The sequence below is a fragment of the Alteromonas profundi genome (assembly GCF_010500865.1).
GTDB classification, from domain to species: Bacteria; Pseudomonadota; Gammaproteobacteria; order Enterobacterales; family Alteromonadaceae; genus Alteromonas; species Alteromonas profundi.
The window spans coordinates 1-53,703 of sequence record NZ_JAAAWN010000029.1 but is presented as its reverse complement, the minus strand read 5'-3'; the positions used below and the strand labels follow the sequence as shown (position 1 = coordinate 53,703).

The window sequence follows — 53,703 nt, the reverse complement described above, 5'->3', positions numbered from 1 at the left end:
TCCTTCAGACCCTGCCGTTAGCCAACAACGCCCTTGCCATTCGGATTATCTTCCCCTCAGTCAGGGTGATTCAGGTTTCTTCCAACCTGACGGGTTTGCCAGCTTCGCTGGGCAAACAAAAAAGCCGGCGCTTTTTAAGAGGCCGGCTTTTCATTATTACGTTTAACTTATGCGTCGTAAGGATGACGCATAATTATAGTTTCGTTGCGATCAGGGCCGGTAGAAACAATATCTACAGGTACGCCTGTTAGATGCTCAAGACGCTGAATATAATCTTTAGCCGCCTGTGGTAGCGCATCAAATGAAGTGACACCAAAGGTATTGTCACTCCAACCTGGCATTTCTTCATAAACCGGCGTTATCTTGTCATAACCATCAGCTGCCATAGGAGGCACATCTTTAACATTACCTTCAGCATCTTTATAGCCCACACAAATCTGTAAGCTATCTAAGCCATCAAGTACGTCAAGCTTGGTTAAGCAAAAACCGGTAATAGAGTTAATCTGCACTGCGCGTTTCATCGCAACCGCGTCAAACCAACCGGTACGACGTTTACGCCCTGTAGTAGCACCAAACTCGTGACCTTTAACACCAAGATGTTGACCAACATCGCAACCGAGTTCTGTCGGGAATGGGCCTGAACCTACGCGAGTCGTGTATGCTTTTACAATACCTAACACGTAATCTAATTTTAGCGGGCCAAAACCTGCACCTGTGGCAACGCCACCTACGGTAGTATTTGACGATGTAACATAAGGGTATGTACCGTGGTCGATATCTAGTAAGGTACCTTGGGCACCTTCAAACATGATAGGGATACCCGCTTTATCGGCTTTATCCAGTTCGTCGGTCACATCGACAACCATGGCTTTAAGAATATCAGCCACTTCCATTGCGCCTTTCAACGTTTCGTCAAAGTCCACCGCTTCTTCACCATAATATTGAGTTAGGGTGAAGTTATGTACATCCAATACTTCCTTTAGCTTGGCTGCAAAATCTTCTGCATGGAATAAGTCGCCTACACGTAAGCCGCGGCGCGCCACTTTATCTTCGTAAGCCGGACCGATTCCGCGGCCTGTAGTGCCAATGGCTTTATCGCCACGCGCTTTCTCACGTGCTACATCAAGTGCAATGTGATAGGGAAGAATAAGCGGACAAGCTTCACTAATTTTTAAACGCTCACGCACGGGAACCCCACGCTTTTCAAGCATGGTAATCTCTGTCATTAATGCGTCAGGGCTTAATACAACACCATTACCAATAATACAGGTAACATTGTCACGAAGAATGCCTGAAGGAATTAAGTGCAGTACGGTTTTTTCGCCGTCAATTACAAGAGTGTGACCCGCATTGTGCCCGCCTTGATAGCGAACCACGTATTTTGCGCGATCAGTGAGTAGGTCTACGACCTTGCCTTTACCCTCGTCACCCCATTGAGTGCCGAGTACCACAACGTTCTTTGCCATGAATCATATGTGTAAGAAAATTAGGCGGGGATTCTACAAAATTATGCGCAGATGATCATCTGTTTTTCGCACAAAAATACGTCAATCAAGCAGATCTGACCATTTGGCCAACCAACCTTAAGTTGAATATAGTTTGTAATACGCTGTTTTAATTACACAATACTTGCTCTACTAAAGTTTAATTCAGCTCGCATAGTAAAAAGCGATAACGCCAATTACAACCAAAATTCCGCCCATGCGTCGTAGGGAATTGCTTGGTTGCTGACTTAGGTGGAATAAATACGCCCGCCAGCGGCGGGGAAACAACAGCGGCCCTACTCCCTCAATAATAAGTACTAACGCTAACGCTGGCCATAACCATTCCATCATCTACGCGGTCCTATCCGTTTTTGCCATCATCGCGATGGCTGAAAGGTCGATACTCTCACAGGTATGGTACAGCCCAAACCCGAACCTAAGTTTATTACCCCGATGGTCGGTTAAAAGCCCTTGCTGCTTTAATTCATTGGCGATCCGCTGGGTTTGTTGCACATCAGGTAGCGTAAACGCCAGAAAATGCCCTCTAACACTTGGTTTTTCTACCACTAAGGCGTCGCTGTTTAACAGCGGGTGTTCGCATTGGTCGAGTTTGTGTAGAAAATCGGCTTGCAACGCCATAACGTAACGATTGATTTTACTTACTGTTAATTGCTCTTGTTCAAACAGCCGCAATACTGCTCTTAGGCGATAAAGCGCCGTAAAGTCCATAGTAGCACCCGCGAAGCGCATTCCGTCTTGACTGTATTGAACCTGCTGCGCGCGAGGTTTATCGAGCGCACCAAATTCGGCAAACCACCCTGTATAGGCTGGCCGTAACCGACAGTTAGGAGGGACATGCATAAAGCACGCGCCTTCTCCACCTTGGGCGTATTTATAGGCGCCAGCTAAATAGAACACACGATGGGCGATAGAGGACAAATCGGTAGACTTAGCCATAAACCCATGATAACCATCAATAACAATACGCGTATCATCGTTGGTAACGCTCTCAACTATACTGCTGAGGTCATCTACTACAAAGCCTGAATTAAAGAACACTTGGCTAAAGAACACCAAATCTGGGCTGTGTTCTTTTATTGCTTGAGTAAAACGCTGATTAAAAGTAGCAAAGGGTTCACTGGCCACAACCACAAGATTTACTCGTTTATCTTCATGTAAGCGGCTAACTTGGCGCTGAAAGCTGTGGAACTCAGAGTCGGTAGTTACTACTGTAAAGGGTTCTTTTTCCCTTAGCGTACTCATTACGCGGTACAGTAATTCGTGGGTGTTAGAGGCAAACACAATTTGCTGTGGATGCCCAGTGTTAAGCGTATCACTAATACGCTGCTGTAACTCAGGCACCAATGTGGCAAAGAAATACGACCACTTCTCATCTACGTATTTAGCGCTGTCATCCCAATACTCACACATAGCCTGGCGCGTGCAATCAGGCCAAAAATAGTGGCTGTGACAGGCATAATGCTGCTTAGGCGCAGTAGCTTGTAGAAAACCTTGATATAAGTGCTGGTATGCCATGACAGTCCTCGTAGGGGCATTGATTTTACATTGTTACAGTAGCAAAGGCCGAAAGTTAGCTAAATAGACAGCCTAATATTTCCCGTCGCTGAGTGTAAATAACAATTTCCCTTATAAATTCGCGACTTTTCCCCTTTCTCTGCTATACATAATTAAACGGTGTGCAAATTCGTGGGTTTGGTAAGTAAGGAAGTTTACGCTATGCGCTTTCCTCATTATGGAAACTACACCTTGGATATTTCAGGGAACGTGTTAGAAGTGTTTGCAACAGGTGCATGGAATTTAAAAACAGCACACATGTTTGTTGAAGAGATGCACGAGCTTACGCTTCGGTTTAAGGATAAACCATGGGCAGCCCTGATGGATGGTCGAAGGTGGGTTTTATCTACATCTGAGTGCCAGCAATGCTTAACCGAAGCGATTAAAGTAAATATTTCAAACGGGTTACGGTGTTCGGCTTACGTGCTAGATAGTGGCATGGTTAAACGTGCGCAGCTAGAGCACACACACCCCGCGAAAGATCATAGTTTTGCCCTACGGGGTTACGAAAGGGCCTACTTTACCCACTACTTTGAAGGTTTAAACTATCTGCACCAGCACGGCTTCTCACCTATAAAAGAAATAGGCGATAAGGGCTAGGCACTACGAGGTATAGACAAGGGTAAGGGCGCAAAAAATTCGCCCTTACCTTATGCGTTATTGCTTATTTTTGCCACTGAGTGCGGGTTTAATAAAGTAGCCCATACACTTTTCGGCGGTATTGAGATTTAAGGGGGTCACCATCTGCGAGTGCGCCAATCATATCGAGCATAATCTTACGCGCATCGCCAAAACTAAGTTCTTGTTTTAGTACGCTGTATAATAAAGGCAGCGCTTCATCACTTTTATTTGCTTGCTGCAGTTGTACGGCTAAATCAACCTTTAGTTGTAAGTCGTCAGGGTTGGCTTCTATTGCCGCTTGCAACTGACGAATTTCTGGTGTGTCAGCCGCTTGTTCTGCCAATTCAATTTTCCCTGCCAGTGTTTGGTAGCGTGCATCTTGGTCTACCAGCTTTATTTCTGACAATAACGCTTTCGCTTGCGCCATAGAGCCTGTCTCTATGTAGCAATCAATCAACATATATTTAGCGTCGATATTGTCAGCGTTTATCGCTAAAGCCTGTTTCGCTTCTGGTAGCGCTGCTGCGTAGTCGCCTTGTTGAATGGCCTTGCCCGCCGCCGCTAAATGCTCTGACTCAGGATTAGGTAAATACTTAGCTAATATCTCACGAATTTGCGCTTCTGGCTGCACTCCGGCAAAGCCATCAACAGGCTGTCCATTTTGCACAACCATGACAGTCGGTAGACTACGAATACCAAACTGGGCCGCAACTTCTTGCTGCGCTTCACAATCAACTTTAGCCAGTATTAGGTGTTGGGCGTGTTCCGCAGCCAATTTTTCCAAAATTGGCATAAGATCTTTGCACTGATCGCACCATTGCGCCCAGAATCCGATAAGGACAATCTTCTCCTGCGATGCTTGTACGATAATTTGTTGAAAGTTCTCTACAGTAATATCAACGATAGTTGCCGAATGATTTGCAACGAGATTATCCATAACGTTTAGCCCTTTACGGTTAAATTTTTAGAACAAGAATATGGGGTAGCTATTTAGAAAAAACAACCTCTTTGTTAGATACCTGCTCGGTTCTAAAGCATACTTGTGAAATTAATGTTAAATTAAAATACTCAACGATGGAGAAGAGCATGAATATAGACGCACAAACACAAACTCATTTTGATTCGTTTGCCGAATTTTACCCCTACTACCTAAGCGAACACGCGAACCTACGTTGCCGCCAGCTTCACTTTGTGGGCTCATGGCTAGTACTTGCAGTTATCCTCGCTAGCATAGTAACAGGAAGCTGGGCATTACTATGGTTTATTCCTGTCGTAGGTTATGGCTTTGCCTGGATAGGCCACTTCTTTTTTGAAAAAAACCGACCAGCGACTTTCCGCCATCCCTTGTATAGCTTACTTGGTGATTGGGTAATGTTTAAAGACATACTTACAGGCAAGATAGCGCTGACAGCAAAAAAAGCGTGAGTTTATTTACGTCGTACAAGAGAAGTTTTATAGCGAACATTAAGGTAGAAAAAGTGCATATGCCAAGGCTTCCTCTTTATGTACTGCGCTTATTTACCTTAAAAAGCGCAGTACATAACATTAAACAGCCTCGCTGTTATGCGTTTTTTATGCCCTTTGTTACTGGGCTGGGGTAAGCTTTAATACTTTCCCTTCGGGCGCATCGGTAAGCACATAAATAGCTCCCTTAGGCCCTACTTCCACATCGCGTATGCGTGCGCTACTGTCGCGCAGATATTCATGCTGATTACCTGGCGCGTCGTCTGCCACTTCAATTCGTCTTAAATGAGTAAACTTTAGTGAGCCGACTAACAGGTCGCCTTGCCATTGGGGAAACATGTCGCCGTAGTAGAATGTCATGCCACTTGGCGCTATTGAAGGATCCCAGTAAAGCCAAGGTTGTTCCATGTCTTTCATATGGGTTTTGTCACTAATAACCTCACCACTGTAATCAATACCATAAGTAATAGTAGGCCAACCATAGTTTGCCCCTTTTTTAAGAATATTGACTTCATCTCCCCCTTTTGGCCCGTGTTCCATTGCCCACATGGCACCAGTTTCAGGATGCATAGTAATGCCCTGAACGTTACGGTGCCCATAACTATATACTTCAGGTGCGGTACCGTCAGTAAAGGGGTTATCTTCAGGAACACTGCCATCTTTATTAATGCGCACTATGGTGCCGAAGTGGTTTCCAGGGTTTTGCGCTTCTTTCATATATTTGTAGCGGTCGCCCAAGGTTACAAACAGGGCTTCATTTTGATCAAAGGCTAGACGACAGCCAAAATGGAAACCGTTGTCTATTAGCGGCGAGGCAGTAAAAATAACCTCTACATCCGCTAGTGCGTTATCGGTAAGTGTTGCTTTAGCTACGCTACTACTGCTCCCTCCGTCACCGGGTTGACTGAAGCAAAAATACAGGGTGTTATTTGAAGCAAAATCTGGGTCTACTGCGATATCTAGCATACCGCCTTGGTTATTAGCGACAACCTCTGGAACGTTGGCTAAACGGTCAGATAAAACTCCATCCGCAGAGAGAATACGTATGCCGCCGGGGCGTTCGGTGACGAGCATATCGCCATTGGGCATAAATGCCATGCCCCAAGGATGGGCCAAGCCTTCTGCGAGTGTGGTTGTGGTAAATAGACTATCATTTTCTTGCGATAACACTGGCTGGTAGAGCCCAGCCAGCGTTAGACTACATAATGTAAGTAGTTTAGTTGCTGTACGTGTCATCTCGCGTCTTTCCCATATCAGTTAAATGTCACTCGCTTGACGTGATCTGGGCTGCCTGTAAAGATGCACGCCTTAGCGTAGCAGTTAGCGAGGAAGCATTGCTCGCAGCATCCACGCTGTTTTTTCATGCACACGCATGCGATCGCCAATAAGTGCAGCGGATGATTCATCATCTGCATCTTGTGCTAGTTTTAGCGAGTCACGGCACGTTTTCACCACTTGCTCATGCCCGTGGGTTAGTAATGCCACCATTTCGTGCGCTTCTGGTACCCCTTCCACCTCATCGATAGCACTAAGTTCAGCAAATGCCTTATAAGTACCCGGGGCAGCAACGCCTAACGTACGAATACGTTCAGCAATCTCATCTACCGCTTCGGCAAGTTCCGTATAGTGCTCTTCGAACATCAGGTGTAATTCGCGAAACTGAGGTCCTTCCACATTCCAGTGAAAATTGTGGGTTTGAAGGTAAAGCGTATAAGAGTCAGCCAGTATTTTTTTAAGGCCTTCTGCCACCGCACCACGATCGTGTTCTGAAATACCAATATCAATATTTTTCATTTATCACTCCTTTGTCTCACATTCTGTTCAACTGCATATTCATCAGGTAAAAAGAAAACAAATTAACTTTATTAATAATACTCTACTACGGCGAGGTTAGTTTATTCTTTCTCACAATTAACCTCATAGGATTAATCGATTACTGCCTTTAGCATACATAACTAGTGATGATGGTTGCCCTCGCCCTTTGAAGATTTCACTGGCAGTATAAGCACTATGGGCTCATGCTGTTCAAGGTGGAGGGTAAGCTCAACGTCTTCACCTGCCTCTAAGCCATTAGCCAAGCCTATTAACATGACATGGTAGCCGCCAGGCATAAATTCAACGATATCATGTGCATTAATTGTAATACCCTCTTTTATTTGGCGCATTTGCATCATGTCATTTTGCATTTCACTCGTATGCATTTGCGCATCACTGGCCACGGCGCTATCCACGCTTACACGAGCTAACCTAACATCCACGCCGCTGGCATTGTGTATAGTAAAGTACACTGCGGCTGTTTTGGCCATAGGAAAAGTGGCTCGTACATAGCCATCGCTGACAGTAATGTCGGGGGTTGATTGCGGGGTACACCCTAATAAAGTAAACCCAATCAATGTTGCAGCTAGCCATTGTGATAGAAATTGAAATTTAGGCATGTGGAAACTCCCAATAATAGATGGAAGTTAGTGTACGGGAGGAAACAGCAATAAAAAAGGAAAATGGTGCCGACTGCCGGAATCGAACTGGCGACCTACTGATTACAAGTCAGTTGCTCTACCAACTGAGCTAAGTCGGCACACTAGGAGTCCGCTGCGTTAACAGCGGACGCGTATTCTATAGCGAAGGGGGTGTTTGTCAACCTTTTAATCGGTTGGCTTCTTCGGTTAGTTTCGGAAAGTATTCTAACGGAAGAAACTGGCTTAAAGCGGTAAGCTTTTCGCCCAATGCATTGTAGCTTGGAGCCGTAACGTTGATGTGCCCCATTTTACGTTTTTCGCGCACCGATTTGCCATACCAATGAAGGTGGCTGCCATCAATGCTTAGTAGCTCTCGTGAAAAGCTACCACACCCAATAATGTTTACCATTGCGCTTGGCCCAATAGCACTTGTGTCACCTAAGGGTAAGCCGCATACCGCGCGTAAATGGTTTTCAAATTGACTGGTCACCGAGCCCGATTGTGTCCAGTGCCCGGAATTGTGGACCCGTGGCGCAAGTTCATTGACCAATAACTTATCACCGCACTGAAATAACTCTACCGCGAGCACGCCCACGTAATCCATGCCTTCTGCTAGCGTAACGAAAATGTCGTGAGCCTGTGTTTGAAGTGCTTCATTTACCTCTGTGGCGGGGGCAACTGAAACATGCAATTGGCCTTGATGGTGGAGGTTTTCAGCAAGGGGGTAAGTGCGAATTTCGCCTTGTTTATTGCGCACACCTATTAACGATAGCTCCCGGTCAAAGTCGACCATTTTTTCTACCACTAAAGGCACGACTTCAAGGTTCAAGCTGGCCAAACTTTTCTTTAGGCTAGGAAGCTCACTTTCATCGGTAAGACGCCACTGACCGTAACCGTCGTAACCATCGCGGCTGGCTTTTAGAATAAGTCTGCTACCTAGCTCAGTAATACATGCATCAAGGTCATCTAGCTGGGTAACAATGCGGTGCATACAGTTGGCCACGCCCATTGATTGTAAAAGCTTTTTCTCACGCACCCTATCGGCACCCACAAGAATACTGGCAATATCGGGCATAAGTTTGCCCGTTTTCGCAGCTTCGTCGAGTAATCGTTCAGGCACGTGCTCAAACTCAACGGTAAGCGCATCGGCACTTTCCAGCGCTTGCGATAAGCTAGTGTCTAAGGGGGTTTTGCTTACAGGGTGTACAACAGTATCTGTGTTAACGTCTACCGCCTGAACGTCAATGCCCAATGGCGCCCCCGCTAAATACATCATTTGTGCGAGTTGGCCTGAACCATAAACCACCACACTCATTCGTCTAACTCCAAGGTGTTACTTGACGCTAATACAGTGTCGGTCTGTTTTTGCCTAAAGGCGATAATAGCATCACGTACGGCTTCATCCTGTAACGCTACTACTTGTGCAGCCAACAAGCCTGCGTTGGCTGCGCCCGCTTCACCTATGGCTAACGTACCTACCGCCACGCCTTTTGGCATTTGTACGATAGACAATAACGAATCTAAACCGCTCAACGCTTTTGACTGAACAGGGCAACCAAATACGGGCAAATGAGTATGCGCCGCTATCATGCCCGGTAAGTGGGCAGCCCCACCAGCGCCGGCGATAATCGCACTGTAACCTTGCGCAGCCGCTTCCTCCGCAAAGGTAACCAGTAAATTGGGGGTTCTATGGGCGGAAACTACTTTCGCTTCGAACTCGACACCAAACGACTTCAGCATTTTTGCGGCCTGTTGCATGGTAGGCCAGTCTGAAGTTGAACCCATGACTATCGCGACTTTTGCCATCTAGAAATCCTCAGGGAGTAATAAATTGGATACGCTGGAAAAGCTCGCGATTGTAGCCTAATTTAAAGCTAAATCCCACTGATAAGCCGTAAGTGATCTATCGGAACTCGGCGGTACGTATTAACGAAAAGTAATATAAACAGTAAAACCCAATAAATCTTTACCTCTAAAAAAGTAGGTTTTTAGGTTATTGCATGGCGCTTGGGTCGGTGAAAGGAGTGCGAAACCATGTCAGAACAGCATAAGCCTGATGCATTAGATGAAGTACTAGTGGAAGTCCAAGAGGTCGTATCCGACTTTTTAAATCGAGAGGCGGCACCGGGCATCTTACTTATGGTGGCAACGGTTCTCGCGCTTGTCATAGCAAACTCCCCCCTTAACCCCCTATACGAACAATTCGTTAGCCTACCGGTGCAAATATCGGCGGGTACATGGGCGATTGATAAGCCCCTATTACTGTGGATAAATGATGGCTTAATGGCAATATTCTTTTTTCACGTGGGACTAGAGTTAAAAAGAGAGGTGTGTGAAGGCGAACTTGCCAACCCGAAAGACATCGTCTTACCCGCCGCCGGTGCAGTGGGCGGTATGATATTACCCGCTATTATTTATGTTGGTATTAACTGGGGCAACCCTGCCGCTATGGCCGGCTGGGCGATACCCGCGGCCACCGATATCGCCTTTGCTCTAGGCGTACTGGCACTGCTAGGAAGTCGGGTTCCTGCCAGCTTGAAGGTATTTTTAGTCACCTTGGCCATTATTGACGACATTGGGGCCATCGTTATTATCGCGCTTTTCTACACTAACCATATTACCGCTGGCGCACTATTTGTAGCAGCCGGCTGCTTGGTAGTTTTGTGGGAAATGAACCGTAGAAATGTGGTAGACCTCCCCCCCTATATTCTAGTGGGGCTTTTATTGTGGGTGGCTATGCTCAAATCGGGCGTACACGCTACGTTGGCGGGGGTAGTATTGGCCGCATTCATTCCTATGCGTGACCCTAAGCAACAAACCTACTCTCCCGTTACCCATTTAGAACACAGCCTCAATGGTACCGTTAGCTTTGCCATTTTGCCCCTTTTTGCCTTTGTGAATGCGGGGATTAACTTTTCGAATATTAGTCCTGAAGGTATTTTTCATCCTGTGACCTTTGGTATCTTTTTAGGCCTTGTATTAGGTAAACAGGTAGGGGTATTTGGTTTTTGCTACCTAATGGTAAAACTAAAACTTGCGAGCCTGCCAAGAGACCTTAATTTAAAGCATATTTATGGCTGTGCAATGCTATGCGGGGTAGGTTTCACCATGAGCTTATTTATTGGCGGGCTCGCTTTTCAGGAAACCGGTATTAACCAAATGTTTGATGAGCGAGTGGGGATCCTTGCAGGTTCATTAGTGTCGGCTATTTTAGGCTACTTGGCCTTGTATTTTATTGGTAGCCCCTCCGATCCAGACACTAAGCCAGTGGCGCCTAATGCCTCTAAGTTAACTGGTAATACTGTGGAATAAGCAGAGACCAAGACCGAAATGCAGTAAACCAAGTTCGGGTTACATCATCAACTCCCGTCTGCAAAGGTATATCTGGGAGACGGGTTATGGGAGAGATCCTTTTTTCAACGACCTACCTGTAGCGGCTCTTTTAATAGTTCCCCCCGCTAGCGTCGCGCTAAAGGGGGTACACAGAGTATAATTCTCTTTATACTAACTTTCGGGCGCATCTAACAAGTAATCGCTTAGCTCAACCCTATGATATTCGGGAGAAGCATCAAAAAAAGTATTGAGCAAGTTCATATGGCCCGCGCCATATATAACCACCACTCTATCACCTGGCTTTGCCCCTATACGCTGTATATTTCGAAAAATACGAAGATTCCGGTTAAACCAACGACCCGTTTCAAAGTCTACACCAAAATAGTCTCCTTCCTTAAATTCATACTTAAAGTGTCCTATCAAGTAATTTCCTAATGAATCTTGGATACGCTGGGGATCATTTAATGCCAGTAATTCTGCTGCAATTCCTTCGCTTTTATATAGGGGGTTAGTAGGTGTATAGCGTAAATGTGTATCGGGGTTATTTTTATAGAATTCTGCGAACGATCGCGTCTTTTCTTCATCTTTTATCGCTAATTCAACATTTTCATAATTACTTCCCCAAGCATCCACCGCATAGATTTGGTTAAGGTCATTGGTATTGGCAAGCCTAAAGCCAAGTTGATAGACCTCTGAGCGTGGTAGGGAAAATGTTCCTCTTTTGTATTGCTGATAACTTTCTTGTAGACCTTCACGCTTGGCATAGGCGTGTTCAACCACCACGTGAGTAGGATTAAAATTCGATAGCTGCGTAACTATGGCATCTAATTGCTGCTGGTATTTATCCTCTGTTACATCAATTTGCTCGCCTTTTTCAATTTTGACTACATCTAAGTTAGGAAAATTGAAATGAAAAGTCCCCACTGTGAGTACATCTATCGTCTGCGCGGAAACGAATGAAGAAAATAAGAAGGTAGAAATTAGGGCGCTTAATTTATAAATCATAGTACCAATATATTTGCTAAATTTTAGCGGCATTATAGAGTCCTGTAGTTCAAAGCGAAAAACAGATAAGTAACTATTTGTTTCAATAAAATACGAGTCAAAATAGACATAAGGGCATCTTCAAAGCTACGAGATAACGTTAGGCCTAACACCTTCTGATATCCGCGTTAATATCAGACCAACGTAAAGCTAAATGAAAAAGACGGACACGGGGAACGCCCAACAAATGTAAATAAAATGTCAAAAAACCTTACACTAAAGTATAACAAGAGGAATTAAGTGGTTGATTTTTAGTATTTTTATTTATTGGTCTAATTTGTGCTTTTGAAGGCTGTGGCGAGAAGAACTCCACATATCTCCTCATAAAAAGGATAGCCTGATGAAAAATACAATAAAATATCTATTGCTTACCGGTTGCTTTATGCTGCCTACCATTGCCTCTGCAGGACTAGTTACAAATACGTTTGACTCACCTGATCTTTCTGCATGGCAGACCGATAGGTGCGCCCCCGATAACGTAGCAGTTACCGGAGGTGAATTGGTCTTAACCATAGACGCGCAATCGTCTTGTCTAACTCAAATCGGTTTTTACCATACCCAAGGTATAAAATTGGACATTGGTGAAGCCAACTTCCTGTCGGTAGACATGTACGTGGACAGCGCTTGGACCGATCAAGCACGTTTCGCGGGAATTTGGGGCGTTTTATATGACAGCAATGACACGATTTCAAATTACCCAATACTCGAATTTCAACTGCCAGACTTAACATCCGCAGCAAATGGTGGCTTTGATGTATGGGATAGCGTTCACGGAGGCTGGCTTGATCTATTAGCAACGGTATTTAACTTAGATGGATGGAACACACTGAGCATGTCGCTAATGGACGGATTTGTAACATATACGGTAAATGGAAATGTGTTAGCCAGGGTGGCTGACACGGATAGTGCCTACATTGGCGAGGTGATCCTAAACGCCAAAAACGAAGAGGCGGGTTACACCGTTCGATATGACAACCTTACTTATAACACCATACCTGTGTCAGAACCTGCAATGTACATGGTACTGCCGCTTATTTTAGCGGGGCTTGCAGCGCGCCGAAAACTGACATTGCAGTAATGTTGAAACGCCGCTTTACTGCGGCGTTTTCTAACGCCACTCACTTTCGTCTACGTTCTTTTCCTATTCCGCTATAGTCAATAATCACGAAAATAAATATTGGCTTTATTGCAATTTATTGAGAGGCGCGCTTTACTGGTAAGACCAGAAGAATTTAGGTTTTTACTTATGCCGAGCAATATTGCGGTTAAAGATATTTGTATTGTTTGTAAGGATGATTTCCCACTAGCCGCCAGTCTATATACTCCCTCGACACCTGTTAAAGGGGCGATCATGGTTGGGCCTGCCACCGGCATAAAGCGTCAATTTTACAGTGCGTTCGCTACTTATTTAACCCATCAAGGCTTTGCAGTTATTACCTTTGACAACCGAGGTATAGGTGAGTCTTGCAGTAAAAACGTAAAAACCTGTGAGGCATCGCTCGTTTCGTGGGGTAGTCAAGATATGCCTGCTGTGCTTGAAACACTTAAGTCACAGTTTCCTAATGTTCCTTATTTTTTAATGGGTCATAGTGCCGGCGGCCAGTTACTCGGCCTTATGTATAACGTACATGACCTAACCGCGTTTTGTAACTTTGGAAGCTCTTCGGGAAGTTTACGGAACATGCGTAAGCGCTATTTATTAAAAGCACACTTTTTTATGAATTTTTATATTCCCCTTAGCAACCTTATTTTTGGTCATACTAAGTCGCAATGGGTAGGTATGGGTGAACCTTTGCCTAAAAAAGTCGCGCGCCAATGGCAAAAGTGGTGTAACGGCAAAGGCTACGTGAAAACAGGTTTTGGCAGTGATATTCAGCAGCACTATTACAACAATATACAATTACCCTCTAAATGGTTACTGGCTAGCGACGACGATATTGCTAACCTTCACAATGTACACGACATGATAAGTGTTTTCCCCAACATAAAAGCTGAAGTAGAAGAGTTAGAGCCGCGGGACCATGATGTAAGAGAAATTGGCCACATGCGGTTCTTCTCTCGAAAGTGTCAACATCTGTGGCCAAAAGTAACTGATTACTTTATTCGCTATAGTTAGAGCTTTTACTGACAATTTACTAGGGTATAAATCATCCCGGTATCTGCTGGGATACCGCCTTGGCAATGTACGGGAAAATCATTACTTAAAGCAGCTAAACCTTTTTGCTCCTGTACCTTAAGCCATGTGCTACTCCACGCCATTGCGTTGAATATAAATTCGGCACTAAGTTTTTGGTATGCCCCCGCACCTATGTCACGCATTCTTTGCTGAATATGAGCCGGGGCAAAGAAAAACTCATCTTCGCCATCACTTGCGATGGCATCTTGCCAGTGGGTTAAGCCCACATTGATATAGCGAGTGAGATGATCGCCCAAAATACTTTTAAGGTTTTGCTTTACTGTCGCGTTACCCGACATGTCGATAATTATGGTTGGCTTTAGCGCTATTTCGTCTAGCCGATCATAGCCTAAAACCTCACTATAAATGTTCAAAGATTCCAGAGTATCAATTCTATTTGGCGAAGTTATGCCAATGGCTGGGTTATCACTTTCTTTAAGTGCATAAGCCAAACCTAAACTTGTCTTGCTAGATGCACTAAGTATTAGTACCTGTTGCCGTTTTATAGTATCTATACCCTCAACGACTTCTGCTAAACAAAACGACGTTGCATAGAGGGGCCAAAGCAGCATTTGCATACTTTCTTGCGTTTTCTGCTTTGCTTGCTCACTCGCGTTTACGTCATTTGAAAGCGTAGGCAACGGCCGGTAAATATTATACCCTTGAGGGAGAGATTGCCGGTGGCTACTAGTGTCAATTAGGTTAGTGTTACTTAGCGATATATCACTCATCACAAGATGACTAGCGGGGGGAAAATACCCAAAATATCGGCTTCCTATAGGTACGTCATCGCTGTTAGAACGAACTACACGCCCTACCCCCCATACGGGTATCACGCCCCAATTACTCTCTTTTGACGCGCCTATCGCAGGGAAAAACTCCCAGTACCCAAGCTTTTCGCCCACCATGTAGTAAGTTAGATTATTCGCCGTAAAAGCAAATCGCTCTACTTCGAACACGATATGGCCTTCGGGTGTCACGTTTTTATCTGAGATCGCCACTCGGTATTCTTCTATATTCGTTTTATCTACCTGAAACTGTTGCATCCGTATTTACCTATTCAATTATAATTGGCCTGTCGCTTTAAGCTCATGCATATAACCCATAAGTTTTTGCATCGCCGGTGCTGCCGCGCCCTTTAAGCGGCCTAGCACTTGTAACTTTTCAATGTCATCTTTCGCCACGTTATGAACAATACGAGAAAAACCATCAAGGCGGCAGTCATGTATCCAGCGTCTTAATTCCTCATCTTCGCTCCACACCTTCATGTTTCTTAGCATGGCGGCTGTCATCGGTAACCAATCAATATCACGGTTAGGTAATGGCACCACTTGGGTTAAATATTGCTTTTGCTTCTCGTCGGTATACGCCGCTTCTACATGCGCTATAAGTGCGGCGCTAAACACTGGCTGATAAGCGCGTACTGTCTGCGGGGTGATAGTTTCGCCGTTAAATACAGGCTTAATGGTGAGGTTAGTGAGCGCCGATGCAGAACAATCTATAACTAGGGCATTATCTGGCATGTTCCAACAGGCGCCGTCAAACTCTAACGCTTCTTTGGAAATATGCTTTACCCGCCCCTGTCTTATTACAGAAGATAAGGTACGTAGCGCTTCTAACTCTCGTTCGCTGACTGTTGCACCATGAAACATGCTAGGGCGGACCGATTCATCTATACGTAACAGCACACCGCTTGCGGCTAACTTATCAAACATATCTTCAATAGATTGGGAACCGGCGATGGCCTCCATTTGGTTGGCCTGCGCCCCTATGGTATTAAAGAAAAAATCATCTAAGGGCTGGGTATTTTTACGGTTTAACAGCCACGCGTCCCGGGAGATTACCCAATGAATATTAGCCGGCGCCACGCGATTTTCCAGTAGCCATAAGCAGGTGTCGATACCTGTTTTTCCGCCCCCAATGACTACGTAATTGTCGTAATGGGCTATATGTTGAGTAACCGTATTAACCGGGGTAAAAGCAACATCATCATCGCGCGTAAAGCTAGGAGTATGTGTCAATGGGATACTGGTATTCAAATAGGTAGCATCTACAATTTTTTTCTTAATCCTAACCTCATAATTTTTTCCGTTAACAAGTGATGAAAATTGTTTGCTACCTTTGTATTCGCACAAGGGAAAGTACTGCACTCGCCCACTCGGTAAAAAGGTTTCGTTCATAACGGCATCAAAATAAGCACTCACTTCTTGCCCCGATGCTAAGCCCATTAACCCTTCATTCAAGCCACATTTATCGATAACACCGCGATTTAATTCTCGTGAACAGACACCATAGAACGCGGAAGGCTGGTGCAAGGTGACAAATGGATAGGCTAAATTCCAGTGCCCGCCGGGTTTAGCATATTTATCGACTATAACAATAGTGGCGTCAGTTTCGTGAAGTAATACATCGGCAAAGGCCATTCCTACCGCGCCTGATCCCACAACTAAATAATCGCAAGTTAAATGCTCAGTTTTCATATATAGTGTCCTTAAATTTACCCTGCGGGCAGGCAGGAAATGAAACATTCAATTAATATAACAGCGTTATAATCAACCTTACATAACGGTGTTATATTATGCAACATGTAAATGATGTGTTAATGAAAAAAGATACGCGACAGAAAATATTATCTGCGGCTTCAGCGCTGTTTTTAAAAGGCGGTACAAATGCGCTAAGCGTGCGGGCTATTGCCGATGGCGCGGGTATGTCTACCATTGGTATATACAGTCACTTTAAAGGTAAACAGGGGATCTTAGATGCCCTTTATATCGAAGGGTTTGAATTAGTAGAACAAGCGATGAAAGCCGCTCAAGGGGGGACAGCATCCGAAAGGGTGATTAACGCATGTGAACGTATTCTGGCATTTTCCGAATCTAATGCCGCGCACTACCACCTGATCTTTGCGTCTAATTTAAAAGACTACACCCCATCAGACGAAGCAATAGAAGCAGGAAAAAAAGCCTTTATAACCTTAACAAAGCTTACCGCAGCGCTAATCAAAAAAGACCTTTTAATCGAGCAAAAACAAGATTTGGCCATGCAAATATGGGCGTTAAACCACGGTTACATTTCGCTTAATCAACACGAAATTAGCAAACGTATTGAGTGGAATAATTGGAAAGACCGCGCGCTACGCGCTATTCAATTGCATGTAAATGCTCTTGAAGCCTCTTATGAGTAATTTGAAGTCTGTTACCTTCAAACTACGACTTAGTTATGTTTGCGCCCGCCGATTCTCGGTACGTGGCGATGATGGAAGATAGCACCGCTTGATGACTATTGATCACAGACTGTCTCGCGGAAAAAAAGCTGCGTTGAGCATTAAGCAAATTAAGAAAGTCCGTATCTCCCGCTTTATAGCGAATGTTGGCAAGGCGATATAGCTGTTCATTATTTTCAAGAGAGGCTAAAGCATAGCGGTAATTTTGCTTTTGATACGCTAGGGTAGTTTGGCTATTTAGCAATGCCTCAATGGCATTTAATACTCCCTGTTGATACTGCATTATTGCTAGATCAACATCGGTTTGCGCTGCTTTTTCGGCGGCTTCTAAACGCCCGCCATCAAATAAGGTAGCGGCCGCGCTAATTGCAGCGCCCACTGTCCATCCCTTCGCTAAATCGAATAAGTCGTTCACCCCTATATCTGCGCTCAGGTTTAAGCCGGGCAGGCCTGCAACACTCGCTTCATAAAAGGTCAAATCAGCTTGTTTAAACTGTGCAATAGCAAGCTGAATATCTGGGCGCCTTCGCAATACATCTGCACTAAGCGCTGGCACTAAACTGGGTATGGTAAAATCTGCCAGCGATAAACTGTGTGAAGGACGCTGCATACTTTCGTTACCCAGCAATACTGCAAGCGCTCTTTCATTGAGGGTGAGGCTGTTGGTTAATCTTAGTACTTCAGTTTCTGCGTTAATGAGCGTATTCCTTTGTTGGGATACTTCAATACCCGATGTATCGCCTTCTTCAAAACGGATCTGAACCAACTTAAGGAGTTCTTTGCTTATTTCGACATTTTGTATTGCGATATCTAACTGCGCTTTTAAGGATACCTGCTCAATCAGGGTATTGATAAAAAGCGCTTGTATATCAAGTAAGGTATCCACATATTGATATTGAGCAGCATCTACCCCTAGCTGCCTACTTCGCTGTTGCGCCTCTCGCGTTCCCCAAATATCGGCATCATACGTTGCCCCAATGCTACCGGTAGATGAATGGCTTGAATGCCCTCCCTCTACGTCTCTAGCACTGCGGCCCGATAACCGAGCTGTCATTGTCGGGAGATCGCCAGCATTCGCTTGTGCCAATAGATACTGAGCCCGCTGAACGCGTTTTTGCGCCTGCGATAAATTTAAGTTTTGGTTTTCAAGCTTTGCCATCAAGGGTTCAAGCTCGTGCACTTCGAACACTTTCCACCATGTCGTGGAAATAGCCTCGGTAATTACGTTAGGGTTATTGTCATTAAAAGCGTGGGCATTGGGCACAGGTAAGTCAGTAGAGGGGGAATAGGCACACCCTGTCAAAGAGGCCGTAAAAACAATTCCACAACAGATTAATTTAACTAAGCGCATGGTCTACTCCTCTGCCAGTGCGTCGATAGGGTTTAACCTAGAGGCCTTTTGCGCAGGCGCATAACCAAACACAAGCCCAACCGCTAACGATGTGACAAACGCTAATACAGGTGGCATAAGCGTATAGGCGACAGGAATGTTTAGCGAAGAAACGATAAGTACAACAATATAGCCCAGTAAAATACCAAATAGGCCACCTAAGACGCATACCACCCAGGCTTCAATATTAAATTGACGTAAAATATCACGTGGCTTAGCGCCTGTAGCGATACGAAGGCCGATTTCCCGTTTTCGTTCAGAAACGTTTACCAACATGATATTCATTACTCCTATCCCGCCGACAAATAACGAGATGGCTGCGACTGAAGCCAGTAACCAAGTGAGGGTGTCTTGTGTTTCAGTTACCGCTTCAACGAGTGACTCTGTGGTACGAACCATTACATCTTCTTGACCGTGGCGCGCAGTTAACAAAGCAAGAACTGCGTCCCTTACTTCGGTTGCTACCTCAGTGCTTTGCGCTTTAATGGTAATACTGCTTAGATAGTCACGACCAAATACCTTTAACCGGCCGGTTGTTACAGGAATAAGAACTTCATCATCCATGTCGTTGCCGCCAGCGCTTGCACCTTTTGAGTTCAACACGCCAATCACTTGGTAAAAGGCGTTTTTCATAAGTATGTATTCGCCTACGGCTCGGTACTTATCTGCAAATAACGTTTCGGCTACCGTATTGCCTATTACAACCACAGGGGCGTAAGCTGCAACATCTTCTTCGGTGAAAAAAACGCCTTGCGCCATTTCCCAATCTTTTACATGAAAATAGTCTGGCGTAGTGCCAGTGATACGTCCCGAGAAATCATTTTCACTGTAGCGAATGGTAGCTCTTGCACTTCTTTCTGGCGCTACATACGCAACGCCTGCAATGCCTTTTAGCGCATTTGCATCGTCTAAGGTTAATGAGGCTATATCGCCGGAGGCCCGCATATTTTTGCCCCCCGGGCGAACCGATATAAGGTTTGTACCTATCGTTTCTATACGCTCAAGTACTTGCTGCTTTCCCCCTTCGCCTATGGCCATCATCGTAACTACCGCGGCCACCCCAATAATAATCCCCAGCAATGTCAGCAAGGTTCTAAACCAATTCATTTTAAGTGCGCTAAACGCCATAAAAAGTGCGGATAACAGGGATATACTCGGATAGGGTTTTATCGCTACATTGGCACGCGTATTCCCCTCATCAGTTAGTGACTTTTTAACGCCAGAAGAGGGACAGTGATCAGTTTGCGTCTTTTTACTGTCGGCGACAATCTTTCCATCTAGAAGGTGTATTTGCCTGTCTGCGTGCTCTGCAACGGCGTTATCGTGGGTTATAAGAATGATTGTCACGCCCTCTGCGTGTAACTCTCGAAGCAAGGCAAGCAACTGTTCTCCACTGGTAGAGTCTAGTGCGCCGGTAGGCTCATCGGCTAATATAACTTCTGCGCCATTGATTAAAGCACGAGCCACTGACACGCGCTGTTGCTGTCCGCCCGATAGCTCATTAGGCTTGTGACCTTTTCGTGAAGAAAGTCCAAGTTTATCCAATAAAGACTGGGCTTTTTGGGTGCGCTCATCAGTAGAAGTACCACTATAAATGGCCGGTAATGCAACATTTTCAGTGGCATTCAATGATGACAATAGTTGATATCGCTGAAACACAAAGCCGAAGGTTTTAAGACGAAGTGCCGAGAGCTGATCTGGGTTTAACGTTGCAACAGATTGACCGTGAATACGATAAACCCCTTTCGACGGGGTATCTAAACACCCTAATATATTCATTAGCGTAGATTTACCCGAGCCGGACTGCCCCATAATCGCAACAAACTCACCTTTTTCAATAGACAAAGAAACCTTATCTAGCGCAGTTACTTCAAAATCGCCAGCCTTACTCTGAGCCCCGTAATGACGCGATACATTTTCAAGGTGGATGAGCGACATAGTTAGAAACCACCTCTACGGCGGGGCCCGCCATTGGACGGCTGAGAGCCAGGCGACCGTCGCATACTCGCGCCTGGCAAACCATTCCCATCAACGCGTCCCACAACAACCTCATCGCCTTCAGACAAACCGTCTAATATCTGAATATGAGTTCGGTTTTTAATACCAACTTTAACAGGCGTGCGAACGACTTCATCACCTTGTTTCACCATCACAAACTTGTTTCTATTGCGTCCTTTTACGGCAGCTAAGGGCACTGATAACGCGTTTCTTTCTTTAGCTTGTACGAAGAACACCTGCGTTGTCATAGCGTCCATTAGTACTTGGTTAGGATTGTCCACATCAATTAACACCTGATATAGCACAACGTCGTTGAGCACGGTGGGGGTGGGAAGTACTTGACGTACCTTAGAGTGGTAGAATGTTTTGTTATCGCCAAGCGTAGAAAAGTAAACTGGCATGCCACGTTTTATTTTTTGCACATCAGCTTCAGAAACTTCAGCCCGCAGTGTCATTACCGATAAATCGGAAATTTGCAGCAGCTCAGGGGCATTTTGATTGGCATTTAACGTTTGCCCTTCTCGCACTTCTAGCGTTGCCACTGTACCTGAAATTGGGGCGAATATTTTTGCAAATCCCAGTGTTGTGATATCGCCTTCAAGCGATGCTTCATCGGCTTTTATTTGTGCAATACTAGCGGTTATTTTGGTGTCGAGAACTTTAAGGTTGGTATTGCTACTGACTACCACATCTTGACTGACGGCATTTTGTTTATATAAGTTTTGATTACGCTTAGCGCGCACTTCAGCAAGCTCTCGTTCGGCTCGCAGCTGGGCGAGCTGGGCTTTTTTGCTATCTAATGCGGCTTGAGAGTTCTGCACTTGAGTTTCAAATACACGCGCGTCAATTTCTACAAGTAAATCCCCTTCTTTAACAATATCCCCCTCTTCTACGTGAATACGATCTACCTGACCAGATACCTGCGCCCCCACTTGCACATAACGTTTAGGCTCTAGTTGCCCTGTGGAAACAAGACTTAGCTCAATATCTTGTATTACCGCGGGCTGAAACAGGAACTGTGCTTTTGTGGGCTGGGTGAAATAAAGAGAATAGACAGCGTAAGTGGGTAAAGCGATAAGTGCTACTACCACGATAACTTTAAAAAAAGAGGAAAATTTCAAGATCTTAGTCCATTAAAATTGCTGATTGTAATACTAACTGACGTAGATGAATAGCCGCCGCAGCGAATTGAAACAATATAACCAACGCAGATTTTCAAACGAACTAAAAACGTTAAATTTACCTGCTATTTACATAAAACATATAGGCAATAACTATAGTTGCCCCTTTTTTCGAACCGATACATTGTTGCTACGATTGATACTCTAGGTTTCATAGCGCTGGTTTTCGCAGTGCTACGTGGGGCACAACATGGGGGTATTGCGGTGAGCACTGCGTGGAAATGACTTCTTGTGAAAATAGCTAAACCATTTACTCGCGCCAAGCGTAAGCAGCTAAGAACCCCTAGCCACCAGCCAGCACCTGGGCTAAAAATATTGGCAAATGCGGAAGCTTTCTGTCTCGCGACGCAGTGGATAGCTGGCTATACTGAAAAGGATTGCACCATGTCTACGTTAAAAGGGCCTACGTTAAAAGGGCCTACCTTAAAAGGCCCAACTGCTTCTTCACAGCCTAAAGATGGGCCCTCCCCTACTTGCATGAGTATTAATGGCGTCTCTTATGCGCTGCCCAACGACCCCCGAACTACCCTTCTCGATTTCCTGCATCAAAACCTTGCGTTATTCGGCACAAAGAAAGGCTGCGATCATGGGCAGTGTGGTGCATGCACTGTATTAGTTGAAGGTGAACGTATTAATGCATGTTTAGTCTTTGCCTTTCAACTGAGAGGAAAAGCAATTACTACCATTGAAGGAATTGCAAAAAACGATGAACTGAACCCTCTACAAAGCGCCTTTGTAAAACGTGACGCGTTCCAATGTGGTTACTGTACATCAGGGCAAATTTGCTCGTCTGTGGCGCTACAAAAAGAGTTAGCCGACAAGACACCAAGTGCAGTGACCTTTAGCGAAAACTACAGCGCTAGAGAAGATATTAGCGAGCGTATGAGCGGTAATTTATGCCGCTGTGGCGCTTATCCAAATATTGTTGATGCAATAGAAGACGTTATCGCTTTGGAGCCTCAATAATGCAGCCATTTAATTTAACCCATCTTAACAACACATCAGATATCAAGTCCCTATCAAGTATAGAGGGTGCTCGTTTTATAGCAGGGGGCACCAACCTCATCGATTTGATGAAATTACAGGTCGAAACGCCTGTTGAGCTTGTTGATTTAAGTGATTGGCAAGACGAAAGAAGTATTACCGAACACGACGAGCATTTTCGCGTAGGAGCAATGGTAACAAACACAGAGTTGGCCAATTATGCGAGTAAAACTGTGGGCTTATCTTTGCTCTCACAGGCACTATTAAGTGGAGCTACTGTTCAGCTTAGAAACCGCGCCACCACTGCGGGCAACCTATTACAACGCACGCGTTGTTACTATTTTTATGATACCGCTAAACCCTGCAATAAACGTGAGCCAGGATCCGGCTGTACCGCAATCGATAGCGTAAATAGAATTCACGCTATTTTTGGCACTAGTGAAAATTGTATAGCCACTCACCCATCAGACATGGCAGTAGCTATGATGGCGTTAGATGCTCAAGTAGAGCTGATTACCCCTAATGGGGAAACAAAAACCCTTCCCTTGCGCAATTTTTACTGTAAACCCGGCGCCACGCCTCATATAGAAAATTGCCTAAAAGAGGGGGAGTTGATCACCGCCGTTATTTTGCCCAAGCGCGCTGCGGGTACCCAGTACTACCATAAAGTTCGAGACCGCTCGTCGTACGCCTTTGCGTTAGTCTCTGTGGCTGCGGGCTTAGTGTTACAAAACAATAAAGTAGAAAAGCTCTCATTGGGGTTTGGAGGTGTCGGCACTGTGCCCTGGTATCCAGCAACGGCGATTGAGGCGCTCACCGGTGCCCAGCTCACAGAGGCGAACATAGAAAAGGCGCTGGATGCTGAACTCGCCTCAGCTAAGGTGTACGGAAGTAACAATTTCAAACCACAACTTTTACGCAATACCCTACACAAGGTATTGCGCGCCCTCGCCGAGCATCAGCGTACCTACCCCCAGCACGAAGGAGCTCTTTATGAAAACTAACCAAACCGCTAATTTTATTGGTGAGCCTATCAATCGGGTTGATGGTGTTTTAAAGGTGACCGGGCAAGCGCGATATGCGGCTGAACATACTTCCACGATGCCACAAACACCGCTGGTAGGTTTTTTAGTCGCATCTACATCAGCGGTGGGTGAAATTTCGCATCTTGATACTTCACAAGCTGAAAAAGCCGAAGGTGTTCAGGCAGTAATAACCCATAAAAACGCGGGACCACTAAAAGCCTTCGGCAAACCAGACGATGAAGGCCGCTTCACCCAAAGCCGCGCTGTGCTCAGCGACACGCATATCCGCCACTATGGCATGCCAGTGGCATTAGTTATAGCGCAAACCTTAGAGCAAGCACGATATGCCGGAAGTCTGGTAGAATTTAACATTGATGCACAACCTGCGCAGTTATTACATAAGGCTAATCAAGCCTCTGACGTTCCTGAGTCGCTAGATGGCGGTTTTGAACCTGATGTGGAAACCGGCGATAAGCCATCAACATACTCAGATGGGTTTGCTGTAGATGTACAATATACGACGCCGTCACAAATTTCTGCTGCTATGGAACCCCACGCCACCATCGCCCATTTTGACGGTGAAAAACTAACGGTTTACCCTAGCGTACAAATTATCGCTTCAGCGGTACAAGCGTTGGCAACAACCCTTGAAATGGATGCCGAAAACATTCACGTGAAGAGCCCCTTCATTGGCGGCGGGTTCGGCTCGAAACTTGGGCTACACTATGACGCTATTTTAGCGTGTATAGGGGCACGCTATCTTAAACGTCCAGTTAAAATTGCGCTTAGCCGGCGCCACGTTTTCTACAATTCCCCGCACCGCGGCCATAGCTTTCAACATATGCAATTGAGCTGTGATAACCAAGGGAAATTTCAGTCTATCGCGCATCACAGCGCCATGCCTAAGGCCAAAGGCTACCCCTTTGCCGAAGCCACAGGAGCGGGCGCAAGAGTAACCTATAGCGCCGAGTACATTAAAAGTACCCATAGAGTAAAAAACGCGGATACGCCGCTTATTGATTCCACGCGTTCACCCGGTGATGCTATAGGCTCACTTGCTTTTGAATCTGCCGTGGACGAACTAGCGAATAAGGCCAATATAGATCCCCTTACATTTCGGCTTAACAACATGCCAAAAGTACACCCTGTCAATGGCAACCGCTTTACCAGTCACAAACTTGAAAGCTGCCTTCGTCGTGGAGCCGAAGTGTTCGGCTGGCAGCGCAAAAGCAGCGCACAACCTGGCAAAGTAATAGGCCACGGCGTGGCAAGCGCAATGCGAATGAATGTGCTTGTGGAAAGTTCAGCTGAAGTTTCTATGGATGAAAAAGGCAAAATTACGGTTCTCACAGATATGACCGATATAGGCACAGGCACCTACACAATATTGGCGCAAATAGCTGCCGATACCTTCAATACCTCGGTGGATAACATCACGGTTAACCTTGGCGATAGCCAGTCGCCTGCATCGAGTGGCTCGGGAGGATCCTTCGGCGCATCAAGTACCGGCTCTGCTGTACTTAAAGCCTGTGAGGCAGTGAAGTCAAAACTGCTATCCTTGTTGCCTAAAAATTACCAGAATGCGCAACTGGCCGTAACCGAACAAGGAGTTTGTGTACGACAATCCCATGCCGATAGTCCTCAAGATACTCCTCTGGCCAGTCTTGTTGATAGCAGTGTTTTTCCCATCAGAGAACTTGGCGCTGTGAGCGAGGACGACACCAGTGATGATGAGCAATATTCCTGCGGCGCTCATTTTGTAGAAGTTGAGGTGGACACCCTCACCGCCGAAGTCCGATTAAAGCGTCAGTATGGTATGTTTTCCGCAGGTAAAATACTGAATGAAAAAACGGCTAAATCGCAGATAAAAGGCGGCATGGTATGGGGCGCGGGATATGCACTTACAGAAGCCATTCATCATCACACCGACTCAGCGAGTTTTATCAACCCTGATTTTGGTGAATACCACATTGCGGTAAATAGGGATATTGCCGAAGTCGCCGTAGACTTTATCGACTTACCCGACTTTGAAGCGTCACCAGTGGGTGCTAAAGGCATTGGTGAGTTAGGTATAACGGGGGCGGGGGCCGCCATAGCAAACGCTATTTTCGATGCCACCGGCGTGCGCGTACGCGACTTCCCAATAACGGTAGATAAAGTGCTTGAAGGGCTAAGTAAAAAGGCATCTTAACAAGATGCCCTCAATGGTTAGTTACTTCAACCCATTGGGGGCATTTGCCGTTACCTATGTATAGGCATTCTGCGTAACAGTTAAACTAACTGCACCACATCTTCTTTCGGTAAACGCGCTTTTGGTAAACCAAAGTTCCAGTCCTGTTCTTGGTCTGGATAGCCCATAGCTACAGCAACTTCACAAATATGACCATCAAGCTCCTCGCTAAATAATTCACCAATAAGGTCAGCGTCGACACCTTCCATCGGTGTTGAAGCAATACCCAATCGAGCAAGTGTATGCAGCAAGTTACCCAATGCTAAGTAAACCTGGGCTTTGGTCCAGCTGCCGTTGTAACCTTGTTCATCAGTATTTGCTTCGGCAAACGCATATGCGCCCATAAATGAGTCACGCATAGACTCTGGCAGGTGACCAGAGGCAACTTCTGCATCTACTCGCTTCACAAATTTGTCTTTGGTAAATGTTGGGTCATACGCAAGTAGTACTGTGTGCGAGGCTTCTTTTGCATGTAACTGATTAAACTGATGCTTATTGGCAAAAGTGTCGTGAAGACGCTGCTTGGCTTCATCGCTCTCTACAATGACAAATTTCCAAGGCTGGGAATTTATCGATGACGCGGATAAGCGTAAGGCCTCGACAATAATAGCCATATCCTGGGCTGAAATACGTTTGTTTTTGTCGTATTTTTTTGCGGTGTAACGGGTATTTAAATCACTAATAATTTGATGAGACACAATGAACTCCTACTTATGAGTGTGCATGCTAAATTTGGGTAGGAGTGTAAAGGCTCTCTAGAACATTGATAAGCCCGAATACATTTGAATAAGTTTACATATTTTTTTGATAATCAACGAATGAACCAAACAATTAACCAGTAGAAACACAGCAATTAAAACCTCGAGTAGATTCTGTTTTGCTTATATAAACATGCACTAATACTGTATCTATTTTCGCTCACTCGTATTGTTACGGTAAACGGAAATACCAAACTGGGTAAGCCTTACTTTCAGCAACGTGCCCCCATTACGCCATACTGCCGATTGTGCTTTTAAAGCGCTTTAAGGCAACAAAGTAAAACACGCAGCCAATCGCCAAAAGCGCAAGCAGTTGAGGGTAAATAACGCTGAACCCTGCACCTCGATACAGCACACCTTGAGAAGCCATAACAAAGTGAGTGTTCGGTGTAAGCAACATAATATTTTGGATGAATGCTGGCATGCTTTCTCGGGCTGTGGTGCCCCCCGACAATAGCTGTAAGGGTAAGAGTACCAGTATAAGCAACAGGCCAAACTGGGGCATTGAACGGGCAATGGTGGCCATAAAAATACCCATACTGGATATGGCAAAAAGTTGAAGCGCCACTGCCACCATAAACAGCCACACATTGCCGTTAATGGGCACCCCTAACGCCCCTTGTATTACCCCATACACCGACATCAAGGTAACCGCCCACACCACAAGGCCGGTGGCGGCAATTTTCGATAGCATAATTTCGCTGTCTGATACTGGCATAGCAAGCAGATGTTCAATGGTTCCTCGCTCTTTTTCCCGAATTAGCGCTGCGCCAGATAAAATAATGGCAATCATGGTCACCGCGTTAATTAACTCCATCACCGAACCAAACCAAAAGCTTTCTAACGCAGGGTTAAACCGCGCCCGCATCACTATCTGTACCGGGTAGGTGGTGTCAGTTTTATAGCCCTGCAAATAGGCGCTGACTTCCTCTGTGATGATTTCAGTAATGTAACCATTGCCCGTAAAGGCCTGACTTATACGGGTGGCATCTACATTCACCTGAACATCAGGTTGTTGCCCTTGTAGGGTGAGTTTTTCAAAGTTTGGTGGAATGGTCACCACAAAGGTGAACTTACCGGTGTCGAGGTACTCATTCACCTCGCTGTATTCAATTAGCTGTGGAGGAAGAAAATAAGGCGGTACGAAAGCATCGATAATTCTATTCGATAATTGCGATTTGTCGTGATCAACAAAGGCGATGGGCGCATTGTGCAACGACTCAGGCACCGCTGTGGCCGCGGTGTAAATATTAACCGTAAACACATACACAATAAGAATAAGCATGGCGGGGTCGCGCCATAGGCTCCAAAGCTCTTTTATGCTTAACTGGGTAACATTTTTAATATTCACTGTTTAGCGCTCCTGTTTGTTTAACAAAACAGTGGCAAGCCACAGCGTAATAGGAATAGCAATGGCGATGGCAAATACCGCAAAGTCTAAGGTGCCAAAGCCTAAGCCTTTGCTGAATATTCCCCTGCTGGCCAATAAAAAGTAACTAACCGGGTGCACTTCCCCTATTAACCGCCCTGCCCCCTCTAACGCCGAAACCGGCGTTATCATGCCGGCAAACTGCACCGCGGGCACCATGGTGCCAATGGTAGTAAGCAAAATGGCGGCAATTTGACTGTTAGTGAATACCGACGCAAGCAAACCAAAACTGGTTGAAAAGGTAACAAACAGCAACGCGATAACAAATAAGGCCAGCACATCACCTTTAAGGGGCACGTTAAACAGCCATACTGCCATGGCCACTAACAACAAGAAGCTGATAAACGAGGTAGCAATATAAGGAAGTTGCTTACCTAGCAAAAACTCAAGTTTGCTCACCGGGGTGACATATAAATTGATAATTGAACCTAGTTCTTTTTCTCGCACCACCGCTAATGAGGTAAGTAAAGCCGGGATCATAAGCAGCAACATGGGAATTACCGCAGGCACGATGGCCACTAAGCTACGAATATCTGGGTTGTACAAATAGCGAGACACCACATTAATGCTACTACTCGATTGTGCTTGGCTCATTTGCGAAGCTTGCTGCAATAGCCACTTCACGTGAATACCTGTTACGTAGCCTTCTATGGTTTCAGCCCGCGAGGGCATGGCGCCGTCTATCCATGCGCCTATCTCCACCTGCTCGCCCTTGTGAACATACTGGCCAAACTCAGGGGGTATCTCAACGGCAAGGGAAATTTCGCCGCTTTTCATTCGCTTGTCCATATCCGCATAGCTGGTAATCGCGGGCTTTTCATCAAAGTAGCGGGAGCCAGACAGTGCATTGCGGTAGTCCAGGCTAATGGATGACTGATCGCGGTCGAACACGGCATAGGATAAGTCTTCTACGTCCATGGTAATGCCGTAGCCAATGACGACCATTAACACCATGCTACCTAAGAACGACATGGTTAAGCGAATAGGGTCGCGCATAAGCTCTAAGGTTTCTCGCGACGCATAACTCAATAAGCGCCGTAACCCTTTCGCCCGCCTGCTTGGCGTTTGTTGTGTTGTTGTAGACGCAGCTAGGGCTAAACCCTGTTCGCTGGCATTGGTGTGGGTTGAAGGCGTTTGCGCTTCCACCAAATATTCGATAAACGCGGCTTCTAAGGTATCGGCAGATTTTTGCGCCTTTATGGCTTCAGGGGTATCGGTTATTAGCACTTTGCCTGCGTGCATAAGCGAAATTCTATCGCAGCGAGCCGCTTCGTTCATAAAGTGGGTAGAAATAAAAATAGTCACGCCATCTTGGCGCGCTAAGGTAATAAGCAACTGCCAAAAATTATCTCGCGCTATTGGGTCTACCCCCGAGGTGGGCTCATCAAGAATAAGCACTTCCGGCTTATGCACCATGGCCACGGCCAGCGACAAACGCTGTCGTATACCTAAAGGTAAAGCATGAGGTAAATTGTGTTGATGCTGGAATAAGGCAAAGCGGTTGAGCATTTCATCTACCCGCCCTTCAACCTTATTGGCAGGCACTTTAAACAGCTTGGCGTGTAACACCAAGTTTTGCCTAACGGTAAGCTCGGTATAAAGAGAAAAGCTTTGCGACATATACCCCACGCGATAGCGGGTGTTAATGTCGTTAGCGGCAAGCGGGCTGCCCAGTAGCCAGGCCTCGCCTGAGGTTTGCGGTAACAACCCGGTTAGCATTTTCATGGTGGTCGATTTACCGCATCCATTAGAACCTAAAAAGCCGAATATCTCACCTTTACCAATGGTAAAACTCACCTTGTCTACTGCCACAAAATCGCCAAACTTCATGGTAAGGTTTTTCGCTTCAATGGCGGTTTCACTATGAATAGCCGCGTTGTACGGCTGAACCTCCACGCTATGGTGGTGGTGTTTTATCTCGCTAGGTAACAGCGCAATAAACGCCGACTCTAAGTTACTGGTTTGGGTGCGAGCCAGCAGGTCTTGCGGTGAACCTGTAGCTAATATCTTTCCCGCGTTTAACGCAATTAAGTGGTTAAATTGCTGGGCTTCATCCATGTAGGCGGTAGCCACCAGCACCGTAATATTCGGTTGCGCGGTATGAATATCACGAATAAGCGCCCAAAACTGACTGCGCGCGAGGGGGTCTACCCCTGTGGTGGGTTCATCAAGAATAAGCAAGCGAGGGTCATGAATTAATGCACAGCACAACCCCAGTTTTTGTTTCATACCCCCTGACAACTTTCCCGCAGGGCGTGATAAAAAAGGGTAAAGCCCAGTGCGCTTAGTGAGGTTGTCTATGCGTGTCCGGCGCTGTTTGCGGCTATGGCCAAACAGCTTGGCAAAAAACTGCAGGTTTTCTTCCACCGATAACGTGGGGTACAGGTTTTTACCCAGCCCTTGAGGCATATAGGCAATGTCGGAACAAATCGCCTCGCGGTGCTTTTTATCCCGCATGTTGCCGCCAAGCACCTGCAGGCTGCCCTGCTGCATCATACGCTCGCCTGCAATTAAACTCAGTAAAGTAGACTTACCCACACCGTCGGGCCCAATAATGCCTACCGTTACCCCAGCGGGAATACTCAGCTTAATGTTATCGATAGCTGTCGTGCTTTTATAGCGCACCGTTAGCTGTGAGCATTCAATGATGTGACTCATTCGTGTACCAGTTCGGGCAGGTCGCTAGGCCACTGGGCATCATCACTTAATTTTACCCACACCACACCGGGTAGCCCGGTTTTTACTTTATCGATGTGCTGCTTTAATAGCGGTACTGGCACTTGCGCTTTAACCCTAAACATAAGCTTTTCACGTTCGCTTTGGGTTTCCACTGAACGAGGGGTAAATTGCGCCACGTCAGCCACGTAAGAAATGGTGGCAGGAATAGCCATGTTAGGGGCAGCATCTAGCACAATACGCGCTTCACCGCCCATGGTGAGCTTACCTACCTGTGAAGCCGGCAAGAAAAAGGTCATATACACGTTGGTTAAATCGACCAAACTAAGTACACGGCCGCCGGCCCCCACCACTTCACCAGGTTGCACTACCCGATACTGAATACGGCCGCTGCGGGGGGCTTTTAAAACCATGTCGTTCATTTCTGATTCAATTTGCGCAATGGTGGCATTGGCGGCATTCACCGCAGCAAGGGTCGAATAGTATTGAGAACGGGTTGCTTCAATGGTGGCGTCGGCGGCAGTTAAGCGCGCCTTAGCAGCATTAACCGCGGCTTTTGCACTTTCAACCGTGGTTAAATTATCTTCGGCAAGCTGCTTAGACACCGCCCCAGTTTTGGCTAATTCACTGGTACGCGCCGCATGCGCTTCTGCCGCTTTTAATTCTGCCTTTGCTTGTATAAGCGCAGCCTCTAGCGCCGCCTTTTCACTTTCCCGTTGGGCAATTGCCATATTGGCGGCTTCTACCGCACTTTTTGCCTGTTCGGCTTGCGCTTTCGCTTGTTCAAGTTGACTGTTAATGGTGGCGGTATCTAGCTTAGCTACCACATCCCCCGCTTCTACCCTGTCGCCTTCGTTAACGTAAATGTCTTCCACCCGCCCTGCCACTTTGGCAGAAATACCAATTTCAGTGGCTTCAATACGCCCATTCCCCGACACCACATTGGTTACGTCAGGGTCGCTAAACATAAGGCTGCCCACCACAATTAAAAACACGACAAACAAAATAGATAATATAAACGGCGTTTTTTTCACAGCGGCGCTCCCTGTGTATGAGATAAAGGTAGGTGGCGATAACAGCTAGGTATACCGCTTTACTATACAAAGGTGGGGAATTTTAGTTTTGCGGTAAATCAATGTTTTGCTAAACAGCAGGCATAGCTAGCAGAAAGAGATGTTTGTTTAAGTAGGGTTTTAAAGGCAAAAAAAAAGCGCCACAAAGGCGCTTTTTCAAAAAGAAATAAACCTTAACTTTTTTGACGACGCATAGCATCGAAAAATTCATCATTGGTTTTGGTCATGGATAGCTTACTGATCAAAAACTCCATGGCGTCAATTTCTGACATCTCATGAACGATTTTGCGAAGGATCCACATTTTCTGTAATTCATCTTGCGCAGTAAGCAATTCTTCACGACGTGTACCTGAACGGTTAAAGTCGATAGCTGGGAACACACGTTTTTCCGCAATTTTGCGGTTAAGGTGTAATTCCATATTACCCGTGCCTTTAAACTCTTCGTAGATAACCTCATCCATTTTAGAGCCGGTATCGATAAGCGCAGTAGCGATAATAGTTAAGCTTCCGCCTTCTTCAACGTTACGCGCAGCACCGAAGAAACGCTTAGGTTTGTGCAACGCATTGGCGTCAACACCACCGGTAAGTACCTTCCCTGAAGAAGGAATAACGGTGTTGTAAGCACGCGCTAAACGCGTAATGGAGTCAAGTAGGATAACCACATCCTTCTTATGCTCTACAAGGCGCTTCGCTTTCTCAATAACCATTTCGGCTACTTGTACGTGGCGGCTAGCTGGCTCATCAAAGGTTGATGCAACCACTTCACCTTGCACAAGACGATGCATTTCAGTTACTTCTTCAGGACGCTCATCAATCAGCAGTACCATTAATTCACATTCAGGGTGGTTAGCGGCAATCGATTGTGCAATGTTTTGTAGAAGCAGGGTTTTACCGGCTTTAGGCGGTGCTACGATAAGACCCCGTTGGCCGCGACCAATGGGTGACGCTAAGTCGAGTACCCGAGCGGTAATATCTTCGGTTGAACCATTCCCGCGCTCCATACGCAAACGATCTGCTGCGTGCAGTGGGGTAAGGTTTTCAAAAAGGATTTTATTACGGGAGTTTTCCGGCTTATCGAAGTTAACTTCACGTATTTTTAATAACGCAAAGTAACGTTCACTATCTTTTGGAGGACGAATCTTCCCGGCAATGGTATCGCCAGTTCTCAGGTTAAATCTTCGGATTTGGCTAGGAGAGACATAAATATCGTCTGGTCCAGCTAGATACGAAGAGTCGGCAGAGCGCAAAAAGCCAAACCCATCCTGTAAAATTTCCAATACCCCGTCACCAAAAATGTCTTCGCCGCCTTTGGCGTGAGTTTTTAGTATCGAGAAGATAATATCTTGTTTTCTAGCGCGAGCCATGCTCTCTAAGCCCATTTCTTCGGCTAGGGCAACCAACTCGCTAATCGGTTTGTTCTTTAATTCAGTTAAATTCATACTGGTGGGTCTTTGTGCTTGGACTTTTTACAGGACTATATAGTCACTCTGTCTGGTTTTAGAATTGATTACGCCCGGATATGGGCTAAGCAGAATGCTGCTCGGATGAGCGCTGAGGAAAAGTTAGCACTATATTTAACCAACGTCCAGCCTTTTTCGGCCTAAGCAGTTAAAAAATGCAAAGTTTTCACCTCTGCTTCTCTTTTAGTGTAGGTCAATAATAAAAAAACCGGTGTTAAGATCACCGGTTTTTTATTTTCTTCAACGATAATTATAAATTTTCGTTTAGGAACTCTGTAAGTTGTGTCTTTGAAAGCGCGCCAACTTTAGTTGCGGCCACATTACCATTTTTGAAAAGTAGTAATGTAGGGATACCGCGAATACCATATTTAGGCGGAGTTTCGTTATTTTCATCGACATTCAACTTGCCAACTGTTAACTTGCCATCAAACTCGGTCGCAACTTCTTCTAAGATAGGTGCGATCATTTTACAGGGGCCACACCATTCGGCCCAAAAGTCAACCAGCACAGGACCTTCAGCATTGATAACATCTGCTTCGAATTTATCGTCAGATAACTGGATAATTTTGTCGCTCATTCTTTTCTCCATTTTTGGTCTGTCGCTGATTTGTCTCAGCTCAGCCATAAGTGTTATATAGAAACTGTTTTTTAATGCAAGCACTGATAAGCTATAAGCTATGCCTACTCACTTAACTGATACTCATTTTTCCGATCTGCCGATTAATAGCAAGGTGGTTGACGCCTTGACGGCAGCTAATTTTAACAATTGTACACCAATTCAAGCGCTCGCACTGCCGCCTTTATTAGAAGGGCTAGACATTGCAGGCCAAGCTCAAACTGGTACCGGTAAAACCATTGCTTTCTTGGTGGCTACATTTCATCATTTGCTAAGCAAAGCAGAAAATGCAGACAACAGCAAATCAAAAGGTCCAAGAGCCATCATTATGGCTCCTACCCGGGAATTAGCCGTTCAAATCTATAATGACGCCAAACTGCTCAGTGAGCACACCGGATTGTCACTTGGTTTGATTTATGGGGGCGAAGGATACGAAAGTCAACGAGAAACCCTTCAAGAAGGGGTGGATATTATTATTGGTACGACAGGACGCATTTTAGACTATTACAAACAAAACGTTTTTAGTCTAAATAACATCCAAGTGGCCGTACTTGACGAAGCCGATCGCATGTTCGATTTAGGCTTTATTAAAGATATCCGCTTTTTGTTCCGTCGCATGCCAGCAGCAAGCGAACGTCTTAGTATGTTGTTCTCAGCCACCCTTAGCTACCGCGTACAAGAGCTGGCTTATGAGCACATGAATAACCCTACCCACGTGCAAGTTGCACCTGAGCAGACTACCGCAAGCCGCGTAAGCCAAGAGCTCTTTTATCCGTCTGATGACGATAAAATGTTGCTGCTTCTAACATTACTTGAAGAAGAATGGCCAGACAAAGCAATTGTATTTGCTAATACCAAGCACAGCTGCGAAAAAGTTACTGACTGGTTAACCGCCGATGGCCATCGTGTGGGCTTACTCAGTGGGGATGTGCCGCAGAAGAAGCGTCTTGGTATTCTCGAAGACTTCACGCAAGGTAAGTTAGATATTTTAGTGGCCACCGATGTTGCCGCTCGCGGTCTTCATATCGATGCGGTAACCCATGTATTTAACTATGACCTACCCGACGATGCAGAGGACTATGTACACCGAATTGGGCGTACCGGCCGCGCTGGTCAAAGCGGGATAGCGATCAGTTTTGCATGTGAAAAGTATGCGTTGAACTTGCCCGCTATAGAGCAATACATTCAACATGCCATACCGGTTACTGACTATGATAGCAGTGCCTTATTAGACGATGTAACTCCACCTAAACCTAGACGCAAACGCACCCCAAACACGCGTAATTCGTCACGCCGTGGTAACAAGGGGCGAGGTAACAGTAGAGGAAAACCATCTAATCGTGGAAACCATAATTAATCAAAAAAATTAGTATGCAGGCAGATATTCAGCAAGGTGCCCAAAGTTACGGCGAGTATTATGCCGCCGTCGACCTTGGGTCGAACAGTTTTCACATGGTGGTAGTACATGTCGTTAATGGCAGTGTGCAAATCATAGGAAAAGTGAAGCAAAAGGTACGGCTAGCTGCAGGGTTAGATGATAATTTTGTGCTAGATGATAAGAGTATGGAACGGGGCTGGCAGTGCTTACAAACCTTCTCTGAACGACTGCAAGATATCCCCCCCTCTAATATAAAAGTGGTCGCTACCGCGACCCTTCGCCTTGCTACTAATGCGCATATTTTTGTGCAAGAAGCCGAAAAGATCCTTAACCACAAACTTGAAGTTATTAGTGGTGAAGAAGAAGCCCGTCAAATTTACCTTGGTGTAGCCTATACGTCGGCTAACCAAGGCAATAGCTTAGTTATCGACATTGGTGGCGCCAGTACCGAAATTGTTATTGGCAACGATATGCAGCCCATTCACTTGAAAAGTTTGGACATGGGGTGTGTCACTTTCATGGAACGGTACTTTACTGGTGGCACTATTAGCAGCGACAATTTCGCTAACGCAAAAGCGGCTGCTAAGGCGCTTATCAACGACCATTGTGATGCGTTTTTATGCTTTGACTGGGAAAACTGCCTCGGCGCTTCTGGTACTCCTCAAGCTATTACAGAGATTCTCGTTGCCCAAGGTATTAGCGATGCTATTCGCCTCGATTACCTTTACCACTTAGAAAACCAATGTATTGACTGTGGGCATATAACGCAGTTGGATATTGAAGGTCTTGAAGACAACCGAAAAGCGATATTTCCCTCCGGTTTAGCCATTTTAATTAGCCTATTTGAATGTTTATATATAAAGCACATGAATATCTCTGGGGGCGCTCTACGAGAGGGATTGATTTATGGCATGCTGGACAACTTGCAGGAAAACGATAGGCGTGAACAAACCCTAAACCAAGCAATGGCCCGCTACCATATTGATAAATCGCATGCTAACTCGGTGAAGGGGGTAGCACTAATGTTGTGTCACCAACTTTGTTCTCAACAGGACATCTGTCATCTAGATACAGAAGCTATTTTAAGCGCCGCAGCGTTACTGCATGAAATTGGCTTACACATTGAGTATAAAAAGCATCACCAGCATGGTGCCTACATTCTTACGCATATTGATTTACCCGGTTTCACGCGCTTACAACGGGCCGCAGTGAAAGATTTGATTGCCCAACATAGGTTGGTGGTTACCGGTACGCCTTTTTCCGATTACCATCAAGAATATCAGCCTATGCTGTTAGGGTTATTACGTATTTTGCGTATTGCGGTAGTGTTGTGTTTAAGACGGCAAAACAAGCATATTCCAGAAGTAGAGTTGCTATGTGATGGCGACAAGTGGGTGTTGCAGTTCCCCGAGGGGTGGTTAAAAGCCCATCCTTTAATTAATGCAGAATTAGCCAATGAAAGCTGGCTACAACACAAAGCTGGCTGGTCCCTTTCTTGCGAATAAAAAGCGCGGGAATAAAATACCCCGTAACAACGCAATAACCGTTCGTTTCTCTTTATCAAAAATGCCGCGTGTCGCGGCATTTTTATTTATTTCACTTTATTACTGCTGCTTTTCAGCTAGCTTTGTAAAAGCTCGGCAGCTTTAGGCGCAAAGTAGGTTAATATACCGTCAGCTCCGGCCCGCTTAAAGGCGAGTAACGATTCAAGTATCACAGACTCTTCATTTAACCAGCCATTGGCAAAGGCAGCTTGGTGCATGGCATATTCGCCGCTTACCTGATATGCAAAAGTAGGTACTTTAAAGTCTTCTTTACAACGTCTTACAATATCCAGATACGGCATACCTGGCTTAACCATAACCATGTCAGCCCCCTCTTGAATATCAAGGGCAATTTCATGCAAGGCTTCATCAGAATTAGCAGGATCCATTTGATAGGTCTTTTTGTTGCCGCCTTTTATGTTGGCCGCTGAACCGACTGCATCGCGAAATGGGCCATAGTACGCCGATGCGTACTTAGCTGAATAGGCCATAATACAGGTATTAATGTGGCCCGCTTTCTCAAGGGCCTCACGAACCGCGCCTATGCGGCCATCCATCATATCCGATGGCGCAACGATATCGGCGCCCGCCTCAGCATGAGAGACGGCCTGCTTCACGAGTACTTCCACTGTTTCATCATTCATAACGTAACCCGCGTCATCCACAAGCCCGTCCTGGCCATGGGACGTAAAAGGGTCGAGTGCCACATCGGACATTAACATAACGTCTGAAAAGCGTGCTTTAAGCGCGCGCATTGCCGTTTGCACAAGCCCGTCGGGGTTAAATGCCTCTTTTGCGCATTCGGTTTTAAGCGACATGGGCGTAACGGGGAATAAGGCTAAGGTTTTAATTCCAAGGCCATACCATTTTTCTGTCTCTTGCAACAGAAGGTCGATAGACAAACGCTCTACCCCAGGCATTGAAGGTACCGCTTCTCGTTGCTGCTCTCCTGGCAACACAAAAACAGGATAAATAAGGTCATCTGTGGTTAAAACATTTTCGGCAACCAGGCCCCGTAATGCATCTTTAGCGCGTAACCGGCGCATTCTACGGGCGGGGAATGAAGAGGAAGTCATAGCGTAATCCTGTGATCTATTTAGTAGCAAATTTGATTTCGGCCACCGGCTTTCGCGGCGTATAATTTTTCATCGGCAAGTCTTATAAGCTCGTGAGTTTGCTCGTCTCTTTCAATAATTGCAGTAGCCACACCGGCACTTATAGTAAGAGAGACACAATGCTCATCAACCTGTGATGGTGTTCGCTCTACTTGCTCGCGTATAGTGCGCGCCACGTGCTGAGCGCCCTCACTATCAGTATTCGGTAAAATGATAGCAAATTCTTCCCCGCCGATGCGACATAAGTCGTCAGTCGGTCGGTGTAGCGCTTCTTTTAGCAGCTTAGTGACATGAATAAGACAGGCATCGCCCCCCGTATGCCCATGGGTATCATTAATTTGTTTAAAATGATCAATATCTATCATGATAAGCGACAGGGGCGTTTGCTCACGCCGACTCCGTCGCCCTTCTGATTTTAAGCGTTTATCGAAATGACGGCGGTTATTTATCCCTGTGAGCGGGTCTACAGAAGTAAGTTGTTCTAATTCTCGGTTGACATCAGAAAGCTCACGAAGGGTAATCTCTAATTCGAGGGTTCTTTCTTGCACCTTATATTCTAGGTCTTCCTGATAACGTTGCTGCACGGCTAATAAGTCTTCTTTAGCGCTATTAGCCTGTTTCTCTTTTTCTAACGCAAATTGTTGCGCATAAATGAGGTCGTCACGACTATGGCTATAACTAATGGCAAGAATAGAGGCTAATATAACCGCTTCTACCGCCCCGCCAATAATTAACATATTATTGGCTGAGATACCTAATTGAACGATATTCATATTATCGAAACTAGCGACTAGCGCGCTTATTAATAAGCACCCCCAAGCCACAGAAAAATACCGTGCTACCGCAACCCCTTTCATCGATAACCATGCGCCTAAACCAATGATATAGGTAACAGTGACACACATAGCCAGCAAAAATATTTTGATTAGCAGTTCGTAAGGCAGAATAAAACAGAGCACTAGGCTAAGACCGAAGTACCATCCAACCCCCTTTAATAGGGTATCGAGTAACCTGCTATGTTGCCTTATAGGAAGTAGGTGGCGGGTGAAAATACTGGCAAAAAATATGGTGGCATTTGCGAAAAGCGCTATTGCAATACTTTCAAACCAAATAAGGTCTTTCCACACAAATGCATAGCCATACCCATGAAGCGCAGCAAGTGTTAAACCAAGGCTGAATACATAGCCTGAGTAATACAAAAATGAACGGCGCTTGGTGGTCAAAAATAAAAATAAGTTACTGATCCCCATGGCACATATAAAGCCAAAAAATAGGCCCATTACCATGTCACGTCGAGAGGCATGCTCTATAAACTCGTTCTCTTCCCATACTTTTATAGGCAAACGAATAGTGCCAGAGGTTTCCACCCGCAGTACTACCTGCTGGTCTAGCTCATTGGAAAGCAGCGGAACTAGAGGAGTAATATAGTTAATTGGACGTTCGCCAAATTCAATACTATCTCCTGCATGATAGATAACTCGTGGTGTACTGCCTAGTGAGTCATACAGTGCAATAGACAGCTTATCAATCAAGGCATAATCAATTTGCAGTAAATAGTCGCTATCAATATCCTTCATTGGTGCAATATTAAACTTAAACCAATAAACCTCGGTGTCCATGCCCAAATTTACCGGCGCGGTGACAAACTTCCATCGCTCATCGGGTATGCGGCTAACCGTGTGAAAGTCGAGTTTTTGCGCACCTTGTTTAATATATGTGAGTTGAGAAAAACGGGGGTCGTGGGTCTGTTCGGTTGAAAAATTAAAGGCAATAACTAATAGCAATATGACTGCGCAGAGCGTGGTAATAAAAAGTCCCATATCATAATTGCGAACTTTATCTTTGTTTATCAGCATAGGGCGCAGGTCACTTTAGCGAAAATAAACGACAAGTATTAGCATAGCTGCTGGTTTGCAATTTATCAGTATCAAGGGTTAATAGCCCACTTACTTGCTCGCCAATATGCGGTAAAAATGCGGGTTCGTTATTGCGTTTTCTCGGGCGCAGCGTTTTTGGAAATAAGTAGGGCGCATCGGTTTCTAATACCAGTTTATCATGGGGAATGTGGCCAAGGGCCTCACGTAAATCGCCGCCCCGTTTTTCATCGCATACCCAACCGGTAATGCCAATGTAAAGGCCCATATCTAAGTACGCCTTTACCTGATCAGCGTTTCCGGTGAAGCAGTGAGCTATTCCCCCGGGCAACTTGTCTATGACTACCTGTAAACAGGCCACTTGAACGTCAAAGGCCTCTCTTTCGTGTAAATACACCGGTAATTGCAACTCTAAAGCAATAGACAGTTGTGCTTCAAACACGCTCTTTTGAGTAGGTCGAGGAGAAAAGTCGCGATTAAAGTCGAGGCCACATTCGCCAATTGCCACAACGCCGGGCGCTCGAGCTACTTCTTTAAGCCTAGAAAGGTCTTGCTCAGTAACGTCTTTAGCGTTGTGGGGATGCACGCCAACGGTATAACACAGATGCTCAGGATACGCTTCGTATAGTTGCCTTGCCCGCTCCCACTCGTTGGGATGGGTACTAATGATACACATTTTGGTGACCCCTGCATTTACCGCACGAGAAATCACATCGTTGGCATCAAACCTTGCATCAAGCAAGTTAACACCGGCGTCAAACCACGCCATGCTATTTAATACGCTTTACTTTCATGGTTTGGTTTAACCCATCAACCTTGAGATAAAATGCCCCGAAAAGGCCCCGTTCAACCATAACTTGCTGGCCCTTTTTAAGCCGTAAGTTGCTATTGTCTACCTGACGCCATACGCTAGCATTATCAAAAGTAATGGTTTTTTCACCCCTTACATTTTCGCTGACGTTGACAACATTTACCGTCATAGTATCAGCTTGGCGTTCTCTTTGTGCTTTTCCTTCCCTACCAAAATCGGCCTCAGCAGCTGGCGCAACGTGGGCGTTTTCTAGCATCTCCGCTGGCTTTAAGGCGGGCTTAGGAGCCGGTTTATCTTTAGGAGTGTTTAAATCTTGCTTCGGCGCTGACATTGACATGCGGTCATAGCACACCAATCGTTGCAAGCTGTCTTCTAGTTTTCTACATTTTTCTACCGCTTGCGCCAAGGTGTCTGCCTGTGCGGCCGTACTAACGAAAAATACACTAGATAGCAATAACGAGCGTGCGCCTAAGGTGGCGAGTAACTTATTCATGGTTGCTCTCTTTCTTCGTCAGTATCGACATCTGTATCTGGTTCGCGCTTACCCGCGTAAACGCTACCCACAATAACGCCTACTTCAAACAGTAGCCACATAGGTATTGCTAAAAGGGTTTGTGAGATCACATCGGGAGGGGTTAACAACATACCAAGTACAAACGCACCTACCACTATATATGGGCGCTTTGCGCGTAAGGTGGCCGGGTCGGTTACCCCCGTCCAGCACATCAAAATAATTGCGATTGGGATCTCAAATGAAACGCCAAAAGCAAAAAACAATTTGAGTACGAAGTTGAGATAACTTGATATATCTGTACTTACGGTTACCCCCTCAGGGGCTACGCTATTAAAAAACGCAAATGCTATTGGAAAAACAACGAAGTAAGCGAACGCCATGCCCGCATAGAACAACAAGGTGCTTGAAAGTAACAAAGGTGCCACAAGCTTCTTTTCGTTACGATACAGTCCTGGGGCCACAAACCCCCATACTTGATAAAGCACATAGGGAATGGCAATGAAAAAAGATAGCACCAAGGTTAATTTAAATGGCGCAAAGAAAGGTGAAGCAACATCAGTCGCTATCATACTGGCGTTTTCTGGCAGTGATTCCAGCAAAGGCAACGCCAGTAAGCGGTAAAGGTCTTGAGCGAAATACGCCAAGCAAATAAAAACCACCAGCACACTTAAAAGCGCCTTTAAGATACGGCTACGAAGCTCAATTAAATGAGATATTAAACTGTTAGCGTCAGACATTTATTGTTTTTTATATGGTTCCCGAACAGATTCAGCGGCTTTTTTTAACTCATCGACACTTTCTTCAAGTTCAGGCGATAAGTCTTTTAAACCCTGCTGTTCAGCTTTCTTTAGGTTTTCGTGTAATTCGTGTACCCGCAATTGGTGCTCAACTTCTGTTTTAAAGCCGGTGGCCATATTGCGCACACTTCGAATAGTGTTAATTGTAGATCGCATGGCACCTGGTAATCGTTCAGGCCCTAAAATAAGCAGGGCCAATACACCTATTACCAGTAGTTCCCAAAAACCTATGTCAAACATTATGACTTTTCTTTTACGTCGCTCTGCGTTTTAGTGGCTACAGGGTCAGCTGTGTCTTTTTCTTCCACATGCTTTTTCTGCTCGAAGTCGGCGTCTTGCTCATTATCGTTGACGGCCTTTTTAAAACCTTTAATTGCACTGCCAAGGTCTGAACCCATACCTTTAAGGCGCTTTGTTCCAAAAAGTAACACCACAATTACTAGAACAATAAGTAATTGCCAAATACTAATACCACCCATAAAAATTATCTCCCATACATCAGTAGTGACAGTATGCCACCCCCTGAGGCTGCTTGCATCTGAATATTTGCTTAGCAGAATAATCGTTGAAATTTATTCCTACAAGTCTCATGCTGGTGATCAACTGGTTAGCACGATGTGTAGCGTTAAACGCCGCACGTAGTAAGGAGTTAATAATAGGAATGTTGTGTGTTGCCGTAACGCTTTGTCACTTGGTTATGCCTGCTAACACGCACCTTAATTCCTCTGCGCAGGTAGTATCGCCTCCAAGTAACGAGATAAATGCAAGTGAAGAAGCTTGGTTTGATGTGTGGCAGCGCAGTTTTACCGACTCAATGGATTTTACCGTACGCCAGTTTGATGGTTTATTTTCTCGCGAGCAAGGATCTCATAACGGTGAGCACGCGAAAGCGGAGGGGCGCATACAGTTAAGCTGGGAACCCCGTAGCAGAGAGCTTAGTGAAACCGATTTGCGCTTTCGTATTCGGGTATCATTACCCCACCTTGAAAACCGTGTAGATTTACTCCTGAGCGATAACGAAGATGAAAGCCAAAGCGATACCATTAAAGCCGCCCGTTCTAACAGTTTGGGGCGAAGAGACAATACCACAATAGCCCTGCGTTTTAGGCCCGACCAAAACTCCCACTACTCGTACCGCATTGGCGCCGGGCGAAGAGATCAATTGTATTTAAAAAGTCGGTTTCGCGACGCAGCTGCATTTAATGCCCACTGGGCCATGCTGTATGATGCAGAGTTATACTACTACACCCGGGACAGGCTAGGCGCAGAAGTGGGTGTCGCCATTCAACATGTGGCCACCGACAACCAAGTCACTCGGTTTAACAATCGTTATTATTATCGCGATATTTCTAACGATTGGCTGTGGCGACACGAACTGCAACATCTTTATCCTATCAACAACCATCATGCCTTAGTTTATCGGCTTATGGTCGAAGGTTACGACAAGCCTAAGTACCATGTAGATGAGGTATACACTGGCTTACGCTGGCGTTTTAATCCGTTTAGAGACTGGCTTTACTTTGACGTAGAACCGTTTGTATTGTGGCGACGAGATGAAGACTTTAAAGGTTCATATGGCGTGGCCCTGCGGGTAGAGGCCTATTATGGAAAAACAAAGTAAAAAAAGCTGCCGAAGCAGCTTTTTTGAAAGGTATTAAAACGTGACTACGCTTAGACGCCTTATACGGCATTGTCGCGCTTTAAGGACGGTTGTCGCTTTAAGGGCGTAAGGCTCTTTCGCCACGGGCAAGCCCGCAAACGCCCGTACGAGATGATTCAATAATCTCTGCACACTGCCCCATTGTTGTGGCAAACGCATCTAACTTATCGGTGGTGCCAGTAAGCTCAATGGTATAGTTGTTAGCATTAACATCGAGTATCACACCGCGAAAGATGTCTGCGTTGCGCTTAACTTCAGCACGAACAGATTCAGTGCGGGTTGCCACTTTAATTAGCATTAATTCACGCTCAATGTGCGCGCCTTCGGTTAAATCGACAACTTTCAATACATCGATAAGCTTATTAACTTGCTTAGTAATTTGCTCAATAACTTTATCGTCACCGTGGGTCACGATAGTAAGTCGAGACAAGCTTTCATCGTCGGTAGGGGCTACGCATAGCGAATCTACGTTATAACCGCGCTGTGAAAATGCGCCAACGATACGAGAAAGTGCGCCCGGGGCATTTTCCATTAATACTGAAATAATACGTTTCATCAGGTTCGCTCCGTCTTGCTCAAGCGCATGTCATCCATAGCGCCGTACTTAATTTGCATAGGATATACGTGTTCGTTTTGATCGATAGCAATGTCCATAAACACGAGGCGATCTGTGTAACTGAAACACTTCTCCATTGCTGCATCTAAATCTTCTAGTTTGTCGACCTTAATACCAACATGGCCATAAGCTTCGGCAAGTTTTACAAAGTCGGGCATAGAGTCCATATAGGAATGGGAATGACGACCTTTATAAATCATGTCTTGCCATTGGCGAACCATACCTAACGCTCGGTTATTCAACGAGATTATTTTGATAGGTAGGTTATATTGCAAACAGGTCGACAATTCTTGAATGTTCATTTGGATACTACCGTCACCGGTAACAACCACTGAGGTTGCCTTGGGGTGGGCAAACTGAACGCCCATAGCCGCGGGTAAACCAAACCCCATAGTGCCTAGGCCCCCAGAGTTTATCCATTGACGAGGTTTGTCGTAAGGATAATAAAGCGCCGCAAACATTTGGTGCTGACCTACATCCGAACTTACGTAAGCTTCGCCATTGGTGTGTTTATATAACGCTTGAATAACCCGCTGAGGTTTAATAACTTCCTCGCCCTGCTCAAAGTTAAGGCAGGTGCGCGCACGCCATTGCTCGATTTGCTGCCACCAATCGGCAAGCTTTTCTTGTTGCGCAGTTAAGTCTTGATTAACTAGCTGCTCATGAATTTGATCCAGTACCTTATCTACCGACCCCACAACAGGAATATGGGCATTAACGGTTTTAGAGATCGAAGCAGGATCGATATCTACATGAATGATATCGGCGTGGGGACAGAACTTGTCGACATTGTTGGTTACTCGGTCATCGAAACGCGCCCCAAGCGCAATAATGCAATCGGCATTATGCATGGTTTTATTCGCTTCCAATGTGCCATGCATACCCAGCATGCCGATAAATTGCTTGTGCGTGCCGGGCATCGCGCCCAACCCCATTAACGTACAGGTAACGGGAGCATGCAGCTTTTCTGCAAGTTCGATAACCCGTGAAGAGGCTTCGCAAGCGACAGCGCCGCCGCCAACATATAACACTGGGCGCTGGGCTTTTAATAAGGCACTTACCGCCTTCTTAATTTGCTTTGGATGCCCTTTCTCTGTTGGGTTGTATGAACGCATGGATACATCGTTAGGGAATACATAAGGATGCTCGTCAGCTACGTTCACTAAATCTTTAGGTAAATCAACGACGACAGGCCCTGGTCGGCCCGTATTAGCAATATAGTAGGCTTTAGCAATAGCTTCAGGAATATCTACAGCCCGTTTTACTAAGAAACTATGCTTAACGATAGGGCGTGAACACCCAACCATGTCAGTTTCTTGGAATGCGTCTTCACCAATGTGCATAGACGGAACCTGACCTGATAAGACGACCATAGGAATAGAGTCCATGTAGGCCGTTGCGATACCGGTGATCGTATTCGTTGCACCTGGACCTGATGTGACGAGTACTGTGCCGGTTTTTCCTGTTGAACGTGCGTAACCGTCTGCCATATGGGCAGCTGCCTGTTCATGACGTACGAGGACGTGTTTGACATCATCTTGCGCAAATAACGCATCATAAATGTCCAGTACGGCACCGCCTGGGTAACCGAACACGTGTGTCACTCCTACATCTTTTAGCGCTTCTACCACCATGGCTGCGCCCGACATCATTTTCACAGTACTTTCTCCTGTAATGGGTTGGGGGTTTGTCAGCGTACGTTGACGATGTCGGGACTATAACGAAGGTTGTAGGAAGATAAAACACCAAATCATGTAAAAGTGAGATATGTATCCCAATATTCAAGATAATTAGGATAAATGTTTCGAAATGACGAATTTACTCGGCAAATTTAGGATGAGTTTTACATTACGTTAACATTCCCAGCACACGCCTGCGCATTGCTGAAGATAAGGTTATCGCTTATATCGATATAGCCGTCAACCGCTACTTTGGTCCTACCTGTTAAATCACACAAATAGGACTCTAGCGAGACATGTTTAGGTTGCTGATTTTGGCACCCACGCCCAAATCATTTCACAGATTACCGGCTCTATGCCTTGTGCATCAGTGACAGTAACGGCAACCGCAATTTCACCCTTGTCTTGGGTTTGCATAAGTTTGATTTGCGCATCAGTAAGGCGCGCCACTGCTTGCATATCGCCCTTAGCACGCTTCACATACTTCAAATTCATTTCTTTAATTAAAGGAAGCTTATCGCCGGGCAAATTCACCCCTACCACAAAGCCTGTGGAGGACTCCGCTAATAACGCCATCGCTGCTGCATGCACACTTTATCTAGTTACATTTCTGTAATGTATTTTGTTGACATAGTCAGTTTTAGACTAGTTTTATAAGCACGAGAAATCATAGGTCCGGAAAATGTTTAGATATGAACTAACAACTGTTGAGTATTGTGGAAGATCAATCTGTGCTGCCGTTATTTACGATGAGAATTACAAGTATCACAAAGCTGCATGCCATTTCCTTTTAGAAGTAGCGAAGAAGACCAGAACGAAAACAAATACAATTAAGGCGCGTGCGAGTGACCTAAAAAAATTTTTGTATTCTATCTCAGAAAATAAAACGCCTTCAGTGTTGACCCAAGACTTTCGATATGTAAACGATAATCAAATGAACGCCTACCTCATGAAGCTACACCATGATGGGTTATCGGCAAAATCCCTAGCGAGACATATTTCAACATTGGATGAATTCTACAAGTTTATCTACAAGTTTGGATATATTGACTGCCCGAAACATTTTTCATTTAGTACTGCTGAGAAAGTCGAAACTATGCAACTAATGGAAAAGGCAACTTCTCGAGTCCTCTCTCAGTATATAAAAATTGAAGACTTCAATACCATACTTTCACACGTTGTAGCAAAGGACTGTTACAAACGAGCGAGAGACGAACTAGCGCTGAAGCTTGGATACTTTGCAGGTATTAGGACTCATGAATTAGTAGCTTTCGACAATTTCTCGATCGCAAATTTAAAAAAGCAGTTTTCTATTGAGAAAAATAATTTTTTTGATTATGCATTCATCGCAGTTACAGGAAAAGGCTACAAACGCCGTTCAATTCCACTGAGTATGGAACTAAAGAAATCCCTCTATCGTTTTTTATATGGAGACTATGCTGGTATTTTCAAAGCGCATTTGTTTGAAAAGTCAAATGGGCATGCAATCAAGGATGCTTCATACGGTACAAACACATTTCGTAAAGCGGTTAGAAAGTTTTTAGCATCGACAATTGTCAGCAAAGAACTAAGAGAGACGTACAGCAACTGGTCGTATCATTCGCTTCGCCATACGTGTGCAACAAATTTTGTGACTTTTTGCGACTACAACGGCAACGGTAAATACGATCCAATACTATATTTACCTCAATGGTTAGGACACTGCAGCATCGAAACATCCAAACTATATATTTGTTCTGAAGCTCTGCTAAATCGAAACTTTGAAGTATTTCATAAGCTCGATGAGCTCAGTTGCTCAATAGAGGGAATAGGTGATTAGCGATATGGTCGCGAAGAAAAAAAGAACGGTGAAGGGAGTAAAAGCACGAGCAGATTTGCTTGATGGCTTATTGATACCAGAGAGTTCTAGTCACCCTACTCTTAAAGCGCTGTGGTACAAACTTAAATCAACAAGTTTTGCAGAGTACTCAACAGCAAACAGAAAGCTGCTGGTATCGCAGTACAACCGCTATTATGAATTTCTTCAAGCACACGGGTATCTGTCCATAGAAGACTCACCGATTACCCTGTTCAATGAGTATGGTGTATTTATTAATCGAGAGTCTGGAGTTAAACCATACAGGTTAGTGAACCCAATCGTGCTGTTAAGCAAAACATACCTCTCTGATAACGCAGCACAAATCGAGACTGAGGAATATGACTTTTTAGTTCGAGCAATTGAGAATTTTAACCTTCAAAGAGATCAAGCAGAGAAAAAATTAACGTTAGCATTTTTGTTCGAAGCGTGTCCTTACACCGACGTAGAACTCTTAATATCTTTAAGGCTAATTTGTGCTCACATTATCACCACAGAGTACGAAGCCAAGAAAGATTTGCTACACAATAATCACTTAGAAAAACACATAGAAAAAGTATTCTCGCAATCAAAAAGAAATGCTAGAAGCATCGATTTCGGTAGATATGATGCATGGTCATCATCAAAGCAATTTAAGAAAATTTATGAGCCCGTAATGAGGGCGATATATGAAAGCCAGAGCGATATAGCAAAAGAGCGACTTCTAACATCAATTTTCTTAAACCGCGGAATTGAAGACATATTAGACAGTGATAACATTGAAGAGATTTATAATAATTTCATTACGGTAAGAGATACCAAACGGCCGCTACGGCTAAGCAAAAGAAACATAATAGATATAAAAAAAAGGGTCAATTCTTCCAGAAAGTCAATAAGACACCTAGCTGAAAAATACGGATATGGCGATAAAGAAAAGACAATTGGAGACCTCATAAAAAACCCTTCGAGAAAATCTAGGGTTATAGACAAAGAAACGATTGAGGTTATAAAGGAGGAGTATTTAAAATCCCCAGTTTATACAAAGCGTGATGCAGCAAGAGATTATGGCGTTTCCTCCTATACCATAACCGACATCTTTAAGCGTGATATCGAACAGCTCTTTTACGATTACAAAATAACACGAGCAGCGAGTCCTTATTACAAAGTGCGTTTCTCGATTCCGAAAATAACGGACCATTTAGCTACCAGCGGATGGACACTGAGTTGCTACAATCTTGATGATTTTATTTTTCCAGATCAAACACAACAATGGGCATTGATGTGTTTGCTCGCTTCGGATGGAGTACAAACATCTGGAATGCAAAGACTTTTACTAAACGACTGCATCAGAACAGAAAGCATTAGCGGAAAAAAATCTATCCAATTCAATTACGTCAAAGGGAGAGCTAATGCAAATTTTTCAACTGCTCTGTACTCTAATTCCGACAGGCCAAGAATTTTTTATCAAGCATATGAAGTTTGCTATCAGACGATTAAACGCGCGTATCAATACTCTAACGAAAAATCAACCCAATTATTTTTTCAGACTGATATTCCCAACTCTCTTAGACGATTTTTAAGCTCTAGTAAAAGCGCAGAGCTCAGAATGAGGCTGTTTAATCCAAATTCTGTACTCAGAAAAACATTAGAAAAAAGACTATCGAGTAAGCAAGTAGAGCCAGCATTATGGCTATTGAGGAAAATATCTGATTCGGACTCTATAAACCTTTTACCTTCAACAATAAGGGAAACATTCGTCGCAGTAACGGGTGTAAGCACCGGTTATGGAAGTCGAGGGTACGCTTCTGCGCGCTTATCTGCCCATAACGAAAAAACTCACAAACTGACATATCTCGATAGATATCCAGCTATAGTTAAAGAACAGCTTTCTAACACACCTTCTATGGCAATTAGAATCGGACAGCTTATGGAGAAGCAATCCAATGCAATAGAAAAATTGGCTAGGAATAATATCTCAATAACGGTTTCAGAAGCTAAGAGAGCGCTAGGTTTAGGTAGTATCAATGACAATCTTAGCATTTTCGATAGCCAGAAATACAAGCTCGGTTTATGTGGTGAGATCTCACTGGATAAAAAGAAAATTTATCTAGCCACCCCTGGTTCAGCAGCTCTTATAATAAAAAGACTTCAACACCTGAAAAACGAAGTGCCGGCAGTTATTAGTCACCAACGAAATGTTGGTCCAATCTTTGAAAAATTGGTCATGGACTTTATTCTACTTAGCGAGGTACTTTCAAAATTTCCTAAGGAAATAGTTGCAAAGGGAGAAAAGCTCTACCTTAAACTCCCTGAGGAACTTTTCCCTCCTCAACTTTGATAAAAATGAAAGAACAGCACAAAGCTCAAGCCCTTGAAGACAACTTTCTCATTTCAAGCAGGGAAATGAGATTGTACTCAAATAAATGGCTATTTCAGTGCCCCGACACTGGAGAGTTTTTTGAAGTGAGTCTGGAAAAGAAAAATGTTAATCATCATTGGGTGACGTTTTATAAGCTGTATATTGAATACAAGCTTGGAGGGTTCAAGGGACCAGGTTTTCTCCTCAAAGCTTCGCGGAGCTCGATAAAAGTGATATCGGAATGCAGCCTAACGTTTCTCGTATGGGCAACTCAAAGCTATCCAAATACTTACTTGTCGGACTTTACTGAAGGCATGGTTAATGAGTTCGTCAATCACTTATTTGACTTGCGCATGGCATACGGAACTTTAACTTTGCGAATGCAGATACTCAGAGACTCCCACGATGCGTTCTTATTAAAACATATACCAGACGGCATTACGTTCTCCATTGATTATTTGGGAAGAAAGCCAAGACCAAATTCAATTTTATCAGCTATTTGCAATGAAAGAGGCATCGATTTTTTTGAGTGGGGAGCGAGAAAGCCGCACGGAAGTATACCTATATATACAGCAATGGCGTTACTTAATTACGCATTACAGGAAATTAGATCTGGAAAAGCTAATTTTGCTTCAGAGTATTACTCTCTATTCCGGAAATACAAAGAGCGATTCGCCGAAGATAGGCTTCGCATTGTATTTCGTAACCTCTTCAGTTTCTATAAAGATCACCTCATCTCAGGAAATATTGATTTTCTCTGGTTCATAGGTGGTGGAAAATCTTGTGCTACATCAAAGGTGTTAAGAGATCAATATTATGAGTCTAAAAATAGGAATCAATTTTTCTGCCCTAAGGCATTTCATGCAAAGTATCGTCTTAAAAAATACGAATACCAACAGGTCGAGTCGTTTGAAAGGCAAAAGCAGTCTTGGGATTTGTATTACAATTTAGCAACTGACTTTATAGAGATTGCCAGGGCAAACTTAAGTGAAACTCAAGCGAGAAAACTCAGCCATGCTTCTCTTGTTTCATACGTCAAGAACGAGCTTCGCTATTCTACTCTAACTGTGCTTCTTACATTAACAGGAGCTCGCTCTTGGAGTGAGATATCACAAATGACCGCTGATGATTTTACGCCATCTAGAAGTAGCTCTGACGGGGTAATTTTTAAAACGCAAATAAAGAAAACGAATCATGGAATTCCGAAAGATAGGATGATTTATAACTTAGCGATGGAGGCCGTATCCCGACTACAATCGTGTCGCAATACTAGCGATAGCGACATTTTTCTCTTCAGTAACGACTTTCTTTCGTTAAGAAACCACAAGTCTGCAGTTAACACTGCTCCTCTTGGGCCAGGTGCTTTATCCCAGGGCCTACGAAAATATTACGATAAGTTTGCCAAATCTCAACCACTCTTGACTAAAAAACATCCAGAGATAAAGGCACATCAATTTAGACATACGTGGGCTGAGTTCGCATTAAGAATGTTCGAGGGAAACGTTAGTGAAGAAATAAGAAGACATTTTGCTCATAGCTACGGCTCTTTCATGCAAGAAACTTACACTTCGGAAAAGTTAAAGGACGAGATTGCTGATGATCTCGTAAGCTCATACCTAAAAGAGATACTGACTAGAATTGTTGATGAAGCAGTTTTGAAATCTATCAATTCTGAATACCTTTCCGATATTCAGGGCTCTGCAGCAGAACTCATAATAAAAGCTAGCGATGAAATAGTGACAACGCCGGAAAAGGCTCATGAATTTGTGGAACAACTGGCAGACGACTATGTTCATATTCGTGCCCATGAATATGGTTATTGTCTATCGAGAAAGGATCATGAAAAACACGCAAACTGCTACGATAAAAATTTTGGCTCTCCCGACTATAACGGCGCTTGTTTCAAAGTCTGTATTAACTGTATAAATTTTTGTGCTTCTAGAACCAACAATGAAGCGGCATTAATACGACAGTCGATAGCTCACAGGAACTTCGCCAACATTCGAATGAAATTACTCAATGTTGATTCTGAAGACACTTTCGTTAAAACATCTTTGAAAGCATCAGAATTGGGAGAAAGGTTTCTTAAGAAATGGCAGGAGGAGTAATGAAGATATCTGAGTTTGATATTGAAAACTGGCAACTAGAAGTCGAAACTACACCGGAGTGGTTGAACCCTGGAGTCGAAGAACTATTTTTCAGCCAATTTAATAAATTGGTTGAGGAAGTAAAGTCTTTTGTCTCTAACTGCCCTACCCCCTCACTACTTTCAATCTCTTCTTATCAGGTAAGCAATAGCGACGTAACTACTGCATTGGGTAAGTCAAGAAGTGCTCTGCGACGAGAACGTTACCCAAAACTATTTGTATATTTTGAGGAAACCAACGAGTTTTTGTGTGCATATTGGCACCACCATTGTGCGAAGAAAGCACGTCCGGCTAAGCCGTTAAAAAATTCCGTCCCTCTTGAAGAGAACAAGTCTTTGAAGAGGGAAATTCAAAAGATAAAACATTTAATGCACCGTAGATTCCTCGAACAACTAATTAGCAATACTGACAATATGGAACTAGTAGACAAGGTAGGTAAGATAGAAGACTTGGAACTTAGGAATGCTGAACTTGAACGGCAAGTGGCAAGATTAACCTACCAACTTAGAAATACGTTGAAGCGCATTTAATTTGATCAATGAGGCCGCGTGCTTTGTGAAGCCTTCCATAACTAGTTTCAACAACTTTCCGCAAGTCTCGGAAGCACCTTGTATTATTTCTCAATAGCCCCATTCTATTCTCAAGAAAAGGGAACGCTATATGTCGCTAGAAGAAACAAAAACGGATCTAATTGCTGCAAATGAAAATCATGAACGTTTGCTTGCCTATATCAAAAAGTTGTATCAGGCGGAGATACGCTCCAAGGATAACGTACTCTCGCAAGCACTAGCGGAATTGCACAATTCAGAAAAAATTAATCTTCTCAGCTTGATTAGTGACTTAGCTACGCAGTCTGTCGGTAGTGATTTCGTAACAGTATTGCGTGTCTTCGAAAATACTCTACCGATGCTAGATGCCAGCGTTGATGATGTTATCCATTGCATAGCTCACCTTATGCACCAGTCAGATAAAGGTATGATATTTGGAGGTATTTATGATTCTTTCCGAATATTTTGTAGTGCAGATGTGCTAAGGGCTTCCAAGAGTATCGACTGTAGTGGTCAACTAATTTTGGCCACAGTTTTAGAATCTTGGTATATAACCTCAGATTCATTTGGTGCTAAACCAGCATTATAATGATGTGGCCTAACGTTGTTGTAATACCCGTTGATATAATCA

Annotated in this window: 47 protein-coding genes, 1 tRNA gene and 1 pseudogene; 17 read left to right on the top strand and 32 right to left on the bottom strand. The window is 44.7% G+C overall.

The window, feature by feature from the left end:
- Nucleotides 1-167 precede the first annotated feature (167 nt).
- The 3 genes from GTH32_RS16840 to GTH32_RS16830 form a co-directional block, all read right to left on the bottom strand.
- Nucleotides 168-1,466 carry an adenylosuccinate synthase gene (locus tag GTH32_RS16840; protein WP_163087926.1) on the bottom strand — a complete coding sequence of 433 codons (1,299 nt, stop codon included), beginning with the start codon at nt 1,464-1,466 and terminating at the stop codon, nt 168-170.
- A 183-nt stretch (nt 1,467-1,649) separates the two neighbouring features.
- Complete coding sequence (locus GTH32_RS16835; RefSeq protein WP_163087934.1) at nt 1,650-1,832, bottom strand: DUF2065 domain-containing protein; 183 nt, start codon at nt 1,830-1,832, stop codon at nt 1,650-1,652.
- Nucleotides 1,833-1,835: 3 nt separating this feature from the next.
- Nucleotides 1,836-3,020, bottom strand: coding sequence for an aminotransferase class V-fold PLP-dependent enzyme (locus GTH32_RS16830; protein WP_163087924.1), 1,185 nt, complete (start codon nt 3,018-3,020; stop codon nt 1,836-1,838).
- 201 nt (nt 3,021-3,221) lie between these two features.
- Here GTH32_RS16830 and GTH32_RS16825 point away from each other — a divergent pair, with 201 nt between their 5' ends.
- Nucleotides 3,222-3,659, top strand: a complete 438-nt coding sequence (locus GTH32_RS16825; protein ID WP_163087922.1) for a hypothetical protein — start codon at nt 3,222-3,224, stop codon at nt 3,657-3,659.
- An 88-nt stretch (nt 3,660-3,747) separates the two neighbouring features.
- Here GTH32_RS16825 and trxA (GTH32_RS16820) read toward each other — a convergent pair whose 3' ends face one another.
- On the bottom strand, nt 3,748-4,617 hold the full coding sequence (gene trxA / locus GTH32_RS16820) for a thioredoxin (RefSeq protein ID WP_163087921.1): 870 nt from the start codon (nt 4,615-4,617) through the stop codon (nt 3,748-3,750).
- A gap of 149 nt (nt 4,618-4,766) precedes the next feature.
- On the opposite strand from trxA (GTH32_RS16820), the gene GTH32_RS16815 reads away from it, so the two are divergent.
- Nucleotides 4,767-5,105, top strand: a complete 339-nt coding sequence (locus GTH32_RS16815) for an Mpo1-like protein (protein ID WP_163087919.1) — start codon at nt 4,767-4,769, stop codon at nt 5,103-5,105.
- Between the two features lie 159 nt (nt 5,106-5,264).
- Here the strand turns inward: GTH32_RS16815 and GTH32_RS16810 are convergent, their stop codons facing one another.
- The 6 genes from GTH32_RS16810 to purE all read right to left on the bottom strand — a co-directional run bounded on the left by GTH32_RS16810 (nt 5,265) and on the right by purE (nt 9,406).
- A complete protein-coding gene (locus GTH32_RS16810) occupies nt 5,265-6,380 on the bottom strand; it encodes a PQQ-dependent sugar dehydrogenase (RefSeq protein ID WP_163087917.1) in 1,116 nt (371 codons plus the stop codon).
- Nucleotides 6,381-6,464: 84 nt separating this feature from the next.
- Entirely contained in the window at nt 6,465-6,938 is a 474-nt protein-coding gene (locus GTH32_RS16805) for a Dps family protein (protein WP_163087915.1), read from the bottom strand.
- A gap of 161 nt (nt 6,939-7,099) precedes the next feature.
- Complete coding sequence (locus GTH32_RS16800) at nt 7,100-7,579, bottom strand: copper chaperone PCu(A)C (protein ID WP_163087913.1); 480 nt, start codon at nt 7,577-7,579, stop codon at nt 7,100-7,102.
- Between the two features lie 64 nt (nt 7,580-7,643).
- Nucleotides 7,644-7,719, bottom strand: a tRNA-Thr gene (locus GTH32_RS16795).
- Nucleotides 7,720-7,778: 59 nt separating this feature from the next.
- On the bottom strand, nt 7,779-8,915 hold the full coding sequence (locus tag GTH32_RS16790) for a 5-(carboxyamino)imidazole ribonucleotide synthase (RefSeq protein WP_163087911.1): 1,137 nt from the start codon (nt 8,913-8,915) through the stop codon (nt 7,779-7,781).
- Nucleotides 8,912-9,406 carry a 5-(carboxyamino)imidazole ribonucleotide mutase gene (gene purE, locus GTH32_RS16785; RefSeq protein WP_163087909.1) on the bottom strand — a complete coding sequence of 165 codons (495 nt, stop codon included), beginning with the start codon at nt 9,404-9,406 and terminating at the stop codon, nt 8,912-8,914. The genes GTH32_RS16790 and purE overlap by 4 nt, the downstream gene beginning before the upstream one ends.
- Nucleotides 9,407-9,634: 228 nt before the next feature.
- Here purE and nhaA point away from each other — a divergent pair, with 228 nt between their 5' ends.
- Nucleotides 9,635-10,912 (top strand): Na+/H+ antiporter NhaA, encoded by a 1,278-nt coding sequence (gene nhaA, locus GTH32_RS16780; protein ID WP_163087907.1) that lies wholly within the window; start codon nt 9,635-9,637, stop codon nt 10,910-10,912.
- Between the two features lie 192 nt (nt 10,913-11,104).
- On the opposite strand, the gene GTH32_RS16775 is transcribed toward nhaA, so the two are convergent.
- Nucleotides 11,105-11,971, bottom strand: coding sequence for a DUF5694 domain-containing protein (locus GTH32_RS16775; RefSeq protein ID WP_163087905.1), 867 nt, complete (start codon nt 11,969-11,971; stop codon nt 11,105-11,107).
- A 346-nt stretch (nt 11,972-12,317) separates the two neighbouring features.
- Between GTH32_RS16775 and GTH32_RS16770 the strand changes: the two genes are divergently transcribed.
- Entirely contained in the window at nt 12,318-13,055 is a 738-nt protein-coding gene (locus GTH32_RS16770; RefSeq protein ID WP_163087903.1) for a hypothetical protein, read from the top strand.
- Between the two features lie 168 nt (nt 13,056-13,223).
- Nucleotides 13,224-14,093, top strand: coding sequence for an alpha/beta hydrolase family protein (locus GTH32_RS16765; RefSeq protein WP_163087901.1), 870 nt, complete (start codon nt 13,224-13,226; stop codon nt 14,091-14,093).
- A gap of 5 nt (nt 14,094-14,098) precedes the next feature.
- Here GTH32_RS16765 and GTH32_RS16760 read toward each other — a convergent pair whose 3' ends face one another.
- Together GTH32_RS16760 and GTH32_RS16755 are read right to left on the bottom strand one after the other, a co-directional pair.
- On the bottom strand, nt 14,099-15,199 hold the full coding sequence (locus GTH32_RS16760; RefSeq protein ID WP_163087899.1) for a DUF2855 family protein: 1,101 nt from the start codon (nt 15,197-15,199) through the stop codon (nt 14,099-14,101).
- 18 nt (nt 15,200-15,217) lie between these two features.
- A complete protein-coding gene (locus tag GTH32_RS16755) occupies nt 15,218-16,633 on the bottom strand; it encodes an NAD(P)/FAD-dependent oxidoreductase (RefSeq protein ID WP_163087897.1) in 1,416 nt (471 codons plus the stop codon).
- A gap of 98 nt (nt 16,634-16,731) precedes the next feature.
- Between GTH32_RS16755 and GTH32_RS16750 the strand changes: the two genes are divergently transcribed.
- Nucleotides 16,732-17,337, top strand: a complete 606-nt coding sequence (locus GTH32_RS16750) for a TetR/AcrR family transcriptional regulator (RefSeq protein ID WP_246223302.1) — start codon at nt 16,732-16,734, stop codon at nt 17,335-17,337.
- Nucleotides 17,338-17,359: 22 nt separating this feature from the next.
- On the opposite strand, the gene GTH32_RS16745 is transcribed toward GTH32_RS16750, so the two are convergent.
- Genes GTH32_RS16745 through GTH32_RS16735 form a run of 3 tightly spaced genes read right to left on the bottom strand, consistent with a single transcriptional unit; the run spans nt 17,360 to nt 21,885 of the window.
- Nucleotides 17,360-18,727 (bottom strand): TolC family protein, encoded by a 1,368-nt coding sequence (locus GTH32_RS16745; protein WP_163087895.1) that lies wholly within the window; start codon nt 18,725-18,727, stop codon nt 17,360-17,362.
- A gap of 3 nt (nt 18,728-18,730) precedes the next feature.
- Nucleotides 18,731-20,704 carry a MacB family efflux pump subunit gene (locus tag GTH32_RS16740; RefSeq protein ID WP_163087893.1) on the bottom strand — a complete coding sequence of 658 codons (1,974 nt, stop codon included), beginning with the start codon at nt 20,702-20,704 and terminating at the stop codon, nt 18,731-18,733.
- Between the two features lie 2 nt (nt 20,705-20,706).
- Complete coding sequence (locus tag GTH32_RS16735; protein ID WP_203565533.1) at nt 20,707-21,885, bottom strand: efflux RND transporter periplasmic adaptor subunit; 1,179 nt, start codon at nt 21,883-21,885, stop codon at nt 20,707-20,709.
- Nucleotides 21,886-22,176: 291 nt separating this feature from the next.
- Here GTH32_RS16735 and GTH32_RS16730 point away from each other — a divergent pair, with 291 nt between their 5' ends.
- The 3 genes from GTH32_RS16730 to GTH32_RS16720 are packed head-to-tail and all read left to right on the top strand — an operon-like array spanning nt 22,177 to nt 26,145.
- Nucleotides 22,177-22,911, top strand: coding sequence for a (2Fe-2S)-binding protein (locus GTH32_RS16730; protein ID WP_343033453.1), 735 nt, complete (start codon nt 22,177-22,179; stop codon nt 22,909-22,911).
- Entirely contained in the window at nt 22,911-23,933 is a 1,023-nt protein-coding gene (locus GTH32_RS16725; RefSeq protein WP_163087891.1) for an FAD binding domain-containing protein, read from the top strand. Before GTH32_RS16730 ends, GTH32_RS16725 begins: the two co-directional genes overlap by 1 nt.
- Nucleotides 23,923-26,145 (top strand): xanthine dehydrogenase family protein molybdopterin-binding subunit, encoded by a 2,223-nt coding sequence (locus GTH32_RS16720; protein ID WP_163087889.1) that lies wholly within the window; start codon nt 23,923-23,925, stop codon nt 26,143-26,145. Before GTH32_RS16725 ends, GTH32_RS16720 begins: the two co-directional genes overlap by 11 nt.
- An 80-nt stretch (nt 26,146-26,225) precedes the next feature.
- Here the strand turns inward: GTH32_RS16720 and GTH32_RS16715 are convergent, their stop codons facing one another.
- The 6 genes from GTH32_RS16715 to trxA (GTH32_RS16690) all read right to left on the bottom strand — a co-directional run bounded on the left by GTH32_RS16715 (nt 26,226) and on the right by trxA (GTH32_RS16690) (nt 34,157).
- A complete protein-coding gene (locus GTH32_RS16715; RefSeq protein WP_163087887.1) occupies nt 26,226-26,882 on the bottom strand; it encodes a nitroreductase family protein in 657 nt (218 codons plus the stop codon).
- Nucleotides 26,883-27,171: 289 nt separating this feature from the next.
- Nucleotides 27,172-28,293, bottom strand: a complete 1,122-nt coding sequence (locus tag GTH32_RS16710) for an ABC transporter permease (RefSeq protein ID WP_163087885.1) — start codon at nt 28,291-28,293, stop codon at nt 27,172-27,174.
- Between the two features lie 3 nt (nt 28,294-28,296).
- Entirely contained in the window at nt 28,297-31,029 is a 2,733-nt protein-coding gene (gene rbbA / locus GTH32_RS16705; protein WP_163087883.1) for a ribosome-associated ATPase/putative transporter RbbA, read from the bottom strand.
- The gene (locus GTH32_RS16700; protein WP_163087881.1) at nt 31,026-32,081 is read right to left on the bottom strand and encodes a biotin/lipoyl-containing protein; all 1,056 of its coding nucleotides are present in this window, start codon (nt 32,079-32,081) and stop codon (nt 31,026-31,028) included. The genes rbbA and GTH32_RS16700 overlap by 4 nt, the downstream gene beginning before the upstream one ends.
- A 212-nt stretch (nt 32,082-32,293) precedes the next feature.
- Nucleotides 32,294-33,559: a transcription termination factor Rho gene (gene rho / locus GTH32_RS16695; protein WP_163087879.1), complete on the bottom strand. Its 1,266-nt coding sequence runs from the start codon at nt 33,557-33,559 to the stop codon at nt 32,294-32,296.
- Between the two features lie 271 nt (nt 33,560-33,830).
- Nucleotides 33,831-34,157: a thioredoxin TrxA gene (trxA, locus tag GTH32_RS16690; protein WP_071817736.1), complete on the bottom strand. Its 327-nt coding sequence runs from the start codon at nt 34,155-34,157 to the stop codon at nt 33,831-33,833.
- 100 nt (nt 34,158-34,257) lie between these two features.
- Here trxA (GTH32_RS16690) and rhlB point away from each other — a divergent pair, with 100 nt between their 5' ends.
- The gene (gene rhlB, locus GTH32_RS16685; protein WP_163087877.1) at nt 34,258-35,553 is read left to right on the top strand and encodes an ATP-dependent RNA helicase RhlB; all 1,296 of its coding nucleotides are present in this window, start codon (nt 34,258-34,260) and stop codon (nt 35,551-35,553) included.
- A gap of 14 nt (nt 35,554-35,567) precedes the next feature.
- The gene (locus GTH32_RS16680) at nt 35,568-37,079 is read left to right on the top strand and encodes a Ppx/GppA phosphatase family protein (RefSeq protein ID WP_163087875.1); all 1,512 of its coding nucleotides are present in this window, start codon (nt 35,568-35,570) and stop codon (nt 37,077-37,079) included.
- A 116-nt stretch (nt 37,080-37,195) separates the two neighbouring features.
- Here GTH32_RS16680 and hemB read toward each other — a convergent pair whose 3' ends face one another.
- The 7 genes from hemB to tatA are packed head-to-tail and all read right to left on the bottom strand — an operon-like array spanning nt 37,196 to nt 42,708.
- Complete coding sequence (gene hemB / locus GTH32_RS16675) at nt 37,196-38,194, bottom strand: porphobilinogen synthase (RefSeq protein ID WP_163087873.1); 999 nt, start codon at nt 38,192-38,194, stop codon at nt 37,196-37,198.
- 20 nt (nt 38,195-38,214) lie between these two features.
- Nucleotides 38,215-40,089 (bottom strand): sensor domain-containing diguanylate cyclase, encoded by a 1,875-nt coding sequence (locus GTH32_RS16670; RefSeq protein ID WP_163087871.1) that lies wholly within the window; start codon nt 40,087-40,089, stop codon nt 38,215-38,217.
- Nucleotides 40,090-40,099: 10 nt separating this feature from the next.
- Nucleotides 40,100-40,876, bottom strand: coding sequence for a TatD family hydrolase (locus GTH32_RS16665; RefSeq protein WP_163087870.1), 777 nt, complete (start codon nt 40,874-40,876; stop codon nt 40,100-40,102).
- Nucleotide 40,877: 1 nt separating this feature from the next.
- Nucleotides 40,878-41,411 carry a hypothetical protein gene (locus GTH32_RS16660; RefSeq protein ID WP_163087868.1) on the bottom strand — a complete coding sequence of 178 codons (534 nt, stop codon included), beginning with the start codon at nt 41,409-41,411 and terminating at the stop codon, nt 40,878-40,880.
- Nucleotides 41,408-42,169 (bottom strand): twin-arginine translocase subunit TatC, encoded by a 762-nt coding sequence (gene tatC, locus GTH32_RS16655; RefSeq protein ID WP_163087866.1) that lies wholly within the window; start codon nt 42,167-42,169, stop codon nt 41,408-41,410. The genes GTH32_RS16660 and tatC overlap by 4 nt, the downstream gene beginning before the upstream one ends.
- A complete protein-coding gene (tatB, locus tag GTH32_RS16650) occupies nt 42,170-42,469 on the bottom strand; it encodes a Sec-independent protein translocase protein TatB (protein ID WP_163087864.1) in 300 nt (99 codons plus the stop codon).
- Complete coding sequence (gene tatA / locus GTH32_RS16645; protein ID WP_163087862.1) at nt 42,469-42,708, bottom strand: Sec-independent protein translocase subunit TatA; 240 nt, start codon at nt 42,706-42,708, stop codon at nt 42,469-42,471. Before tatA ends, tatB begins: the two co-directional genes overlap by 1 nt.
- 182 nt (nt 42,709-42,890) lie before the next feature.
- Here tatA and GTH32_RS16640 point away from each other — a divergent pair, with 182 nt between their 5' ends.
- Entirely contained in the window at nt 42,891-43,850 is a 960-nt protein-coding gene (locus GTH32_RS16640) for a hypothetical protein (RefSeq protein ID WP_163087860.1), read from the top strand.
- Between the two features lie 97 nt (nt 43,851-43,947).
- Here the strand turns inward: GTH32_RS16640 and ilvN are convergent, their stop codons facing one another.
- The 3 genes and pseudogenes from ilvN to GTH32_RS16625 form a co-directional block, all read right to left on the bottom strand.
- Entirely contained in the window at nt 43,948-44,445 is a 498-nt protein-coding gene (gene ilvN / locus GTH32_RS16635) for an acetolactate synthase small subunit (RefSeq protein WP_163087858.1), read from the bottom strand.
- Nucleotides 44,445-46,163, bottom strand: coding sequence for an acetolactate synthase 3 large subunit (locus tag GTH32_RS16630; protein WP_163087850.1), 1,719 nt, complete (start codon nt 46,161-46,163; stop codon nt 44,445-44,447). The genes ilvN and GTH32_RS16630 overlap by 1 nt, the downstream gene beginning before the upstream one ends.
- Nucleotides 46,164-46,484: 321 nt before the next feature.
- Nucleotides 46,485-46,778, bottom strand: a pseudogene (locus GTH32_RS16625) (DUF4442 domain-containing protein); the annotation flags it as partial.
- Nucleotides 46,779-46,866: 88 nt separating this feature from the next.
- Here GTH32_RS16625 and GTH32_RS16620 point away from each other — a divergent pair.
- From GTH32_RS16620 to GTH32_RS16600, 5 genes are all read left to right on the top strand, one after another.
- Nucleotides 46,867-48,003, top strand: coding sequence for a tyrosine-type recombinase/integrase (locus GTH32_RS16620; protein ID WP_163087848.1), 1,137 nt, complete (start codon nt 46,867-46,869; stop codon nt 48,001-48,003).
- Between the two features lie 4 nt (nt 48,004-48,007).
- Complete coding sequence (locus GTH32_RS16615) at nt 48,008-50,356, top strand: hypothetical protein (protein WP_163087846.1); 2,349 nt, start codon at nt 48,008-48,010, stop codon at nt 50,354-50,356.
- A 5-nt stretch (nt 50,357-50,361) separates the two neighbouring features.
- A complete protein-coding gene (locus tag GTH32_RS16610) occupies nt 50,362-52,485 on the top strand; it encodes a hypothetical protein (protein WP_163087844.1) in 2,124 nt (707 codons plus the stop codon).
- The gene (locus tag GTH32_RS16605) at nt 52,485-53,054 is read left to right on the top strand and encodes a hypothetical protein (protein ID WP_163087842.1); all 570 of its coding nucleotides are present in this window, start codon (nt 52,485-52,487) and stop codon (nt 53,052-53,054) included. The genes GTH32_RS16610 and GTH32_RS16605 overlap by 1 nt, the downstream gene beginning before the upstream one ends.
- A gap of 130 nt (nt 53,055-53,184) precedes the next feature.
- Nucleotides 53,185-53,661, top strand: a complete 477-nt coding sequence (locus GTH32_RS16600) for a hypothetical protein (RefSeq protein ID WP_163087840.1) — start codon at nt 53,185-53,187, stop codon at nt 53,659-53,661.
- The last annotated feature ends 42 nt before the right edge of the window (nt 53,662-53,703 follow it).

Excerpts from the sequence above, each read along its gene's own strand:
- GTH32_RS16840 (WP_163087926.1), bottom strand. The coding sequence starts at position 1,466 with ATGGCAAAGAACGTTGTGGTACTCGGCACTCAATGGGGTGACGAGGGT.
- GTH32_RS16835 (WP_163087934.1), bottom strand. The coding sequence starts at position 1,832 with ATGGAATGGTTATGGCCAGCGTTAGCGTTAGTACTTATTATTGAGGGA.
- GTH32_RS16830 (WP_163087924.1), bottom strand. The coding sequence starts at position 3,020 with ATGGCATACCAGCACTTATATCAAGGTTTTCTACAAGCTACTGCGCCT.
- GTH32_RS16825 (WP_163087922.1), top strand. The coding sequence starts at position 3,222 with ATGCGCTTTCCTCATTATGGAAACTACACCTTGGATATTTCAGGGAAC.
- trxA (WP_163087921.1), bottom strand. The coding sequence starts at position 4,617 with ATGGATAATCTCGTTGCAAATCATTCGGCAACTATCGTTGATATTACT.
- GTH32_RS16815 (WP_163087919.1), top strand. The coding sequence starts at position 4,767 with ATGAATATAGACGCACAAACACAAACTCATTTTGATTCGTTTGCCGAA.
- GTH32_RS16810 (WP_163087917.1), bottom strand. The coding sequence starts at position 6,380 with ATGACACGTACAGCAACTAAACTACTTACATTATGTAGTCTAACGCTG.
- GTH32_RS16805 (WP_163087915.1), bottom strand. The coding sequence starts at position 6,938 with ATGAAAAATATTGATATTGGTATTTCAGAACACGATCGTGGTGCGGTG.
- GTH32_RS16800 (WP_163087913.1), bottom strand. The coding sequence starts at position 7,579 with ATGCCTAAATTTCAATTTCTATCACAATGGCTAGCTGCAACATTGATT.
- GTH32_RS16790 (WP_163087911.1), bottom strand. The coding sequence starts at position 8,915 with ATGAGTGTGGTGGTTTATGGTTCAGGCCAACTCGCACAAATGATGTAT.
- purE (WP_163087909.1), bottom strand. The coding sequence starts at position 9,406 with ATGGCAAAAGTCGCGATAGTCATGGGTTCAACTTCAGACTGGCCTACC.
- nhaA (WP_163087907.1), top strand. The coding sequence starts at position 9,635 with ATGTCAGAACAGCATAAGCCTGATGCATTAGATGAAGTACTAGTGGAA.
- GTH32_RS16775 (WP_163087905.1), bottom strand. The coding sequence starts at position 11,971 with ATGCCGCTAAAATTTAGCAAATATATTGGTACTATGATTTATAAATTA.
- GTH32_RS16770 (WP_163087903.1), top strand. The coding sequence starts at position 12,318 with ATGAAAAATACAATAAAATATCTATTGCTTACCGGTTGCTTTATGCTG.
- GTH32_RS16765 (WP_163087901.1), top strand. The coding sequence starts at position 13,224 with ATGCCGAGCAATATTGCGGTTAAAGATATTTGTATTGTTTGTAAGGAT.
- GTH32_RS16760 (WP_163087899.1), bottom strand. The coding sequence starts at position 15,199 with ATGCAACAGTTTCAGGTAGATAAAACGAATATAGAAGAATACCGAGTG.
- GTH32_RS16755 (WP_163087897.1), bottom strand. The coding sequence starts at position 16,633 with ATGAAAACTGAGCATTTAACTTGCGATTATTTAGTTGTGGGATCAGGC.
- GTH32_RS16750 (WP_246223302.1), top strand. The coding sequence starts at position 16,732 with ATGCAACATGTAAATGATGTGTTAATGAAAAAAGATACGCGACAGAAA.
- GTH32_RS16745 (WP_163087895.1), bottom strand. The coding sequence starts at position 18,727 with ATGCGCTTAGTTAAATTAATCTGTTGTGGAATTGTTTTTACGGCCTCT.
- GTH32_RS16740 (WP_163087893.1), bottom strand. The coding sequence starts at position 20,704 with ATGTCGCTCATCCACCTTGAAAATGTATCGCGTCATTACGGGGCTCAG.
- GTH32_RS16725 (WP_163087891.1), top strand. The coding sequence starts at position 22,911 with ATGCAGCCATTTAATTTAACCCATCTTAACAACACATCAGATATCAAG.
- GTH32_RS16720 (WP_163087889.1), top strand. The coding sequence starts at position 23,923 with ATGAAAACTAACCAAACCGCTAATTTTATTGGTGAGCCTATCAATCGG.
- rbbA (WP_163087883.1), bottom strand. The coding sequence starts at position 31,029 with ATGAGTCACATCATTGAATGCTCACAGCTAACGGTGCGCTATAAAAGC.
- rho (WP_163087879.1), bottom strand. The coding sequence starts at position 33,559 with ATGAATTTAACTGAATTAAAGAACAAACCGATTAGCGAGTTGGTTGCC.
- trxA (WP_071817736.1), bottom strand. The coding sequence starts at position 34,157 with ATGAGCGACAAAATTATCCAGTTATCTGACGATAAATTCGAAGCAGAT.
- rhlB (WP_163087877.1), top strand. The coding sequence starts at position 34,258 with ATGCCTACTCACTTAACTGATACTCATTTTTCCGATCTGCCGATTAAT.
- GTH32_RS16680 (WP_163087875.1), top strand. The coding sequence starts at position 35,568 with ATGCAGGCAGATATTCAGCAAGGTGCCCAAAGTTACGGCGAGTATTAT.
- hemB (WP_163087873.1), bottom strand. The coding sequence starts at position 38,194 with ATGACTTCCTCTTCATTCCCCGCCCGTAGAATGCGCCGGTTACGCGCT.
- GTH32_RS16670 (WP_163087871.1), bottom strand. The coding sequence starts at position 40,089 with ATGCTGATAAACAAAGATAAAGTTCGCAATTATGATATGGGACTTTTT.
- GTH32_RS16665 (WP_163087870.1), bottom strand. The coding sequence starts at position 40,876 with ATGGCGTGGTTTGACGCCGGTGTTAACTTGCTTGATGCAAGGTTTGAT.
- GTH32_RS16660 (WP_163087868.1), bottom strand. The coding sequence starts at position 41,411 with ATGAATAAGTTACTCGCCACCTTAGGCGCACGCTCGTTATTGCTATCT.
- tatC (WP_163087866.1), bottom strand. The coding sequence starts at position 42,169 with ATGTCTGACGCTAACAGTTTAATATCTCATTTAATTGAGCTTCGTAGC.
- tatB (WP_163087864.1), bottom strand. The coding sequence starts at position 42,469 with ATGTTTGACATAGGTTTTTGGGAACTACTGGTAATAGGTGTATTGGCC.
- tatA (WP_163087862.1), bottom strand. The coding sequence starts at position 42,708 with ATGGGTGGTATTAGTATTTGGCAATTACTTATTGTTCTAGTAATTGTG.
- GTH32_RS16640 (WP_163087860.1), top strand. The coding sequence starts at position 42,891 with ATGTTGTGTGTTGCCGTAACGCTTTGTCACTTGGTTATGCCTGCTAAC.
- ilvN (WP_163087858.1), bottom strand. The coding sequence starts at position 44,445 with ATGAAACGTATTATTTCAGTATTAATGGAAAATGCCCCGGGCGCACTT.
- GTH32_RS16620 (WP_163087848.1), top strand. The coding sequence starts at position 46,867 with ATGTTTAGATATGAACTAACAACTGTTGAGTATTGTGGAAGATCAATC.
- GTH32_RS16615 (WP_163087846.1), top strand. The coding sequence starts at position 48,008 with ATGGTCGCGAAGAAAAAAAGAACGGTGAAGGGAGTAAAAGCACGAGCA.
- GTH32_RS16610 (WP_163087844.1), top strand. The coding sequence starts at position 50,362 with ATGAAAGAACAGCACAAAGCTCAAGCCCTTGAAGACAACTTTCTCATT.
- GTH32_RS16605 (WP_163087842.1), top strand. The coding sequence starts at position 52,485 with ATGAAGATATCTGAGTTTGATATTGAAAACTGGCAACTAGAAGTCGAA.
- GTH32_RS16600 (WP_163087840.1), top strand. The coding sequence starts at position 53,185 with ATGTCGCTAGAAGAAACAAAAACGGATCTAATTGCTGCAAATGAAAAT.